The sequence below is a fragment of the Aquimarina sp. Aq107 genome (genome assembly GCF_943733665.1).
Classification (GTDB): domain Bacteria; phylum Bacteroidota; class Bacteroidia; order Flavobacteriales; family Flavobacteriaceae; genus Aquimarina.
The window spans coordinates 4,382,640-4,440,310 of the sequence record NZ_OX030782.1; the positions used below are offsets into that span (position 1 = coordinate 4,382,640).

61 protein-coding genes and 1 tRNA gene (2 of these 62 cut by a window edge) are annotated in these 57,671 nt (G+C 33.9%); 45 read left to right on the forward strand and 17 right to left on the reverse strand.

Annotation, left to right across the window (positions count from 1 at the left end):
* Nucleotides 1–2,537, reverse strand: partial view of a BspA family leucine-rich repeat surface protein gene (locus NMK29_RS18900; RefSeq protein WP_254097257.1) — the start only. 4,336 nt of this gene lie to the left of the window's left edge; the window shows 2,537 of its 6,873 coding nt (coding positions 1–2,537); the start codon lies at nucleotides 2,535–2,537; the stop codon falls past the left edge of the window.
* A gap of 613 nt (nucleotides 2,538–3,150) precedes the next feature.
* Here NMK29_RS18900 and NMK29_RS18905 point away from each other — a divergent pair.
* The 4 genes from NMK29_RS18905 to NMK29_RS18920 all read left to right on the forward strand — a co-directional run bounded on the left by NMK29_RS18905 (nucleotide 3,151) and on the right by NMK29_RS18920 (nucleotide 7,018).
* On the forward strand, nucleotides 3,151–4,362 hold the full coding sequence (locus tag NMK29_RS18905; RefSeq protein ID WP_108803194.1) for a site-specific integrase: 1,212 nt from the start codon (nucleotides 3,151–3,153) through the stop codon (nucleotides 4,360–4,362).
* 154 nt (nucleotides 4,363–4,516) lie between these two features.
* Entirely contained in the window at nucleotides 4,517–5,077 is a 561-nt protein-coding gene (locus NMK29_RS18910; RefSeq protein ID WP_108803195.1) for a Crp/Fnr family transcriptional regulator, read from the forward strand.
* Nucleotides 5,078–5,131: 54 nt separating this feature from the next.
* Entirely contained in the window at nucleotides 5,132–5,965 is an 834-nt protein-coding gene (locus NMK29_RS18915) for an alpha/beta hydrolase (protein WP_108803196.1), read from the forward strand.
* A 240-nt stretch (nucleotides 5,966–6,205) separates the two neighbouring features.
* Complete coding sequence (locus NMK29_RS18920; RefSeq protein ID WP_108803197.1) at nucleotides 6,206–7,018, forward strand: type 1 glutamine amidotransferase domain-containing protein; 813 nt, start codon at nucleotides 6,206–6,208, stop codon at nucleotides 7,016–7,018.
* A gap of 37 nt (nucleotides 7,019–7,055) precedes the next feature.
* On the opposite strand, the gene NMK29_RS18925 is transcribed toward NMK29_RS18920, so the two are convergent.
* Nucleotides 7,056–10,250 (reverse strand): sigma 54-interacting transcriptional regulator, encoded by a 3,195-nt coding sequence (locus NMK29_RS18925; protein ID WP_108803198.1) that lies wholly within the window; start codon nucleotides 10,248–10,250, stop codon nucleotides 7,056–7,058.
* Between the two features lie 288 nt (nucleotides 10,251–10,538).
* Between NMK29_RS18925 and NMK29_RS18930 the strand changes: the two genes are divergently transcribed.
* The 17 genes from NMK29_RS18930 to NMK29_RS19005 all read left to right on the forward strand — a co-directional run bounded on the left by NMK29_RS18930 (nucleotide 10,539) and on the right by NMK29_RS19005 (nucleotide 24,729).
* Complete coding sequence (locus NMK29_RS18930; RefSeq protein ID WP_254097259.1) at nucleotides 10,539–10,829, forward strand: hypothetical protein; 291 nt, start codon at nucleotides 10,539–10,541, stop codon at nucleotides 10,827–10,829.
* Between the two features lie 10 nt (nucleotides 10,830–10,839).
* Nucleotides 10,840–11,613, forward strand: coding sequence for a type 1 glutamine amidotransferase domain-containing protein (locus NMK29_RS18935; protein ID WP_108803323.1), 774 nt, complete (start codon nucleotides 10,840–10,842; stop codon nucleotides 11,611–11,613).
* Nucleotides 11,614–11,625: 12 nt separating this feature from the next.
* Nucleotides 11,626–12,063: an OsmC family protein gene (locus tag NMK29_RS18940; RefSeq protein WP_108803200.1), complete on the forward strand. Its 438-nt coding sequence runs from the start codon at nucleotides 11,626–11,628 to the stop codon at nucleotides 12,061–12,063.
* Nucleotides 12,060–12,512, forward strand: coding sequence for a DMT family transporter (locus NMK29_RS18945; RefSeq protein WP_108803201.1), 453 nt, complete (start codon nucleotides 12,060–12,062; stop codon nucleotides 12,510–12,512). Before NMK29_RS18940 ends, NMK29_RS18945 begins: the two co-directional genes overlap by 4 nt.
* Before the next feature lie 12 nt (nucleotides 12,513–12,524).
* Nucleotides 12,525–12,878 carry a SnoaL-like domain-containing protein gene (locus tag NMK29_RS18950; protein ID WP_108803202.1) on the forward strand — a complete coding sequence of 118 codons (354 nt, stop codon included), beginning with the start codon at nucleotides 12,525–12,527 and terminating at the stop codon, nucleotides 12,876–12,878.
* Nucleotides 12,879–12,880: 2 nt separating this feature from the next.
* The gene (locus NMK29_RS18955; protein ID WP_108803203.1) at nucleotides 12,881–13,510 is read left to right on the forward strand and encodes an NADPH-dependent F420 reductase; all 630 of its coding nucleotides are present in this window, start codon (nucleotides 12,881–12,883) and stop codon (nucleotides 13,508–13,510) included.
* A gap of 99 nt (nucleotides 13,511–13,609) precedes the next feature.
* Nucleotides 13,610–14,062, forward strand: coding sequence for a nuclear transport factor 2 family protein (locus tag NMK29_RS18960; protein ID WP_108803204.1), 453 nt, complete (start codon nucleotides 13,610–13,612; stop codon nucleotides 14,060–14,062).
* Nucleotides 14,023–15,276: an efflux RND transporter periplasmic adaptor subunit gene (locus NMK29_RS18965; protein ID WP_108803205.1), complete on the forward strand. Its 1,254-nt coding sequence runs from the start codon at nucleotides 14,023–14,025 to the stop codon at nucleotides 15,274–15,276. The genes NMK29_RS18960 and NMK29_RS18965 overlap by 40 nt, the downstream gene beginning before the upstream one ends.
* Nucleotides 15,277–15,282: 6 nt before the next feature.
* Nucleotides 15,283–18,489, forward strand: coding sequence for an efflux RND transporter permease subunit (locus tag NMK29_RS18970; protein ID WP_108803206.1), 3,207 nt, complete (start codon nucleotides 15,283–15,285; stop codon nucleotides 18,487–18,489).
* A gap of 2 nt (nucleotides 18,490–18,491) precedes the next feature.
* Nucleotides 18,492–19,532 carry an efflux transporter outer membrane subunit gene (locus NMK29_RS18975; RefSeq protein WP_254097261.1) on the forward strand — a complete coding sequence of 347 codons (1,041 nt, stop codon included), beginning with the start codon at nucleotides 18,492–18,494 and terminating at the stop codon, nucleotides 19,530–19,532.
* The gene (locus NMK29_RS18980) at nucleotides 19,516–19,968 is read left to right on the forward strand and encodes a TolC family protein (protein ID WP_254097263.1); all 453 of its coding nucleotides are present in this window, start codon (nucleotides 19,516–19,518) and stop codon (nucleotides 19,966–19,968) included. Before NMK29_RS18975 ends, NMK29_RS18980 begins: the two co-directional genes overlap by 17 nt.
* Nucleotides 19,969–20,003: 35 nt before the next feature.
* Nucleotides 20,004–21,245, forward strand: coding sequence for an epoxide hydrolase family protein (locus NMK29_RS18985; RefSeq protein ID WP_108803208.1), 1,242 nt, complete (start codon nucleotides 20,004–20,006; stop codon nucleotides 21,243–21,245).
* A gap of 124 nt (nucleotides 21,246–21,369) precedes the next feature.
* Nucleotides 21,370–21,810: a nuclear transport factor 2 family protein gene (locus tag NMK29_RS18990; RefSeq protein WP_159092197.1), complete on the forward strand. Its 441-nt coding sequence runs from the start codon at nucleotides 21,370–21,372 to the stop codon at nucleotides 21,808–21,810.
* Between the two features lie 82 nt (nucleotides 21,811–21,892).
* On the forward strand, nucleotides 21,893–22,558 hold the full coding sequence (locus tag NMK29_RS18995) for an SDR family NAD(P)-dependent oxidoreductase (protein WP_108803210.1): 666 nt from the start codon (nucleotides 21,893–21,895) through the stop codon (nucleotides 22,556–22,558).
* Nucleotides 22,559–22,756: 198 nt separating this feature from the next.
* The gene (locus tag NMK29_RS23900; protein WP_369862929.1) at nucleotides 22,757–22,894 is read left to right on the forward strand and encodes a 2Fe-2S iron-sulfur cluster-binding protein; all 138 of its coding nucleotides are present in this window, start codon (nucleotides 22,757–22,759) and stop codon (nucleotides 22,892–22,894) included.
* A gap of 35 nt (nucleotides 22,895–22,929) precedes the next feature.
* On the forward strand, nucleotides 22,930–23,646 hold the full coding sequence (locus tag NMK29_RS19000; protein ID WP_199915040.1) for an SDR family oxidoreductase: 717 nt from the start codon (nucleotides 22,930–22,932) through the stop codon (nucleotides 23,644–23,646).
* A 66-nt stretch (nucleotides 23,647–23,712) separates the two neighbouring features.
* Nucleotides 23,713–24,729, forward strand: coding sequence for a bestrophin family protein (locus NMK29_RS19005; protein ID WP_108803212.1), 1,017 nt, complete (start codon nucleotides 23,713–23,715; stop codon nucleotides 24,727–24,729).
* Nucleotides 24,730–24,890: 161 nt separating this feature from the next.
* On the opposite strand, the gene NMK29_RS19010 is transcribed toward NMK29_RS19005, so the two are convergent.
* The 5 genes from NMK29_RS19010 to NMK29_RS19030 all read right to left on the reverse strand — a co-directional run bounded on the left by NMK29_RS19010 (nucleotide 24,891) and on the right by NMK29_RS19030 (nucleotide 26,993).
* Entirely contained in the window at nucleotides 24,891–25,097 is a 207-nt protein-coding gene (locus tag NMK29_RS19010; RefSeq protein ID WP_108803213.1) for a serine hydrolase, read from the reverse strand.
* Nucleotides 25,082–25,483: a BfmA/BtgA family mobilization protein gene (locus NMK29_RS19015; protein ID WP_108803214.1), complete on the reverse strand. Its 402-nt coding sequence runs from the start codon at nucleotides 25,481–25,483 to the stop codon at nucleotides 25,082–25,084. Before NMK29_RS19015 ends, NMK29_RS19010 begins: the two co-directional genes overlap by 16 nt.
* Nucleotides 25,484–25,913: 430 nt before the next feature.
* Nucleotides 25,914–26,111, reverse strand: coding sequence for a hypothetical protein (locus NMK29_RS19020; protein ID WP_108803215.1), 198 nt, complete (start codon nucleotides 26,109–26,111; stop codon nucleotides 25,914–25,916).
* An 11-nt stretch (nucleotides 26,112–26,122) separates the two neighbouring features.
* Nucleotides 26,123–26,572, reverse strand: coding sequence for a RadC family protein (locus NMK29_RS19025; RefSeq protein ID WP_108803216.1), 450 nt, complete (start codon nucleotides 26,570–26,572; stop codon nucleotides 26,123–26,125).
* A 76-nt stretch (nucleotides 26,573–26,648) separates the two neighbouring features.
* Nucleotides 26,649–26,993 (reverse strand): single-stranded DNA-binding protein, encoded by a 345-nt coding sequence (locus tag NMK29_RS19030; RefSeq protein WP_108803217.1) that lies wholly within the window; start codon nucleotides 26,991–26,993, stop codon nucleotides 26,649–26,651.
* A 772-nt stretch (nucleotides 26,994–27,765) separates the two neighbouring features.
* Between NMK29_RS19030 and NMK29_RS19035 the strand changes: the two genes are divergently transcribed.
* Nucleotides 27,766–28,146: a serine aminopeptidase domain-containing protein gene (locus tag NMK29_RS19035; protein ID WP_108803218.1), complete on the forward strand. Its 381-nt coding sequence runs from the start codon at nucleotides 27,766–27,768 to the stop codon at nucleotides 28,144–28,146.
* Nucleotides 28,147–28,446: 300 nt separating this feature from the next.
* Here the strand turns inward: NMK29_RS19035 and NMK29_RS19040 are convergent, their stop codons facing one another.
* On the reverse strand, nucleotides 28,447–29,502 hold the full coding sequence (locus tag NMK29_RS19040) for an IS110 family transposase (protein WP_108803219.1): 1,056 nt from the start codon (nucleotides 29,500–29,502) through the stop codon (nucleotides 28,447–28,449).
* 50 nt (nucleotides 29,503–29,552) lie between these two features.
* Between NMK29_RS19040 and NMK29_RS19045 the strand changes: the two genes are divergently transcribed.
* On the forward strand, nucleotides 29,553–30,026 hold the full coding sequence (locus NMK29_RS19045) for a hypothetical protein (protein ID WP_108803220.1): 474 nt from the start codon (nucleotides 29,553–29,555) through the stop codon (nucleotides 30,024–30,026).
* Nucleotides 30,027–30,288: 262 nt separating this feature from the next.
* Here NMK29_RS19045 and NMK29_RS19050 read toward each other — a convergent pair.
* Nucleotides 30,289–30,370: transfer RNA gene (locus NMK29_RS19050), tRNA-Leu, on the reverse strand.
* A 214-nt stretch (nucleotides 30,371–30,584) separates the two neighbouring features.
* Between NMK29_RS19050 and NMK29_RS19055 the strand changes: the two genes are divergently transcribed.
* The 6 genes from NMK29_RS19055 (at nucleotide 30,585) to NMK29_RS19080 (ending at nucleotide 37,291) form a co-directional block, all read left to right on the forward strand.
* Nucleotides 30,585–31,526, forward strand: coding sequence for a ribose-phosphate pyrophosphokinase (locus tag NMK29_RS19055; protein ID WP_108803221.1), 942 nt, complete (start codon nucleotides 30,585–30,587; stop codon nucleotides 31,524–31,526).
* A 26-nt stretch (nucleotides 31,527–31,552) separates the two neighbouring features.
* On the forward strand, nucleotides 31,553–32,173 hold the full coding sequence (locus tag NMK29_RS19060) for a 50S ribosomal protein L25/general stress protein Ctc (RefSeq protein ID WP_108803222.1): 621 nt from the start codon (nucleotides 31,553–31,555) through the stop codon (nucleotides 32,171–32,173).
* Nucleotides 32,174–32,259: 86 nt separating this feature from the next.
* Nucleotides 32,260–32,898, forward strand: coding sequence for an aminoacyl-tRNA hydrolase (pth, locus tag NMK29_RS19065; RefSeq protein WP_108803223.1), 639 nt, complete (start codon nucleotides 32,260–32,262; stop codon nucleotides 32,896–32,898).
* Between the two features lie 210 nt (nucleotides 32,899–33,108).
* Nucleotides 33,109–34,041: a bifunctional riboflavin kinase/FAD synthetase gene (locus tag NMK29_RS19070; RefSeq protein WP_108803224.1), complete on the forward strand. Its 933-nt coding sequence runs from the start codon at nucleotides 33,109–33,111 to the stop codon at nucleotides 34,039–34,041.
* A complete protein-coding gene (locus NMK29_RS19075; protein ID WP_108803225.1) occupies nucleotides 34,038–35,357 on the forward strand; it encodes an HTTM domain-containing protein in 1,320 nt (439 codons plus the stop codon). The genes NMK29_RS19070 and NMK29_RS19075 overlap by 4 nt, the downstream gene beginning before the upstream one ends.
* A 38-nt stretch (nucleotides 35,358–35,395) precedes the next feature.
* Complete coding sequence (locus tag NMK29_RS19080) at nucleotides 35,396–37,291, forward strand: ATP-binding protein (protein WP_108803226.1); 1,896 nt, start codon at nucleotides 35,396–35,398, stop codon at nucleotides 37,289–37,291.
* A 33-nt stretch (nucleotides 37,292–37,324) separates the two neighbouring features.
* On the opposite strand, the gene NMK29_RS19085 is transcribed toward NMK29_RS19080, so the two are convergent.
* The 5 genes from NMK29_RS19085 to NMK29_RS19105 all read right to left on the reverse strand — a co-directional run bounded on the left by NMK29_RS19085 (nucleotide 37,325) and on the right by NMK29_RS19105 (nucleotide 41,928).
* On the reverse strand, nucleotides 37,325–37,906 hold the full coding sequence (locus NMK29_RS19085) for a M23 family metallopeptidase (protein ID WP_108803227.1): 582 nt from the start codon (nucleotides 37,904–37,906) through the stop codon (nucleotides 37,325–37,327).
* Nucleotides 37,907–38,000: 94 nt separating this feature from the next.
* Nucleotides 38,001–38,159 (reverse strand): hypothetical protein, encoded by a 159-nt coding sequence (locus NMK29_RS19090; RefSeq protein WP_155839686.1) that lies wholly within the window; start codon nucleotides 38,157–38,159, stop codon nucleotides 38,001–38,003.
* A 17-nt stretch (nucleotides 38,160–38,176) separates the two neighbouring features.
* Nucleotides 38,177–38,413 carry a hypothetical protein gene (locus NMK29_RS19095; RefSeq protein WP_108803228.1) on the reverse strand — a complete coding sequence of 79 codons (237 nt, stop codon included), beginning with the start codon at nucleotides 38,411–38,413 and terminating at the stop codon, nucleotides 38,177–38,179.
* 304 nt (nucleotides 38,414–38,717) lie between these two features.
* Nucleotides 38,718–41,324 carry a CHAT domain-containing protein gene (locus NMK29_RS19100; RefSeq protein WP_159092198.1) on the reverse strand — a complete coding sequence of 869 codons (2,607 nt, stop codon included), beginning with the start codon at nucleotides 41,322–41,324 and terminating at the stop codon, nucleotides 38,718–38,720.
* A gap of 154 nt (nucleotides 41,325–41,478) precedes the next feature.
* Complete coding sequence (locus NMK29_RS19105) at nucleotides 41,479–41,928, reverse strand: hypothetical protein (RefSeq protein WP_159092199.1); 450 nt, start codon at nucleotides 41,926–41,928, stop codon at nucleotides 41,479–41,481.
* A 97-nt stretch (nucleotides 41,929–42,025) separates the two neighbouring features.
* On the opposite strand from NMK29_RS19105, the gene NMK29_RS19110 reads away from it, so the two are divergent.
* On the forward strand, nucleotides 42,026–42,586 hold the full coding sequence (locus tag NMK29_RS19110) for an RNA polymerase sigma factor (protein ID WP_108803231.1): 561 nt from the start codon (nucleotides 42,026–42,028) through the stop codon (nucleotides 42,584–42,586).
* Nucleotides 42,583–43,386: a M48 family metallopeptidase gene (locus NMK29_RS19115; protein WP_108803232.1), complete on the forward strand. Its 804-nt coding sequence runs from the start codon at nucleotides 42,583–42,585 to the stop codon at nucleotides 43,384–43,386. Before NMK29_RS19110 ends, NMK29_RS19115 begins: the two co-directional genes overlap by 4 nt.
* Nucleotides 43,387–43,461: 75 nt before the next feature.
* On the opposite strand, the gene NMK29_RS19120 is transcribed toward NMK29_RS19115, so the two are convergent.
* Together NMK29_RS19120 and NMK29_RS19125 are read right to left on the reverse strand one after the other, a co-directional pair.
* Nucleotides 43,462–43,839: a hypothetical protein gene (locus NMK29_RS19120; RefSeq protein ID WP_108803233.1), complete on the reverse strand. Its 378-nt coding sequence runs from the start codon at nucleotides 43,837–43,839 to the stop codon at nucleotides 43,462–43,464.
* Between the two features lie 147 nt (nucleotides 43,840–43,986).
* Nucleotides 43,987–44,145, reverse strand: coding sequence for a hypothetical protein (locus NMK29_RS19125; RefSeq protein WP_159092200.1), 159 nt, complete (start codon nucleotides 44,143–44,145; stop codon nucleotides 43,987–43,989).
* Nucleotides 44,146–45,027: 882 nt separating this feature from the next.
* On the opposite strand from NMK29_RS19125, the gene serS reads away from it, so the two are divergent.
* From serS to NMK29_RS19170, 9 genes are all read left to right on the forward strand, one after another.
* Nucleotides 45,028–46,299 (forward strand): serine--tRNA ligase, encoded by a 1,272-nt coding sequence (gene serS, locus NMK29_RS19130; RefSeq protein ID WP_027393334.1) that lies wholly within the window; start codon nucleotides 45,028–45,030, stop codon nucleotides 46,297–46,299.
* 91 nt (nucleotides 46,300–46,390) lie between these two features.
* Complete coding sequence (locus NMK29_RS19135; protein WP_027393333.1) at nucleotides 46,391–48,178, forward strand: tetratricopeptide repeat protein; 1,788 nt, start codon at nucleotides 46,391–46,393, stop codon at nucleotides 48,176–48,178.
* Between the two features lie 153 nt (nucleotides 48,179–48,331).
* The gene (locus NMK29_RS19140; protein WP_027393332.1) at nucleotides 48,332–48,640 is read left to right on the forward strand and encodes a DUF4286 family protein; all 309 of its coding nucleotides are present in this window, start codon (nucleotides 48,332–48,334) and stop codon (nucleotides 48,638–48,640) included.
* A 1-nt stretch (nucleotide 48,641) separates the two neighbouring features.
* On the forward strand, nucleotides 48,642–49,070 hold the full coding sequence (locus tag NMK29_RS19145; RefSeq protein WP_108803234.1) for a hypothetical protein: 429 nt from the start codon (nucleotides 48,642–48,644) through the stop codon (nucleotides 49,068–49,070).
* Nucleotide 49,071: 1 nt separating this feature from the next.
* Nucleotides 49,072–49,938: a 16S rRNA (adenine(1518)-N(6)/adenine(1519)-N(6))-dimethyltransferase RsmA gene (gene rsmA, locus NMK29_RS19150; protein ID WP_108803235.1), complete on the forward strand. Its 867-nt coding sequence runs from the start codon at nucleotides 49,072–49,074 to the stop codon at nucleotides 49,936–49,938.
* 86 nt (nucleotides 49,939–50,024) lie between these two features.
* Nucleotides 50,025–51,380 (forward strand): magnesium transporter, encoded by a 1,356-nt coding sequence (gene mgtE / locus NMK29_RS19155; RefSeq protein WP_027393329.1) that lies wholly within the window; start codon nucleotides 50,025–50,027, stop codon nucleotides 51,378–51,380.
* Between the two features lie 114 nt (nucleotides 51,381–51,494).
* Nucleotides 51,495–51,815, forward strand: coding sequence for a thioesterase family protein (locus NMK29_RS19160; RefSeq protein WP_254097265.1), 321 nt, complete (start codon nucleotides 51,495–51,497; stop codon nucleotides 51,813–51,815).
* A gap of 18 nt (nucleotides 51,816–51,833) precedes the next feature.
* Entirely contained in the window at nucleotides 51,834–52,199 is a 366-nt protein-coding gene (locus NMK29_RS19165; protein WP_027393327.1) for a cupin domain-containing protein, read from the forward strand.
* Nucleotides 52,200–52,255: 56 nt separating this feature from the next.
* Nucleotides 52,256–53,344 carry a Gfo/Idh/MocA family protein gene (locus tag NMK29_RS19170; RefSeq protein ID WP_108803236.1) on the forward strand — a complete coding sequence of 363 codons (1,089 nt, stop codon included), beginning with the start codon at nucleotides 52,256–52,258 and terminating at the stop codon, nucleotides 53,342–53,344.
* A 48-nt stretch (nucleotides 53,345–53,392) separates the two neighbouring features.
* On the opposite strand, the gene NMK29_RS19175 is transcribed toward NMK29_RS19170, so the two are convergent.
* Nucleotides 53,393–53,824, reverse strand: coding sequence for a hypothetical protein (locus NMK29_RS19175; protein WP_035085465.1), 432 nt, complete (start codon nucleotides 53,822–53,824; stop codon nucleotides 53,393–53,395).
* Between the two features lie 398 nt (nucleotides 53,825–54,222).
* Between NMK29_RS19175 and NMK29_RS19180 the strand changes: the two genes are divergently transcribed.
* The 5 genes from NMK29_RS19180 to NMK29_RS19200 form a co-directional block, all read left to right on the forward strand.
* On the forward strand, nucleotides 54,223–55,005 hold the full coding sequence (locus NMK29_RS19180) for a hypothetical protein (protein WP_108803237.1): 783 nt from the start codon (nucleotides 54,223–54,225) through the stop codon (nucleotides 55,003–55,005).
* 99 nt (nucleotides 55,006–55,104) lie between these two features.
* Nucleotides 55,105–56,046: a 2-hydroxyacid dehydrogenase gene (locus NMK29_RS19185; protein ID WP_108803238.1), complete on the forward strand. Its 942-nt coding sequence runs from the start codon at nucleotides 55,105–55,107 to the stop codon at nucleotides 56,044–56,046.
* Nucleotides 56,040–56,660, forward strand: coding sequence for a hypothetical protein (locus tag NMK29_RS19190; RefSeq protein WP_234424257.1), 621 nt, complete (start codon nucleotides 56,040–56,042; stop codon nucleotides 56,658–56,660). Before NMK29_RS19185 ends, NMK29_RS19190 begins: the two co-directional genes overlap by 7 nt.
* A gap of 58 nt (nucleotides 56,661–56,718) precedes the next feature.
* On the forward strand, nucleotides 56,719–57,135 hold the full coding sequence (locus NMK29_RS23860) for a response regulator transcription factor (protein WP_027393321.1): 417 nt from the start codon (nucleotides 56,719–56,721) through the stop codon (nucleotides 57,133–57,135).
* 98 nt (nucleotides 57,136–57,233) lie between these two features.
* Nucleotides 57,234–57,671 carry the 5' portion of a DUF4199 domain-containing protein gene (locus NMK29_RS19200; RefSeq protein ID WP_027393320.1) on the forward strand. 78 nt of this gene lie beyond the right edge of the window, so only the first 438 of its 516 coding nucleotides appear in the window; it begins with the start codon at nucleotides 57,234–57,236; the stop codon falls past the right edge of the window.

Here is a 57,671-nt window from a genome sequence, read left to right on the forward strand (position 1 = left end):
TCATTAATATTTGCATTAAATAAAACAGCTCCATCAAACATCTCGTTCATACTTGTCACCTGTGATAAATTAGGTATGTCGGTTGCATTGTAAATCATGTTTTCACAATCATTACAGGCCTTTTCCATAGATAGATATTCGAATGTTCCCCATCGATCAATAGAAAGTACTTTTTCGCCATCTCCAAAAACTCCAAAATAAGGGTTAGGGAATTCTCCTATAATAGCTACATTATATATTCCAGGGACATCATAGGTATGGATAATATCAGAAGTTACATTATTATCATATTCTCCATCTCCCCAATCTATGTTTATATTATAGGTGAAATCATTATTTGTTTCTACTTCAAATTGATTTATGGGTGTTGTAGCAAAACCATCTATTCGGGTATCAATCTGTATTCTATATGCATCAGGGTTATTTTGCCAAGAGGATACTACCGAAAAACTTATTTCATCACAGTTCTCTGCAGGTCCTTCAGCATTATAAGGAACGACGGTAATGTATACAACATCTCCATCCAGAAATTCATTGGTAAATGTGATACGAGTAACGTTTCCGACATCTTCATTGTCATAAATTATTTGTGTAGCCCCGCCGTTTTCTCTTCGCAAACTTACTAAATAACCCGTTGCTTGTGGTGCAGCGTTCCATACAATATCAGAATTAGCTGGTACTCCTGTTGCACCATCTAAAGGAGAGATCATTTCTGTACAAAAAACATTGGTACAATTAACAATATCACCCGTAATAGTCCAGTTAAAATTATCTATTAGTTCTTGCCTAGCAATTCTACCATTACAATAGCGAATATTTAAGGCTCCCAAAGAAACATTTGATTGTACTGTCTGAGATGACCATCCTATTAAAACATTATCATAATTTTCTTGCGACAAACCGGAATTAGATAACATATTCACCATTTGCGTAACAGCAGTAATATTCCAGGAAGCTAAGTTTCGATCAAATATTTGGGCTCCGTTAAACATTTGACTCATATTCACTACGTTTTCAGTATTCCAATTTATAATATCCTGATTAAAACTAGCTGCTGCACTAAACATTCCCGATGTATTCGTGACACTTGATACATCCCAATTGTTTAAAGGTTGGTCATAAACTACATTACTTGTAAACATAGTAGACATATTCACAACATTAGACATATCCCAATCATTAATATTTTGATTAAATGCAGACCAACTAAACATACCTGAAACATTAATAACAGAAGATGTATTCCATTGATCTAGGGGCTGATTAAATGGTGTAGTAAAAGAAGTATTCCCACCAAACATTCTAGACATTGAAGTTACAGAACTTACATCCCAATCATTTAATGGTAGATTAAATAAAGCTCTATTAAACATTAAACTCATAGAAGTAACCGCACTAACATCCCATTGATCTAATGGTAAATTAAAAACAGTTAAGAAGAACATAGTATCCATATTAGTTACAGAAGAAACATTCCAATTATTGATAGACTGATTGAAATTAGTATTAGTCGAAAACATTGACGACATATCAATTACAGAAGAAACATTCCAATTATCTAAGGGTTGATTAAAACTACGACATGAGAACATCCCAGACATATCTGTAACATTATCAACTATCCAATTATTAATATTTTGATTAAATGAATTAGCGTCATCAAACATCTGAGACATATTGGTAACATTAGAAACATTCCAATTATTTAGAGGATTATTATATGCACTGGCATCAAGAAACATTCTTGACATGTCGGTAACATTTGACACATCCCAATTATTGATATTTTGATTGAAACGTTCCGCGTCATCAAACATACCTTGCATGTTGGTTACAGTTGCGGTATTCCAATTATCTAAAGGTTCATTAAACAATTCTGCATCCCGAAAAGTTTCGGACATATCGGTTACATTTATTACATTCCAATTATCTAAAGGTCTATTAAATATTTCTGCGTCATAGAACATTCCCGAGATATCTGTAATTGTACCTACATCCCAATTATTAACAATACCATTAAACGAAAGACACCCCCTAAACATATTTTTTAACGAGGTTGCTTGAGACAAATTTGGAGAATCTATTGCGTCGAAGTTAAGGTTACTACATCCATAGAAAGCATTTTCCATTGTTCGCCACTCGATAATCCCCCATTCAAGAATTTCTATAATCTTTTCTTCATCTCCTGAATTATTAAAATAGATTGCTGGAAAATCACCACTTATTTTCACAGTATAGGTTCCTGGTGTTGCATAAGTATGGGTCATATCTCCTGTTACACCTGTATCCGTTGACCCATCACCCCAATCTACCGTATAATTGTACGTATACGCTGGATTTGTAGGAATTGTAATTTCATTATTTGCAGAAGTACCTGGCTGTGTTGTATCCCATATCGCAGTAAATTCTCCAACAAAGCTAGTAAACTCAGATTTTTCAATACTGCTTTCTACAGAATATCCATAAAACAGAGGAGTTATAAACAGGCAACAACTTAATAGATATAGTACAGTACGCTTGTGTATTTTTTTTATCATATGAAATTTTTAAATCAATTTTTCCTTGTAAACTGAATTTAAATCAACACTCATTCGTGATGACCTAGTATTTACGTTAACAAAACTAGTAGCTGTTCGTACCTCAGTCAACCCTGAAAACCGTTGTTTTTTAAATTAGCTTATAAAATGAACTCTTACTTTATAGGAAGATGCATTTCATTTTTCTCAAAACTATACATTAATGTTTGTGAAGACGTTTCAAATTATAATTTGAAACCTATAAATAGCGCTTTATATACTATTTACTTATATTCGAAAGGCATGATTGCGGTTAAAATCTAACACAATAAGCAAATAAGATAATAACTTTTTTAAATGAGTTTTGTTGAAGATGACTCAATAAAAAAAACCTGAAAAACATTCGTTTATCAGGTTTTCTTGTACTCAAGGTGGGAATCGAACCCACACTCTCGAAAGAACTGGATTTTGAATCCAACGTATTTGATAGCAAATTTCATCAACCACATTCATAATCAACTGATTAATAAATATTTAATATTAATTGATTTCATCTGATATGATATAAAATCAATAAATGTTGTACCTATGTTGTACCAAAAATAATTATCTTTATAGTCTAAAATTAAAAGGTATGGCCTCAAATGCAAAAGTAGTTATAAGAAAGAAACCAAATAAAGAAGGGCTATATCCTTTGGCAATCCGCATAACAAAGAACCGTCGGTCAACATACCACTATGTCGGTCATTATTTAGATTTAAAAGATTGGGATGAGAAGAACTTACGAGTTAGAAAATCCCATCCTAATGCCGACAGATTAAATAATTTGATTTCTACCAAGCTTTTAGAGGTTAACAAAACACTCATAGATTTACAGTCCGATAAAAAGGATTTTTCTGCAAATCAAATAAAAGAAGTACTCTATTCAGGTTCTAAATCGAGTACTTTTTATGAAGTTGCAAATGATTTTCTTTCCGAGCTTGAATCAAATAAAAAACTCTCTCAACTGTCAGCAGATAAAGTTCGTGTAAATCACGTAATAACCTTTTATAAGTCAAAGCAGTTGACCTTTCAAGAAATAGACGAAGCCTTTTTGAGGAAATTTAAAACTTATTTAAAAAAATTAAATCTTTCAGAAAGGTCAGTAGTAAATAACCTTGTAGTCATAAGAACAATCTACAACAGGGCTATAAAAATGGGTGTTGTTGATAGAAAATTCTATCCATTTGGCTCAGGTAAGATGAGGATAAAGTTTCCTGAAACTGAAAAAATAGGATTGACTAAGAAAGACATAAGGTCATTTGAATCTGCTAAAAATCTTACTGAAAATGAAACCCACGCACGCAACGTCTGGTTGTTCAGTTTCTATTTTGCAGGAATTAGAGCCGCTGATTTGCTTAAAATTAGATGGTCAGATATTTATGACGATAGACTTCACTATCGTATGAACAAAAATTCCAAATTACTATCGCTCAAAATACCGAAAAAAGTATTCCCAATTTTGGAATATTACAAATCTGGGAAACAGAACAATAATGATTTTGTTTTTCCTGAAATGAAAAAGGCAAATTTCAAGGATGCTAAAGATGTCTATGCTAAGACCAAAACGGCCACAAAAAAATTCAATAAATATTTGGTAGGGGTCGCAAAGAAAACAAAGGTTACCAAAAAGGTAACTATGCATATTGCTCGCCATAGCTTTGGTCATATATCAGAGGACAAGATTCCGATAAAAATGCTTCAAAAACTCTACAGACACTCTGACCTAAAAACGACTATAAATTATCAGGCCAACTTTATCCATAAAGAAGCTGATGATGCACTAGAAAGCGTTTTAACATTTTAAAGGTATTATATTAACAGCTTAGTCTAATCGATTGCTAAAGTGAGGTGAATTTTTAACTCCGATTAAAAATAATTGCAACATTTGACGGTAGGAATATTTTGTTTGTTTGTATATTGAATGAATTAGAACCTTAACCTACTTGCTACAATCTAAAATGGAACTGAAGGAATATATCATAGTTAATATCGATGCCACATTTGACGGTAATCTTCCCTTCAAATCCTACAAAAAAAAAGTAAAAAAGGGTTCAGTTTTCACACACTTTGAGCAACTAGAAAAAAAAGTATACTTTTTGAATGAAGGAATTGTTCAAGTAGAAATTAAATCTAAAAGCGAGATTAAAATTTTAGACTTTTTTTTCAAGAATTCCTTTTTTGCCTCTTACAGCTCTCTTTTATCAAATTCACCTTCTGATGTTTGCATTACTGCATTTACAGATTGTGAAGTAGAAATCATCGAATATCAAGATTTAATGGCTGCCTATGACTCCTCGCTTCTAGCCAACAAATTGGGTAGAATTGAAACCGAAAAACTCTATTTAAGAAAGGTTCAGAGAGAAAAAGAGCTACTTACCAAAACAGCTGAAGAAAGATATATTTTGCTTCTTTCAAATCATCCTCAGATAATAGAACAAATTCCGATTAAGGATATTTCAAAATATTTGGGTATTCAACCGGAGAGTTTGAGCAGAATAAGGAAAAAAATTATTTCTTAACATTAGGTCAACTTTTAGGCTGAAAACTTTGGCTACTTTCCAAAACAAAAAAGGATGCTGTACAAAATACTGAAATATCCTTTTTTCGGAAACTATATGGTCAAATGGAGAAATCCAATTCCTGCAGATGAACGAAAAGAGTGGAGGCAACTAACGGTAAAAAGCAAAAGCGGAGCCACTTTAAAAGGGCTTTTTGCATCGTCTAAAACGGTTAATGAAAAGGCAACTATAGTTCTCGGTCATCCTATGGGCAAGGAAGCAAAGGGGTATTTTATTAAACGAGGATACACAGATTTGCTAAGAAAAAACGGTTTTAATACTTTAATTTTTGATATCAATGGTTTTGGGGAAAGCACTAATGGTAATTTCTCATATTTTGAGGATATTGTTGCAATAGGAATAAAAGCAAAAACAATAACCCCAAAGTTACCTATTGGTTATTTTGGAATCTCATTAGGTGATCAATGGTCTACCATTGCATTTGCCGATGAAGGCCATCGCTATGATTTTGCCATAGTTGAAAGTTCCGCAACAACATTAGAAGAGTTTTGGAAAAGATTTCCTTTTGCATATAGGACCTTGAAATTTCTTAATATCATTTTACCCAAATATACCAGGAAAATCAAAATGATTGAACGAATTAAAGAAGCTAAAAGACTGAAATCGCTATTGTTGATTTATTCACATAAAGATTCTTGGGTTCCCTTTGATATGGGGCGGCGATTTCTAAAGAACAGCCCAGTGCCAACCGAACTTTGGTCTGTAGAAGATTCTAGACATGCTGAAATAATGAGGTCAAAACATAAAAAGGAATATCAAGAAAAAATAGTATCCTTCTTTAATACAGAATCACGAAAAGTAGCTATAGGAGACAACTCACAAAATTAAATTTCGGCTACAGTCCATATATCATGACATTCATCTGGATGTATTATCTGTGATTGGGTTAATATGCTTTAACATTTCAAATTGTTTAGCCAAGTTTCCATTTTCCTTATCATCCACATCCCTATAAACAGATATAACCGCAATCATAACTGGCGCCATTTATCAACATATGTAAATGCACCTCAATGTCTTTCATAGGAAATTTGTAAAAAAATAAATCTTTTTATAAATAAGCTACTAATGAAATCAGACAACATAAAAACAATCGCCCTTGTACTTTTATTATTAATAACGACGAGTATAAGTGCCCAAAACAAAAAGATGCTCTTTATTATGAGTGCAGCTGACTCATTATCCTTGAATGAAGGAAAAAAACTTCGCCAAACGGGAGTCTTTCTAAATGAGTTTTACTTCTCCTATAAAGCTGCCATCAATCGTGGATATCAAGTAGATTTTGCCACACCTGCTGGTATGATTGCCACCATTGATGAAGAGAGTATGAAGGATAAATATTGGAAAGAACAACAAAGTACCCAAGAAGAAGCCATATCCTTTGTGAAGGAAAACCACTTCTTTAACCACCCTTTAAGCCTAAAAGAAGCTTTCGAACAAAAAGAACAATATGCAGGGCTAATTATACCTGGCGGACAAGGACTCATGGTTGACCTCTTCTACAACCCACTGATTCCGATGTTTCTGAAAACGTTTCAACAAGACCAAAAAGTGATTGGGCTTATATGCCATGCGCCAAGTTTGCTACTGACAATTCCCGAGCATGAAAACCCATTTATTGGTTACGAAGTAAACTCTGTCAGTCCTTTTGAGGAATTCTATATTGAGACCTTTATAATGAAAGGCAAGCCTAAAAATCGAAAAATAGCGAAACGATTGAAGCGATTAGGTTTAAAATACAGAAGCAAAGGACCAAAAGCAGATTTTGCAATAGCGCATAAAAACCTTGTAACAAGTCAAAACCCGTTTTCTAGCGACTCTTTTAACAAACTCTATTTCGATACTTTATCTAAAAAATCAAATTCAGAAGTTTCCAAATAATCACTATCAAAAAACAACAACGGATTAACTTAGAGAACTACTTCAACCCCAATTTCTTTAAGCGGTACTCTAAAGTAGTAGGTTTAATGTTCAATAATTTGGCGGCACCTTTGTCCCCTCGTATTCGCCAATTGGTCTTTTTTAAAACATCCAATAATTTATCTCGTTCTATTCTGTTTTGCTCAGCTTTTATCTTTTCCAAATCAAATTCTGGCACTGAACTTTCAGTTATAGCATTCTCTTTATTTTTTCGAATTGTGCTTCTTTTTAGAGGAACTAGTTCTCGTGCCCATGATAATGCCTTTCCTTGATTTAGTATAGTGGCTTGTTCTACTAAATTTTGAAGCTCTCTAATATTTCCTGGCCAATCATATTGCAATAGTTCTTGCATCGCCTTTTCTTTAATTCCCATAAAAGGGACATTTAATTTAGTGCAGAATTTCTGCGCAAAAAAAGTGGCTAATAATGGAATATCCTCCTTTCGTTCTTCGAGCGAAGGCATTTTTAGTGGGAAAACATTAAGCCTGTAATACAGGTCTAATCTAAAATTCCCTTTTTCGCACTCATCTTGCAAATCACGATTCGTAGCTGCTATAATTCTAACATTTGTTTTTATCAATTCCTTACCTCCTATTCGTTCGATTTCCTTTTCCTGTAATGCCCTTAGTAATTTTGGCTGAAGTTCTAAGGGCAGCTCTCCAATCTCATCTAAAAACAGTGTGCCGTTATTGGCTAATTCGAACTTACCTATTCTACGTTCGAAAGCGCCGGTGAAACTTCCTTTTTCATGACCGAACAACTCTGACTCTACAAGCTCTTTTGGCAAGGTGGCACAATTTACTTTTATAATAGGTTTCCTTTTTCTATCTGAACGATTATGTATTGCACGGGCTGTGAGTTCTTTACCCGTACCCGTTTCGCCTTCTATAAGAACCGAAACATCAGTATTGGCGACAATATCAATGTTTTTAAACACCGTTTTTAATAAGGGACTGTTACCAATAATCTCTTCAAAGTTATGCTCTGCTTTTACTTCTTCTATGAGATAATCTCGCTCTAAGCGTAATTCCTCACTTAATCTTTGAACTTCCTCTTTTGCCAAAACATTACTTAGTGCAACGCTTACCTGATTTGCAATAGATTTAAAAAACGATACATCAGCATCACTAAATCCATCTTTATGTTTCCTCCAAAAACAAAGCATCCCGATAAGTTCATCACCATTTTTCAAAGGGCCGCCAATGATTTGGCGATATCCCTCCTTTAGAATTATCTCGAAGTGGGGATGTTTCCATTTATCAAAAAGCTGTTGCACATCCATGACCAATGGACCGTTTTTAGCAAAATAGATTGAAGAATCGGTTAGCGGCAGCCAGCCAGTAATTCCTGCTTTTTTAATCTTGCTAGTTGCAGGGGAACCATATTCTTCATCAATCATTAAATCACGTTCTTTTTGATTGTCTATATCGTAAGCAAACAAGCCAACATCATCAAATGGGAATACCGCTTTAATATCATTAAAAATAGTTTCAATAAGCCTAGAACTGCTTTTAATACTTGCCATGGCTTCACTAACCATGAGTAAATTCTCTACCTTTATCTTTTCGCTCAGTACCTCTTCGTTGGCCAAAACATTTTTTACAGCCAAAGCCACCTGTTCTGAAATCGCCTTAAAAAAAGAAAAATCTTCTTCTGAATAGAAGTCTTCTTTTTTTGCGTTGAAACAAAACATTCCGAAGGTCTTACCACCACTTTGCAAACCAATACCAATAATTTGCCTTAGACCTTCCTTTAACATTAAATCAAATTGTGGGTGAGGCCATTTTACTTTATCTGTTGGTATATGAAATAAGTGAGGATTTTTTCCTCTAGATAACATATCCACAGCACTACCCTTATGTTGAAATTTGCCAAGTAACTCAGCATTTATAAGCGATACTTGCAACGTATCGAGTTCACCTAAAATGTCAATATCATCTAAAATTTCGTAATGTTCATTTTTTTTGGTATCGATGATAAATAGACCAGCACCATCAAAAGGGAATACCGGTTTTATGGTATCAAAGATGACTTTTAGTAATTCTTTTCGATTCTGGATATTTGAAGCTGCAGTACTTATTTTGAGCAAATCTTCTATACGCTTTTGACGTTTGATAAGCTTTTCAGAATCCATCACATTTTTTACTGCGACAGCAAGCAAATCTGCAATCGCCTTAAATAATGGAAAATGAGACGGGGAATACTGGTTTTCTTTATGAGTATCAAAGAATATTAGACCAGTGACTTTATTCCCAACCTGTAAAGTGGTTACCATCATTTCTTTAAGCCCTGCGTCTTGCATTATAGGCAAAAAGGGATTGTCAGGGAATTTAGTTACAGCATCCTTAAGTTTTAGGATTGTAGTATTGGTCAGACAAAACTTTATAAGCGAGTCCATCTCCATATACTTTTCAAACCCAAGAGTTTCAAGTTTCTCATTGGTTTGCGTCATATGATAATTATCAGATACAGCTAGGTCCTTCCATTTTTCACCACTTTCGTCCAGAACTACCAAACCTACATCATCTAATGGAATAACAGTATTGATTTTATCAAAAATGAGTGTAAAAAGTTCTTGTCTGTTTTCAATAGTTGCTATGACTCTACTGATAGAGAGAAGCGTTTCTTTAAATGTCCGTTCTGCTACAAGTCTTTCGTTGGTAATTATTTTTTGAACCACTAATGCCAACTGTTCAGAAATGGCCTTAAAAAAGGGAAAGTCTTTTTCAGTATAAAACCCTTGTACTTTACTATTAAAGCATAAGAAGCCTATTTTGTTTCCATTGACCAATAAAGGAGCTGCAATTAATTCTTTTAAACCGTGCTCCTGCATAGTTGCCCACTGTGGGTTAGGGTAAACAACCGCTTGTTTATTGACTTCATAAATTGTTACATCATTAACATATATCCAGGCATCGGGATGATTACCTGAGAAAGGAAATGGTCCTAGTAAATCGTGATTAGCTAATTCATCTTGAATTCCTCCTTCTAAAATTCCTTCTTCTAAAACCTCCCAAAACACATCTCTATTCTCATCTATGACGAATAAACCCGCATTGTCAAAAGGAAAAATAGCTTGAATGGTCTTATATATAGAATGTAGAAGCTGTTTACTAGTGGTGGTTTTTAATAAGGCGTTACTAATCGAAAGCAGTTTTGCTTTTTCGGTTGTGGTCAATTTTTTTTTGGCCATTCTCTTTAAAGTTTAAAAAACTCCAAAAAAATACAAAATTTTTATATAAAATTATATTTAATCTTCTTTTTTCTGAAAATCATTTTTTCGACTAATAATTTAATTAACTGATATTCAATGGATTAAAATTAAAGTAATTTCTAAATGTCAATTGGCACACTTATAGCCTTAAGACACCTGTCTGAACAAAAAATACAGGCCTAATAAACACAACGGGAATTTTAAAATATTCACCTATTAGATTTAAGAATAACATATAACATGTCCTTAGGTAAAAAACTTTTAGAAATGCAATCTAATTACGTCAAGGACCAAATTAGACAACGCCATGGAACCATAAGAAGTTACTATAACGAAATATTTAGGCTATTTATTAATAAACACTATTTAGAGGAAAACAATATCCATGAAGACCGCTATATACAGCTATCTAGGTGGTTAGTGAAATTAACCATAGAACTTAATGAATTTGGAGCAGACCATGCCTTGAATATTATTAAGACTATAAAAAAAGACGCTGAATTTTATTACTCAAGCGGAAGGTTAAACTATGCCTCCAAAAACAAAATACACACATAAAATAATTAATATGAAATCAGAGATTAAAGAAACAACCAATTATGTCCATGTGCATGGAATGCCTTACAAAGGAAAAATTTTAATCGTAGCAAGTAGTCCAACCGTATCCGACCAAACAGGGTGGCCAATTGGTTTTTGGGCAGCAGAATTAACCCATCCCTTACATGTTTTTCAAGAAGCAGGTTATCAGGTAGAATTAGCTTCGACCGAAGGTGGTAAAATAATAATGGATGGCTATTCCAGTCCAACAGATGAGAGCGGCTATTCCGCTCATGACATCATATCATTGGGCTATATGCAGCTGGATTGGTTTAACCAAATGTTGGAAAACACCAAGAAGTTAACTGATGTGAATACTAGCGATTACGATGCTATATTCCTAGTAGGCGGTCAAGGCCCCATGTATACATTCAAAGGCAATCACGATTTGGAAAAGTTATTCGCCAGCTTCTATGAATCAGGAAAACCAAGTGCTGCAGTTTGTCATGCTACAACGCTACTGTTAGAAGCAAAAAAAACAACCGGAGAACTTATTGTAATCAATAAAACATGGACAGGCTTTTCCAATGCGGAAGAAGACTATTCGGATAACGCAGTAGGTCAAAAAATTCAACCTTACCGAATAGAGGATGAAGCCAATAAAATTGCAGAAACCCATTTTAAAGTAGCAACACCATTGGCCTCTTATGCCATAGCGGATGGAAACCTGATTACAGGCCAGCAACAAAACTCTGGAGCAGCTGCAGCAAACCTGGTTGTAAATCAATTAAACACAAACACATAAAAACCATAAACAATGAAAAGAAAAGCAACGGCCACTTGGCAAGGAGGCGGAATGGAAGGCACAGGGAGTTTAACTACCGTTAGTGGTGTTTTTAACGAACAGCCTTACTCATTTAAAACCCGTTTCAAAAACGAAGATGGCACCTTGGGTACCAATCCCGAAGAATTGATTGCGGCAGCACATGCTGGATGTTTTAATATGGCTTTGAGTTTTCAGCTTGGAGATGCCGGTTTCATACCAGAAGCCTTAAATACCCAGGCCGTTTTAGCTATGGAAAATGTTGACGGACATTTTAAAATAATAGGGATAGAATTGAACTTAGAAGCTACAGTGGATGGCATTGAAAATGACAAATTTCAAGAGATTGCAGCCAATGCAAAAAGCAGCTGTCCTGTTTCCCAAGCTCTTTCTTCAGTTGATATTACCCTTAACGCAACTTTGACTCAATGAAACAGTTAATTTTCCCCATCTTATTAGCATTCGCAGCAGGTGCATTTGTTCCTATTCAAACGGGGGCGAACGCATTGCTCGGCAAAAACCTTGGAAGTGGAATGTTGTCCACTTTGGTGGTTTTTGTTGTAGCAACTTTATCAACAGCCTTATTTATCGCTTTTCAGAGGCCAACAATACCTAACATCACCCAACTTTCAGCAATACCCTTATATGCTTGGGTAACTGGTGGCATATTAGGCGCAGCTTACATCTATCTGCTTATCTATACTGCCCCTAAATTAGGAATGGCAGGAGTGGTTGGTTTTGTTGTTTCTGGTCAACTGATAGCTGCCATGCTATTTGACCACTTTGGATGGATGGGTTTTGAGCAGCATTCCATCAATTGGAAAAGATTTCTCGGCGCCCTCCTTTTGATTACAGGAGTACTAATAATTAAAAAATACTAAACAATATAGACAATGAATACACAAGAAATAGCTTACAGACTAGTAGAGCTTTTAAAATACGGCAAATTTGAAGAGGCTCAAAAAGAACTTTTCGACAATGAAGCAATCAGTACTGAACCCGCATCATCTAAAATCCCTGAAGTAAAAGGCTTAGATGCCATTCTTCAAAAAGGAGAACAATTTAGAAGTAGTGTTGAGGCTTGGCATGGTATAACCGTGAGTGACCCTGTTATTTCTAAAAAACACTTTGCATTAGGATTAAAAGTTGACCTGACTTTTAAAGGACAGGAAAAATCTGAAATGGATGAGATTATCATCTATGCTGTAAAAGAAGGTAAAATTACTCATGAACAATTTTTCTATTAGATATGAAACTAGCATTTATTGGAATAGGTAATGTAGGCTTTGCATTGGCTAACAGTTTACAAAAAAAAGGACACGAAATCATTATTGCACATGATAATATAAACAGTGGTAGTGTTGTAAACGCGCAAAGTAAAAACCCATCATTTTCATTACTTCCCATTCAGGAAGCTATTGACAAAGCAGAACTTGTTTTGCTGGCAGCACCGTTTCAACGCAATGAAGAAATTTTGAAACCATTGAATTTTAATGGTAAAACACTCATAGACTGTACCAACCCTGTTGGTGCAGGTATTTCCCATGGTTTGGAAAGCAAAATATCTGGTGCAGAAAAAGTACAGGAGTGGGCAACTAATAGCTATGTGGTAAAAGCCTACACCATTTATGGTTTTGAAAACTTAGAGAATTCAGAATTCTCCAATTACAATACGAAACCTGTTATGCTAATTGCAGGAAATAATTTGCAGGCAAAACAACAAGTCGAATTATTAAATAAGGATTTAGGGTTTGAATCATTAGATGTAGGCGATTTACCTCAATCACTCCATTTGGAGCACATGACATTGCTTTGGGTGAAAATGGTAAGAAGAGACGGTCATCATCCCAATTTTACTTGGGCTTATCTCGAAAGGTAGGTTTGACCAATTTGGCATTAATGGACCAACAAAGGATAAGCTATCCTAAGGTCTTCGAGCAATTCAAAATTATTAAATATTAATTTTTAGAATAGTAAAATGAAAACATTAAAAGAATTATCAGATTTATACGAAATTCAAGAACTACGCTACAAATTCGCTAAGGCTTTGGACAATCAGGATTGGGATTTATTTCAATCACTTCTAAACGATAAGCTAGATATCGATTATTCCAATTTCGGAATTCCAAAGGCAGAAATGACCAGTCAAGACTATACAACAATGATGAAGCATTCCTTTTCTACCGACAGGCTTCAAACAGAGCACTTTGTAACGAATATGCTAATCGATATTCAAGGTACATCTGCTACAGCTGAAGTGAATGTGCTCGCAAGACACATTGTTAAAAATAATGACGATGAGCATAAACTTGATGTTAATGCCTATTACGAAGACAAATTTATAGAGACTGAAACCGGATGGAAGTTCAACGCTGTAAAAATTAACCCAAGATGGATGACAGGCGACCCTTCCAAAATATTCACTTTTTAGATGTGTCAATCATAAAAACAATAATAGTAACACTTAAAATTATGAAAACACGACACAACATTATTTCCAGCACATTAACGCTATTTCTTGTGTTACTCATGAGTTGTGAGAATAGTAATAAAGTACAGGAAACTCTAATACTTAGTGTACAAGTATCTCCTGCAATAAAAAAAACAATTACAGAATGGGATGAATTCACAGGACGTTTTGAGGCTACTAATCGGGTTGAAGTTCGCGCTCGAATTAGCGGTTATATCGATAAGGTGAATTTTAGAGATGGCCAAATGGTTCAAAAAGGCGACGTGCTTTTCATCATTGACCCCAGACCTTACCAGATAGCTTTACAGGAAGCTAGAGCGGCTTACGGACAAGCACAAGCAAATTACAAACAAGCGCAGGATAACTTTAAACGAGTAAAATCATTAAAGGAATCTGGAGCAGTATCTCTTGAGGAATACGACAGTCGCGAGCAGGCCGTTGCGGGAAATTTGGCAAGGTTACAAGTAGCACAGGCGGCTATTGATAATGCAAGACTCAATTTACAGTTTTCCAAAGTCACAGCCCCTATCTCCGGGCGTATTGGAAGAGATTTAGTGAATGCGGGCAACCTTATTAGCGGAGGCACTTCATCGGCAACAGTACTAACAACAATTGTAGCTACGGACCCTATTCATTTTTATTTCACAGGTAGTGAATCTGATTTTTTAAAATATTCCAGATTAGCAAGGACCGGCCAACGCGGTTCCTCTCGTGATAATGCAAACCCGGTAGAAGTACGTCTTGTAGACGAAACTGAATTTGCTCACAAAGGAGCGATGGATTTTGTAAACAACGAGATAAGTCGTGGCACCGGCGCCATTGAAGCCAGAGCCATTTTTGAAAATAAAAATCATCTTCTTGAACCCGGTATGTTTGGACGAGCTCGTTTGCAGGGTAGAGCCTCTTATGAAGTTTTAATGGTGCCGGATGTGCTAATAGGTACTAATCAAACTGTGAAATTTTTATATACCGTAGGGACAGATTCTCTTACAAAAGCGACTCCGGTTACTCTTGGTAATTTATATCAAAATAAATATCGAATCATTAGAGATGGTCTCACTCCTGAGGACAAAATTGTAATCTCAGATATACAGAAGTTGAGGCCAGGGATGAAGGTTGACTACTCAGAAAGCGATACACTCCAAAAAGAGATAATGGAACTAACGGAAAACTAAAAGGATATGAAATTTAGCCACATATTTATAGACCGCCCCATTTTGGCAAGCGTTTTATCCATATTCATCATTTTGATAGGTGGATTGGCCTATTTTGGTCTTCCCTCTTCACAGTATCCCGATGTCGCACCGCCCACTATCAGTATAAACGCGGTATATCCTGGCGCCAATGCCGAAGTGGTTGCAAGTACAGTCGCTACTCCCCTCGAACAAGAGGTGAACGGTGTGGAAGGAATGCTCTACATGACATCTCAATCCACTAGTGATGGGGTTATGAGTTTGAACGTTACTTTTGATTTAGGGACGGATATTGACAAAGCACAAGTATTGGTGCAAAATAGGGTGGCTCAGGCCGAAGCACGTTTGCCATCACAAGTGAGGCAGTTAGGAATTACCACAAAAAAAGTATCTCCAGACTTGCTCATGGTAATCAATTTATTTTCGCCAGATGAAACCTTTGACCAGACATATATTGCTAACTATGCCGTACTTCAGCTAAGAGATAAAATAGCGCGTTTACAGGGAGTTGGAGACATAAGCCTTGTTGGGGCAAGTGCTTATTCTATGCGAATCTGGTTAAATCCTGACCGTATCGCCGCCTTGGATATTACTGCAGGAGAAATACTGAGCCGACTTCGAGGGCAAAACGAACAGATAGCTAGTGGTATTCTTAATCAATCCCCTACCTCCAATCAAAATGCTTTTGAACTAAGTATCCAAACCCAAGGTAGACTTCAGAATGTTGAGGAATTTGAAAACATTATTATAAAGACCGGAGCAGACGGCAGTATCGTCCGTTTGAAAGATATTGGACGTGTAGAAATAGGAGCAGAAAATTATGTTACTCGCGGACTCCTTGATGGAGACAAAGCTGTAGCTATGCCCATCTCTCAACGACCAGGTTCAAATGCCCTAGAAACTGCTGAAAATATTGTAGAGATGATGAAAGTTGCCTCAAAAGATTTTCCACCAGGATTAGCATATAAAATTGCCTACAATCCCACTGAATTTGTTGAAGAATCACTTAGTGAGGTAGGGCGCACCATTTTTGAAGCTATCGTATTAGTAATCCTTGTGATTCTTTTGTTTCTGCAATCTTGGAGGGCGGCCGTAATTCCCATAGTGGCAATTCCCATATCACTTATTGGAACATTTGGGGTTATGCAGGCGTTTGGTTTTTCACTTAATAATTTGTCTTTATTTGGTCTGGTACTCGCCATAGGTATTGTAGTCGATGATGCTATTGTGGTTGTCGAAAATATGGAAAGGCGCTTAGCCGAAGGGCTTTCCCCAAGAGATGCAGCTAGAAAGACCATGGACGAGGTTGGTGGAGCCTTGGTTGCCATTGGATTGGTACTAGTAGCGGTATTTCTACCTACCATGTTTCTTGAAGGTGTTTCTGGACAGTTTTACAAACAATTTGGACTCACTATTTCTGTAGCAACGGTAATCTCGGTATTTGTCTCACTAACTTTGAGTCCTGCGTTATCTCGATTATTATTAAAACCTCATAAAGAGGTTCAATTAAGCGAACATCAACCATGGTATAAAAATCCATTTTCATCCTTTGCTAAGGCTTTTAATCGAGGAATGGATACTTTATCTCAAAAGTATGGCAATACTGTAGGCAGTTTCATTCGCCGCTTCGTAATAGTATTGATGGTGTATTTAGGGCTGATGGGGCTAACAGGATATGAGTTTAACAAAGTTCCCACTGGCTTTATACCTGATTTAGACCAAGGGTACTATATTACCGTAATACAACTACCTCCTGGCGCTTCCCTATCCCGAACTGAAGAAGTGGTAAAAGAAACTTCAAATAGACTGTTGGAAATTGAAGGGATTGATAAGGCCATTGCTTTTTCTGGTTTTGATGGTGCCACATTCACAATAGCATCCAATTCTGCAGCTATTTTTTCCACCCTAAAGCCTTTTGAAGAAAGACATGACAAGGGTATTGAATATCAAGAACTATTGAACGAAGTAAGAATGAAAACTGGCAACAACCCCAATGCCAATATTTTTACAATTACGCCACCACCAGTAAGTGGTATTGGAAACGGAGGAGGTTTTAAATTAATGGTTCAGGACAAACAAAATATGGGGCCAAAAGCTTTGGCAGATGCTACTTTTCAACTGATGATAGCAGCAAATCAACACCCCAAGTTAAGCAATGTATTTACCGTTTTTAATGCCAATACACCACAACTATATTTGGATATAGATAGGGAAAAGGCAGAGAAATTAGGTGTGCCGGTTACAGAAGTGTTTAGAGCCTTGGAAATTTTTATCGGTTCGGCCTATGTCAATGATTTTAATTACCTAGGAAAGACATTTAGGGTTACTGCCCAAGCGGACGCTCCATATAGACTTACCCCTGACGATGTTGAGCGAATTCGGGTACGGAATATCTCGGGAGAGATGATTCCCTTAGGAACCGTGGTGAATTTTACCGATGTTGCAGGCCCGGCAAGGGTATTACGTTATAATCTGTATAATGCGGCAGCTCTTAATGGAGCTCCCGCAATTGGTGTTAGTTCGGGAGAAGCATTGGAAGCAATGGAACAATTGGCAAGCGAAGTGCTTCCACAAGGCTTTGATTATGAATGGACCGAGTTAGCATTGCAACAAAAAAAATCTTCCGGTACAGCTGGCATTGCTTTTGGTCTGGCCGTGCTATTTATATTTCTCTTGCTGGCAGCACAGTTTGAGAGTTGGTTGCTACCATTTTCAATCATCCTCATAGTACCAATGGGACTATTCTCTGCCATAATAGGCTTGGATATTTTTGGATTTGCCAATGATATTTTGACACAAATTGGAATGGTGGTTCTTATTGGATTGGCAAGTAAGAACGCTATTTTGATTGTGGAGTTTGCAAAGCAACAAGAGGACGAAGGGATGGAATTATATGCGGCGGCCAAAAAAGCGGCTACACTCCGTTTGAGGCCTATTTTAATGACCTCTTTTGCGTTTATACTAGGTGTCGTTCCATTACTATTGGCATCGGGAGCAGGGTCCGAAATGAGAAATTCCTTAGGTCTGGCAGTATTCATAGGGATGCTGGGTGTTACCTTTTTTGGGTTGTTATTTACGCCTGTATTCTATGTTGTTTCAAGAAAAATAGGACTGATTAAGTTCAGCAAAACAAAAAAGGAAGTTTCTCAAGATTATCCCGCACCATCCTCCGCAATATCTGAAAAAAACACCTAAACATGAAGAATTTACTAATCATAATAATTGCTTGTCATCTTTTAGTTTCCTGTGGAATTCAAAAGAGAAATTTTGAAGCACCAAAGATGAAACTGGAATTAGAAGAAGACTATCTGGTAGATAATGAAAATACTTCATTTCAAAATACCCAACCTATCATTACCTGGTGGGAGGAGTTTAAAGACCCCGTATTGGATAGCCTAATTTCAAAGGCACGTACAAACAATCTAGATATCACTACTGCCGTAGCCAATTTCTATGCTTCCAGAGCGGGTTTAAAAAGCACTAAATTCGACCGATTTCCCACTGTAGATGCAAATGGGAGTTTTATAAGACAAAGGCTTGGAGAAAATGTTTTTGTATCAGGCACGAATCCTACATTCAACCAATACAACGGTAGTTTTGATGCCTTTTGGGAACTGGATATCTTCGGAAGAGTAACTAATCGTATTCAAGGAGCTAAGGGACAGGAACAAGCTTCCCTTGCTGATATGCAATCTATATACCTTTCGATTTTTGCCGAAGTGGCCCGTAATTATATAGAGTTACGAGGAGCACAAAATCAATTAAAGATAGCCGAAAAGAACCTCGCAAGTCAGCAAGAAACCTTTATACTCACAACACGATTAACAGATGCTGGAACCAGTAATAGTTTAGACGTATCTCGAGCCAAGGCTCAATTAGAATCGACTAGAGCGACCATTCCACCGATAAATGCTTCAATAACTGCCACAATTAACAGACTTAGTGTTCTAGTGGGGAAAACTCCCGGAGCACTTAGAGACCTACTTGAAAATCAGCAACCTATTCCATCGTTGCCTGAATCCGTTCTTATAGGAAATGCAATGGACCTTATACAGAGGCGTCCAGATGTTTTTAAAGCAGAAAGTCTACTAGCACAACAAATAGCGCAGTACAATATCAGTGTAGCAGAGCTATATCCAAAAATTACTTTTGGAGGAGCAATTGGGTATTCTGCTATCGACCTAAGCAATTTTGGAAAAAAAACCCTCTTTTACGTGGAGTTTGGCTCCAACAATTAGTTGGGCTGCATTTAACCTAGGGCGCGTCAAAAATAATATTAATAGACAAGATGCGCTTACATTAGGCCTGATAAACCAATATGAACAAACGGTTCTATTGGCACTTGAAGAAATAAAAACTGCTCTAAGTAACTATACACTGGAATTGGAACGTCAGGCTATGTTACTAGAAGCAGCTTTAGCCAGTGAGCAAGCTGCAAAATTTGCTAAACAACGTTTTGAGGCAGGCCTTGACGACTTTTTAGATTATTTAAATGCCGAACGCATACTGTTATTGGCTGAAAATGAACTAGCCATTAGTCAGACCTTATCGGCTACCAATTTGATAGCGGTCTATAAGGCGCTTGGCGGGGGTTGGGAAATTATAAGTCCTGATGAAATTGACAAAAAATATGAAGGTTTGAAGCCTAATCAGAAGATTAAGGTTGATAATTAGTAAGAAATCAAATTGAACACAAAAAACAAAATAAAATGAAAAAAACAAGAATTCTATTTAGCTGCATATTGCTGTTATTATGTGTAGGAGTAAAAGGTCAAAATACTACATATGACAAACCAGAACCTTTTAAAATAAAAATTGCACAGGATAAATTGGAACGAGTGCTTACTCAGTTTAAAAATGCAAAATTCCCGGACAAACTGGCCTCTGGTGGTTGGGAACTAGGTACTAGTACAAATTTCATGAAAACGTTTCGGAATTATCTGTTGAACGATTATGATTGGCGCGATACGGAAGCCGCCCTTAACGCTTTCCCCCAATATCGCGTGGATATTGATGGCTATAAAGTTCATTACTATCATGTGAAGGGAGAAGGTAAAAACCCCACTCCTGTTATTATTACCCATGGATGGCCAGGGTCGGTATTTGAGTTTTTAAGTGTTATTGAACCTCTAACCAAACCCTCAAAATTTGGCGGAAACCCCGAAGATGCTCTTACCGTGGTCATACCTTCGGTACCTGGATTTGGTTGGTCGGAACTAGCGGAAAACAAGGTAATAGGCCCCAAGACCACTGCAGATATTTGGCAAAAATTAATGACAAAAGTACTTGGTTATCAAGAATTTGGAGCGCAAGGAGGCGATATAGGGTCGTTGATATCATCACAAATTGCAGCCCGTCATTCCTCCAATGTTCTGGGAGTGCATATGAATATTATTCCTTGGGATTGGAAGGCAGAGAAAGACAGAACGACAGAAGAACAAGCTTGGTTTGAAAATGGACAATCTTTCCAAAAGGCACAATTTGATTATTTCTTTATGCAATTACAGGAACCAACAACAGTGGCTTTTGCACTTCATGATAATCCGGTAGGAATTGCGTCTTGGATTCTTGATAAGGTCTACACATGGACTCATCATAATGGAGATGTAACCAAAGCCATATCAATGAATGACCTCGCCACTTTTGTGATGATTTATGCCCTGACCGATACTATAGATAGCTCTGTATGGTGGTATAATGGCATCTTTACCGAAAACGGAGGTATGTTTCATCCTACACCAGGACGCAAAGTAGATGTACCTACGGGATTTGCCAATTTTCCCAAAGACCTTAAAAATGCAATGCCGCCGCGCACATGGGTAGAAAACCAATACAATATTGTGCATTGGACCGTAATGCCCCGTGGAGGTCACTTCGCAGCTTTTGAAGAACCGGAACTATTTGCAAAAGATGTATTGGATTTTTTCAAAAAAAATCAAGTTAAGGATTGAGTAATAATCGATTTACGCTTCTTCAAAAATAAAACAGCGATTAGATATGAAAATAATAGTAAACGATGTAATCCGCAGAATTGGGATTGATAAAAGAAAGTATAAACAACATATATCTATTTTTTTGTTTCTAGTACTTATGTCCTTACAAGTGGCAGGGCAAGATAAGCCTAGAACAGAGTTAACTCATCTAACTAATGAGATTAGTGAACTGAACAATATTTTCAATGAAGCATTTGTAAAGAAGAATATTGAAGAACTATTGAGCAGGTATGACAAGGGGTTGATATTACTTCCCCCGAACGCGCCCAAAAGTATTGGTACAGAAGGAATCGAAACACTTTACAAGTATGTACTTGCGAATGATATTTCGTTGAAACACACAATAGAAGAAATCGAGTTTTCTGACGATTACTCTCAAGCTATTGTCATAGGCAATTACGAAACGAAAGGAGATAATTTTTATGACATTGGCACATATTTGTTTGTACTGAAACGTAAAAATAATACTTGGACAATCACCGTCGATATGTTCAATAGTGATAAACCAACAAAAGAGAAATAAGTTCAAGAAAGCAACGTGATTTTTGAAATTGGAAGCAGAGAATCATTTCGTCAAATTATTCAATAGAATCAAAATATAGACCATGGAAAGTAAACATATCATTATCGTAGGAGTAGGTCCTGGAATCAGCATGTCGGTCGCCAAAAAATTTGGAAAAGAAGGCTTCTCCATTTCACTAATATCTCGGTCTGCGGACAAATTGGTTGGTTATAGCCAGGAATTGTTTGCGCTTGGAATCAGAAATTCTGTATATGAAGCGAACAGCACTAACGATAAAATGCTGGAACACCAGATAAACATGGCCACTATTCAACACGGAGCACCAAAAATGGTACTGTACAATGCAGTTAAAGCCTCATCAGGCAATGCATTGGAATACGACATGGAAGCGTTTCAAAAAGATTTTGATGTGAACGTGCTGGGTGCCCTCAGAGTAGCCAAAATAGCATTAAAGAACATGGAGACCAATGGAGGGGGTAAAATTTTATTTACAGGAGGAGGTTTCGCCCATTATCCTGATAGTTCTTATGCTTCCTTAAGTATTGGAAAAGCAGCTTTGTTGACCTTGGTCAAGATACTTTCCCAGGAGGTGCATTCCAAAAACATTCAGATTGGCACCCTTACCATTATGGGATATGTGCAAGAAGGAACCTTCTATGATGCAGAAAATATTGCGGAGGCTTACTGGAACCTTTTCCATAAAAATTCAGAAGAATGGGAAGTAGAAACGCTTTATCATGAGAATTAGAAGAAATAGAGTCTTCTAACGATTACTCCCAAGTTGTTGTCATAGGCGTCTTCGAAGCGAGTGGGGACGATTTTCATGATAATGGTAAATATGTATTTGTGCTGAAACGTAAAAATGATACTTGGACAATTACAGTCGACATGTTCGAAAGTGATAAACCAACAAAAGAGAAATAAGTTTAAGAAAGGAATGTGAATTTTGAAATTATTAGAAAAGAATCCCAATCCGACCGACGAGGATATTAATGATTCTGTTACTAATTTATGCCGTTGCGGAACCTATACCATTGTGAAAAAGGCCATCCATGCAGCTGCTAAAACAATCGTAATTATATAAACACCTTATCTCTTATTTAATAAAAACCGTGACTAATGATTGAAATTAAAGACAAAAAAATAGTAATCGTAGGCGCTTCATCCGGAATTGGAAAAGAACTTGCCAAAATTTGTGTGGAGAAAGAAGCAATAGTTTATCTAATAAGCAGAACTGAAAGGAAACTTTTGAATTTGCAAAATGAATTAGGTGGAAGAACTTTTGTTCATGCTATGGATATGTTGGACGAACATTCAGTGAATGAAACTTTTAAGCAAATAGGTCAATTTGATTATATGACCGTTACAGCAGTTGCGGACGAAACCAAACTTTTCTCACCTATTAAGTCTATGCCTACAGAATTGGCGCAAAGAGGAATGGAAAAGTTTTGGGGCACATTTAATTGTTCGCGAGCAGCTGCAAACTACATTTCCGAAGATGGAGCAATGGTGCTAACATCAAGTGTAGCTATATTCAAACCTTCAAAAAATGCTTCAATTATGAATGCAGCAAGCGCAGCTGTGGCAGTGTTTGCAAAAGCTTTCGCACTTGAAATTGCACCGACCAGAGTAAATGTTGTTGCTCCTGGAGTTGTCGCAACTGGAGTCTGGACTGAGGAAGAAAAGGAAAGCTATAGAGATTGGGCAGCTAAAACTTTACCCGTCAAACATTTAGGAACACCCAAAGAACTGGCCTATGCTTACTATTCAATTCTGACTAATCCATATATGACTGGCGGAATTACAAATGTCGACGGAGGATTGACATTAGTTTAAAAAAGATGAAGACACGAGAAAAATTTTGAAAATACAAATGAGTTCGCATAATCTAGAAAACATAAAATGTACATAAGAAGAAATATTAAATGGAGTATAATTCTCAGGTTTGCCTGGAGGAATTTACTCTTATTCACCATTTGGTCGTCATTGGTAACGGTTGGATTTCTATATCTAAAAGCAAGAGGTATCAATATTGGCATACCCTTTTTGCCAATAAGTACAATAGGAATAGCGGTTGCCTTTTATGTAGGGTTTAAGAATAGTCAGTCGTACGACCGTTTTTGGGAAGGCAGGAAAATTTGGGGAGCTATTGTAAACTATAGTCGAACTTGGGCCAACCAAGTGCAGAGCTATGTCACTGATAAACATGCCTTAAAACCAACCTTAAATGAGGAACTTATGAAGATGCACAAAGAGCTAATTTATAGACATATAGCATGGATAAACGTGTTGCGTTTGCAATTGCGTAGCACGACAATCTTTGATAGAAAGAATATAACTTATGTTCCAAATTTCAAATTAAAGAATGATACCGATTATGCTAAGGAAATTGGTCAGTTTTTAGACTCCAAAGAACTGGAGGACTTAGTTTCTAAAACGAACTCTGCAACCCATTTACTTAGAAAACAAGGAGATGTTTTAAGAGAGATTACCGAAAAGAAAGGTTGGCTAGATGACTTTAGACATATGGATATGATGCATAGCATAGAGCAATTTTATAATTTTCAAGGCCAATGTGAACGTATAAAGAACACGCCATTTCCAAGGCAATACGCATATTTTAGTGCAGTTTTTGTTTGGATATTTATTATACTGCTTCCATTCGGTTTAGTACAAGCAATTGATAGTATGAATAATGGCCCTATTCTTTGGATTAACATTCCTATTTCTGTTTTAATCTCTTGGGTTTTTTACACTATTGAAGTTATTGGTGATAATAGCGAGGACCCTTTCGAAAATTACATTAATGATGTGCCAATGACTGCTATATGTCGCACTATCGAAATTGATTTACGAGAGCTATTGGGAGAAACTGATATACCAAAAAAGATTGAGCCGGTAAATGGTATTCTTCTTTAAAGGAACATACTTATTCCAAATACAGGTTCTTTTCCTCTAAGAAAATAATACCTATCAAGATATATTAATTCCTTTATCAATGTTTTTTAATTTGCACAGATTAGAATCTTCAACATCTGAAATGAGATTATCAAAATCAAAACCCAATTAGTTTTCCCATTTTAATTGTGATAAATTAACTCTGCTAGCTTTTGTACTTCTCTTGGTAGCCCATCCTCTGCATTAACTAAAATAGGTGTATTTGAAAGAAGAGATATGATGATATCCTCATCTGGATATATTATTAAAATAGCACCTGAAGAAGGTCCTTGCCCAACGTGGTACCATATTTTTTTCCCATTCACATCTTTTCCTATATACCATCCCAAACCATAAGGTGTTGGTTACTCGGATTTTGCTTTTCGCGAAAGCGGACTTCCTTCTTTTCTTCTGCATATTTCTTTTCTACAATCAGCGGTTTTTTGGTTGGTTCTTCTGTTTCAAACAGCGATTGAATCATAGCCACCGTAGGTTTGGTTTGTGTCTTTTCCACGTCTCGCATTATGGCAATGACCGCATTTATTCTTTTGAGTAATTTAGCTTCAATGGTACGTCCAGTTGGTCCTAATTTTTCCTTTGGCGAAATTTCATTGTAGAAGAAAAAATCGAGCATCGTGGACATTGCTTCGGTGTGCGATTTGAAGTAAGTGCGTGAGAAAGTTTGGAAACGTTTTGCGGTTTCCTTTTTAAATCTAATTCCAGTAAATGAGTCCATATTTCACCGATTTGTCGCAAAATCTTCCCTAAAAATGGGCGTTTCCAGCCCGTTTGTCGCAAATCGTTGATTGTCAAGAAATTATAATAAATTCAATTAACTGATTATCAGATAATTAAAAGCGAAAAGGAATCCGAAACATCGCGAAGCGTGTTACCCTCTTGCTATTCCTTTTCGTCCCGCTCGCGGGACAAAAATCCATACAATCCGGCTAAAAAGCCGATTGCCATTTTTAAGGAAAATGATTTTCCAGTATGTTATTTTTCGATTTGCAAGGATATCGGCGAAAGTCGAAAATTGGATAACCTTACTTTAATTTGTGTGCTGAATTTCAGCGAAATAAAGATACGTTTTTTTCTTGACTTCAAATTAAGTGCAAACAAAAAACACCTCTAAAACTCAGAGGTGTTCGATTTAAAAATTGACAAAATCATATATTGAAAACGTATGTATAGGAATATAGATTCCGAAGTGCTTCTTCCTCAATCATAGTATCAAAACAAGTGTAGTTTTCCTTTACGTATTTGCGAATAGCTTCGCCAAATTTTCGTTCCACATCTTTTTTAGAATTTTCTAAAAGTCGGTTTTGAGCCTCTTCGCTCAAGTCTGTAAAATTGAGATATACCATAGCCTTTAATTTTACAAAATTCCATTGTCAGCAAAACTGTAGTAATCGCCATCAGGTGCAAATATCAAATGGTCAAGAATTGTAATATCGAATAATTTTGATGCATTTTTAATCTTGGTCGTCAAGCTCTTGTCCGCATCACTAGGTTGCAATTTTCCGCTTGGGTGGTTGTGCGTTAAAATTATAGCTACTGATAGAGATTTTAAAATAACCGCAAACAATATTCGAAGGTCTATTGGTGTGCTCGTAATTCCGCCTTGTGAAAGTTGATACACCCCTTTTACCTTATTGCTATTATTTAACAATACAACCTTAAAGGTTTCTTGTATGCCTATTGTGTCTTTATCCCAATCTTCATAAAGTAATTCAGCTGCATCTTGTGAACTGCTAATTTTCTGCCACATTGAGGATTTCAACCCACCTTTGTAGCTTATTTTTATTTCGTTAACTTGTGCTTTCATTGTACATATAATTAAAGTGTGAATAATGAAAAAAGAGGGCGCATCTTTAGACGGTTACGCCCTCTTTAATTTTAGTTTACTTATCGCCTTTACTGCCAAGTAAAAGGATTTCATCGGCTACAACTTCTGTAACATAGCGCTGGTTGCCATCATCAGTCGTATATGTTCGGGTTTTTAGCTTTCCCGTAATCCCAACTTCCTTACCTTTTTCAACATACTTTTCTACTATTTCGGCAGTCTTGCCCCAGGCAACAATCGTATGCCAATTTGTATCTGTTTGCTTTTCGCCTTTGCTATCCTTGTAATACTCATTTGTGGCTAACGAAAAACGGGCTACTTTCTTTCCGCTTTCAAGATTCGTAATGGTTGGTTCTTGTCCAACATTTCCAATTAACTGTACGTGATTTCTAATAGTACTCATAATAAAATATTTAAGTGATTTATATTTCCCCTATTGATTTAAAACAGATTAAATTTTAAGGGGTGTTTGTTCTTTTCTTTCGTGCATCGCACAATGGATAGAGTGGGTTTTGTCAAGACTTTTAGGGTAAAATCAGGTGTGTTTGCGACGTAGTAAAATCCTTGGATTTTCAAGGAAGTAGAAACCTTATTTTTCACTAAAACTCGTATAGTCTTGATAAGTTCCATAAGGGCATTAGGAATTCTTTTAAACGCAGTTGCGTTTGAGCGTACCGGCAGTTAAGCGAAATAAGTAGCTGTGGTTAAATTAGAATTGGTTATGTCGTGCCTGTTTTTCGATGACCCGAAAAACAACAAAGGCTTTATCCATTATAACCCCCTTAAAATGTGTAAGACAGCGGTTTGATTTTTAAGGATTTCCGAGTGAGGGCTCAAGAAGACCGAACCGAAAATCCTGTCAAGAAAATTAAACCGATGGCTTTCCGATTAAAAAAGCGGACTTAATTCACGATTTTGGCTATGGAATGAAGTGTTCCTTACCAGCGTAGCGGTAAGGGTTAACGGAATGGAAAGTTAAAATTGTGGATTGTGTCTAAGACTTATGTAGTGAAGCTCTTCTCCTAAAGTGGAGTACAACATAATGTAAGGAGATGAGCTGTCATCTCAACCTATATAACAAACAGTAATTAAGTGTTGTTATTGAGTTCGTAACTTTAGAATATCCTTATATTACCTACGTAATAGTGTACAAATTTTGAAATTGTTTAATACAAATGATAGAAGAAATAGAGATAAAAACTAAATCAGGAACTCTTTCTGCCAGTATCTTTGGAGCTACTAATCCTAATGATACGGTTCTAATAATTGCTTCAGCTACAGGAGTAAAACAAGAGTTTTATAAGAAATTTGCTCAGTTTATCGCAATCAATGGAATCACCGTCATCACTTTTGATTATTATGGAATAGGTCGCTCCCTTAAAAAACCTATTAAAGAACTTAAGAACAATGCTGCCGATTGGGGAAGAATTGATTTAGAAAGTGTACTTAAATACACATTAAAAAATTTCTCGGCGTCCAAAAAGGTATTGTTGGGTCATAGTATAGGTGGACAATTGATAGGATTATCTGAGACTTCCACAACAATGCTCCTATGAAAAGCACTAGCCAAGTTCTTCAAAGTTAATATTTATTTTCTAATTATCTCATATTGATTATTCTGTGGTGTTGAAATGTTGATAATTCCGATAGGATTATCAATATTTCAATGCCTTTAAATAACTTGCTCCGCATCCTATATGTGATCAACTCAAAATGGCCGTCACCAGCATCTGTATGATTATAAGTTATAATAAACCTGTCCACTTGCTAAAAATATGTGATCCTTTATTAAAAAAAAGGTCACCCACATTGTTTTGTGATACAGGTTAAACTACTTGTTGTGAGCTTTATTATTATTATTCTACAACGCCTATTTCGTAAGGAATTCCTGTTTTTATTACTCCTAAAGTTCTACTCAATAATTTACGAGCGACCTTGATGATAATCGTCTTTACATTTTTGCCTATATGGGTACGATAATAAGCCTGCATTACTGGATCTGTTCGTATAGATTGCCATGAAGCTTCTATAAAATAACTGCGCATTAAACGATGGGCTCGCATAGTGATTCCTGTACTTTTTTGACTATCTCCACTCTGATGTATTCCAGGGGCTAACCCTACATAACCTGCTAAATGCTTTATATTATTAAAGCGTCTTAGATCTCCTAGCTCACACAAAATACCACATGCTACGATACCGCCTATACCTGGGATACTTCGTAATAAATAATAATCATTCTTATAATGCTTACGACAATAGGCTCGCATTTTTGTTGAAACTTCGCGTAGCTCCTTATCGATAAATCGAAAACTTCGCATGCGACTTGATAAGCTCTCGCGGGCTGTTGGATAATCAAAAACAATCCCATCTAACCAAGACCTAAAATTATGGCTCCAATGATCATTATCAAATTCTTCTGGTATACTAATACCAAAATATAATAATTGCATCTTTATGTAACTTTTTACGCGACGATAGTCCTTTACTAAATCGTTGCGTCTTCGAAACAAACTACGTAATTGTTCCCGCTCAATATCTGGAACTACTATACTATCCAAGCGTCCGTCTTTTAGTTCCCTACTTATTAACTGTGCATCTATTTTATCTGTTTTTGTATATTTCTCTTTCCCTTTGCGATGAATATCTGCAGGGTTTACTACCAAGGATCGCCATCCATAACTTTTAAATGCCCGATGGGCATAATAGCCACAACAACCTGCCTCATAAGCAGTACTTACTTCATAGTCTGTAAAATGTTTTAAAACATAGTCTCGCAACAATTCTGGCTTTGGTGGCATAGTAAATGATTTTCCTGAAAATAATTCTGTTGCGCAGTCTATTTTCCAACTACGTTTGTGAATGTCAATTCCAATGTATAATTTTGGTTGAGCGGTAATTTGAGTATTCATATCTTTTATATTTTTGTGAATTATAAAGATACTCGACTTACTGCTTTTTCATGGATGCTAAAATAGTCTTAGTAGCAGCTCAATCGGGTTTCTGGAAATTTTGGAAAGGAAGGGGTAAAGCAAAAATGTGGTTTAATTGGTATGTCTTATTTCCTGTTCTTATCAACATTTTTGGCTATCTACCCTCAAAAAGGATTAGTGGAATGGAAGACCTTCCAAAAAATGTAGCAAATCAGTGGCGAAATTGGGGAAAGAATAGTAATTATCTCCTAAGCGATATTAATATATCAGAATCTTTTTTCGATAAAATTCATTCAGAAATTACCGCTTTTAGTATAGATGACGACAAATTTGCTCCAAAAAAAGCTGTAGACTGGATGACAGCACAGTATTCAAAAGCAAAGAAGAAATCAATACATCTAGCTCCCAAAGATTATGATACAGGTAAAATTGGACATTTTGGAGTTTTCAAAGATAAATTCCAAAAAACAATATGGGAAGAATTCCTAAATGAAATTAAATAGTGCAATGCGTGGTTTAGGCAAGAACTAAACATTGAGGTGAATGGACATAGTGATTATAATAGCTTTATCCTGTATTGACACTAATAGGTACCGTGTCCAATGATTAAGAAAAATTAAATTCTTAAGGACTATTTCATAAATTCTGATATTAAATGAAACTAATTATGTTTAATTGACGAGTACTAAAGAAAAGTGTAAATTGTTGTACCTATGTTGTACCTGAGCATAAAAAAAGCCTAGATTTCCATCTAAGCTTTTTTCGTACCTCGGGTGGGAATCGAACCCACACTCCTTGCAGAACCGGATTTTGAATCCGGCGCGTCTACCAATTCCGCCACCGAGGCATTAAAAATAAAATCTGGATTTTGAATCCAGCGCGTCTACCAATTCCGCCACTTGAGCAACTTTGAATGAATTGGACGGCAAAATTAAAAAAATATTTTATCACATCCATTAAATAAGTAATAAAATACGAGCCAGAGTAGAAATAAATTTTTAAATTTGCACCTTGTTTTTAGAAAATAAGTTTTAACTCATTACAAAACAACATTTTACCCTATGCCTAATTTAATTACAGAAGCAAAATTTTTTGCTTGTAACCAAAGTACTGAACTCGCAGAACAAATTGTGAAAGCATATGGTGCGAAATTAGGTAAGGTCATTACGTCTACATATAGTGATGGTGAGTTTCAGCCTTCTTTTGAAGAATCTGTAAGAGGATCTAGGGTGTTTATTATTGGATCTACACATCCAAACTCTGATCATTTAATGGAAATGTTGTTAATGTTAGATGCTGCTAAAAGAGCTTCGGCAAGACACATTACTGCTGTGCTACCATATTACGGATGGGCACGCCAGGACAGAAAAGACAAACCAAGAGTTCCTATTGCTGCAAAGCTTATTGCTAAAATGCTAGAAACTGCAGGTGCAACAAGAATCATAACTATGGACTTGCACGCTGATCAAATTCAAGGGTTTTTTGAAAAACCAGTAGATCATTTATTCGCATCAACTATATTTTTACCTTATTTACAATCGTTAAATTTAAGTGATTTAACAATCGCTTCTCCTGATATGGGTGGTTCTAAGAGAGCATACGCATATTCTAAAGCTTTACAAAGCGATGTAGTTATATGTTACAAACAACGTGCTAAGGCTAATGTGATTTCTCATATGGAATTAATAGGAAATGTGACCGGTAAAAACGTAGTGTTAGTAGATGATATGGTGGACACTGCAGGTACACTTACTAAAGCTGCTGATCTTATGATGGAAAGAGGAGCAAAAAGTGTTAGAGCAATATGCACACACCCTATTCTTTCTGGAACAGCTTATGAAAAATTAGAAAACTCGAAATTAGAAGAATTAATCGTAACTGACTCTATTCCTCTAAAACAAAAAAGTGATAAAATTAGAGTAATTACTTGTGCTAATTTATTTGCAGATGTTATGAATAGAGTTCATAACAATGAGTCTATTAGCTCTAAATTTATAATGTAAATTAATAATTATTAATATATTTTAAAATGAAGTCATTAACAATCAATGCATCTCAAAGAGAAAGCGTAGGCAAGAAAGCAACAAAAGCCTTACGTAATGCTGGACGGGTACCTTGTGTTATTTATGGTGGAGACACTATTATACACTTTGCAGCGCCAGAAATTGCTTTTAAAAACTTAGTGTATACTCCAGACGTTCATACCGTGGTAATAGCGTTGGATAATGGTACAAAAATCAATGCCATCTTACAGGATATTCAATTTCACCCTGTAACTGACAGAATTTTACACATCGATTTTATTCAGATTTTTGATGATAAGCCAATCACTGTAGAACTTCCTTTCAGAACTACAGGAGCTGCAAAAGGGGTTCTTAACGGAGGAGTATTACGTTACAACTTAAGACGTATCAAAGTAAAAGGTCTTGCTTCTAATTTACCTGATCTAATCGAAGGAGATATTACAAACCTAAAAATAGGTAACAAATTATATGTGACTGATGTAGCTAGCGAAGATTTCTCTATTCTACACCCAGAAAACACTGTAATCTGTATGGTTAAAACTTCTCGTACCGCAATTGTGGATGATGAAGATGAAGATGAAGAAGGAGAAGCAACAGCTGCAGAAGCACCAGCTGCTGAAGCATAATCTTTTCTTTACAGAGATAACAATCAAAAAGCATTCTGATTCTATTTTCAGAGTGCTTTTTTTATTTTTACAGAAAAGAAACACAAATGTTCTCTCTATTTAGAAAAATATTCTCTAATCAAACTCAAAATACAAAAGAAGAAACCCAGGAAGATCTCATGAAAAAATTTCTTGTTGTAGGTCTTGGCAATATTGGACCTAAGTATCATAACACTCGGCATAATATCGGCTTTAAAATTCTTGACGCCCTAGCAAAAGAAGAAAATCTTGATTTTGAAACTGAAAAACTTGGTGATTTAACAACTTATAAGTACAAAGCGCGAACCATCTTACTATTAAAGCCTAATACGTACATGAATCTTAGCGGAAAAGCTGTAAGGTATTGGTTAACTAAGGAAAAAATACCTATTGAGAACCTTTTAGTTATAACCGATGATATTAATCTTTCTTTCGGCACCATTAGAGTTAAGGCAAAAGGAAGCGCCGGAGGACACAATGGGCTAAAAGATATTGAGGCACAACTTAATACATCAAAGTATTCTAGATTTAGGTTTGGCGTTGGAGCAGAATTTAACAAAGGCAGGCAAGTAGATTATGTGCTTGGCGAATGGAATTCTGAAGAAGAAGCTGCTATGCACGAACGATTAGATAAAGGAGTTGCCCTTATCAAATCCTTTGTTAGTGCAGGATTAGCTAACACAATGAATACCTTTAACGGAAAATAAATAGCAGATCTCACAACATTTGCTTAATTTTATAGCTAACAATTCTTACTACCAATACATTGTAATGAGAATTAGACAAATGTAGATGAACCCTATACGGTTTTAATTAAAATAATCTTCTTGAAACAAAATACATATACTCAATTGAAAGTAGTTATCGCGTACAATTACGAATTCCGTTTTACTAAAAAAATAAATAAAAATTAACGGATGAAACGTTATACCGACGCTAACACATATGATAACCATACTCCATCAGTCGTTACCATTGGAACTTTTGATGGTGTTCATATTGGTCACAAAAAGATAATTGAACGATTAGTAGATGCTGCTAAACGTGATCATCTAGAATCTGTAATTCTTACCTTCTTCCCGCACCCAAGGATGGTTTTACAAAAGGATACAAGTATAAAACTCATTAATACTATTGAGGAGCGAATACAAATTTTAGAAAAAACTGGATTAGATAGTTTGGTAATTCATCCATTTACAAAAGAATTTTCTCGTCTTTCTGCAAAAGAATACGTGGAAGAAATGTTGATAAACAGACTAAATGTTCGTCATGTAATTATTGGCTACGATCACCGTTTTGGACGCAATCGCAATTCTAATATTACAGATCTTGCCTCTTTTGGAATTCAGAATGATTTTACCGTAGAAGAAATCTCCAAACAAGATATTGATGATGTTGCTGTAAGTTCTACTAAAATCCGAGAAGCTTTACTCGAAGGAGATATTATTAAAGCGAACAAGTACTTAGGGTATAACTTTATGCTAACCGGTAAAATAATAAAAGGTAAAGAGTTAGGACGAAAACTAGAATACCCCACAGCCAATCTTTTTATAGAAGAGGATTATAAACTGATTCCAAAAAAAGGAGTGTATGTTGTAAAATCCCACATAAATAATAAAATGTATTTCGGTATGATGAATATCGGTAATAATCCCACTGTAAACGGGACGCATCAAACTATCGAAACTCATTTTTTTGATGCATCATTTAACCTATATGAAAAGAAAATACAGATCGAAATGCTCATTCGTATTAGAGACGAGAAAAAATTCGATTCTATAGAGGATTTAAAAAATGCAATGCAAGATGATGAAGATTTTTCTAGAGATTACATAAATTCTACGGTATGATCAATCGCTGGTTATTTACACAAATAGATAATAGTGCTTTAATAATTTTTAGAGTATTTTTTGGGTTTCTAATTACTGCAGAATCTTTTGGAGCCATACTTACGGGCTGGGTTAGGAGAACTCTTGTAGAACCTCAATTTACTTTTAACTTCATTGGATTAGAATTTTTACAGCCACTTCCAGGAAACGGAATGTATTATTATTTCGCCCTTATGGGAGTTTTTGGAATCTTTATTATGATAGGTTTTAAATACCGCTGGAGTATGATTTCTTATACTATTCTTTGGGCTGGTGTTTATTACATGCAAAAAGCTTCTTACAACAATCATTATTATCTGCTATTATTACTTTGTATTCTTATGAGTACATTACCTGCCGGAAATTATTTTTCTTTAGATGTCAAGAAAAATCCAGCACTTAAACGAATCTCTATGCCTAGATGGTGTATTTTATTCATAATATTGCAGTTATGGATTGTATACACATATGCATCGGTTGCTAAACTATACCCAGATTGGTTAGACTTTAGTGTAGCTAGAAACTTAATGCTATCTAAAGCGGATTATCCTATTGTTGGAGAAGTATTACAACAAAAATGGGCTCATATAGCTATTGCATATTTTGGAATTTTATTTGATTTACTTATTATCCCATTATTGCTATGGAGAAAAACACGCTTAGTTGCATTTATTATTAGCATCTTTTTTCACCTTTTTAATTCCATTGTATTTCAAATTGGAATATTCCCATACTTATCATTAGCGTTTACAGTCTTTTTCTTTTCTAAAGAACGTATTCATAGTCTTTTTATGGCTAAGAAAGAGTTCTACTCAGCAAATGAGTTAATTGTTCCATCATACAGAAAATTATTAATCCCAGCATTGGCTATTTGGTTTATAATTCAACTTACTTTACCAATTCGTCATTGGTTTATTCCTGGTGACGTTTTATGGACTGAAGAAGGACATAAACTGAGCTGGAGAATGATGTTACGAGGCAGATCAGGATATACTAATTTTTATGTGGAATTTAATGACAACACTTGTAAGAGAGTTAAAATAGATAAGAATCAGTATTTATCAAAAAAGCAACGCCGTATTGTAAATACAAAACCTGACGCAATCTGGCAGTTTGCTCAATTTCTCAAAAAAGAACACCAAAAAGAAGGAAGGGATATAGCAGTATATGTAAAAAGCAGAGTTTCTGTAAATCGTAAAAAATCTAGAGTACTGATAGATCCCGATGTTGATCTAACAAGTGTAAAATGGAATTATTTCGCAACTAATCCCTGGGTTATTAAATATGACAAAGAATAGGTATTTCTAAATTGATAGCATATATTCAATGTAGTACTATGGATATTTTAATTAAGAAGTTTTTAATATTAATTATACTAGTTTCATTTTCTAGCAAAGCTCAGGAAAAGAAAGACTGGTATTCCTCTTTCGGAAAGATCCCTAATACCGTGGACAAACATTACTATAGGGATCTAGAAAACGCGAAAGATCTTCTAGAAAAAGTTAAGTTTATTGATACGATTGCTACAATTCATATTCAGGCAGGAAATACAGACTCGATATTGCATTACGGAGAACTTTTAAAAAATGAGATTCTTATAGAAAAGGATAATTTTTCTAATTACAATCTCTATCTATCCAAGTCTTATAATATCCTTGGTAAAGGTAAACTAGAAAAAGGATTGTTTGATGATGCTATGAAACATCATTTAGATGGTATTGCTATTTCTTCGACTTCCGAAATGAATAGAATGCATTATATTCATCAATTAGGGTTAGGAACAGTGTATTTGCATCAAAAGGAATATGACACGGCTTTATCTGTATTCGAAAAATGTATAGAAAAAAGCAAAGACAATGATGTACTAGTATTAGCAAAAAAATTATCTGCAGATGTATTCTTTTTCAAGAAAGATATACCTAAAGCAAAATCCACATATCTTCAGGTTTTAGAGGAATTAAAAATTTACGAAAACAATAAAATACGACTAGAAACTCAATTAAAACTTGGTAGAATCGATTTTTTTGAAAATAACCTCGCTCATGCGCTTGAGTATTTTAGATCGGTGAAGGATATCGCCTTAGAAAGTAAATTTTATGATCTCTATATAGACGCGGTAATACGAATGGGAATCGTTTATTACAATCAAGGGCATGTTAAGGATGCAGAAATGATCCTGTCCACTGCATACGTAAATACTATGCAATGGAATAAGCTTGAGCTACAAAGAGATGTCATTATGGTACTTAAGGACATTAAAGTAGCCGATAAAGACTATGAGAATGCTTATAATTTGATGACTCAATACTTATCCATCTCCAACCAAATTCTTAAGAATCAAAATAAGGCTATTGTAAAGGATATGGAAGTTAAGTATCAAACTTTACAAAAGGAAAAAGAAATTTTATCCCTTAAAGAAGAAAAACTACTTAAGGAAAGTGAACTAAAAAGACAACGAACTATTAAAAAAGCATTCCTTATAGGTTTCTTAGCAGTGCTACTACCAGTAATAGCATTACTGTTTGTATACTTCCAAAAATTAAAAACACAAATTGAATTAAACAAATCTCAGAAACAAGTCAATTCTCAAAAAGTTCACGGTTTGATGAAAGACCAAGAGCTCAACCTGATAAATGCTACTATGGATGGCCAAAACAAAGAACGAAAACGTCTTGCAAGAGAATTACACGATAGTATAGGAGGAAATTTAGCTAGTATTAAATTACAACTTTCTAGCTCAAATGACAACGGAACGTTACAAACAAAAATTATAAAGCAAATAGATGAGACTTATCATCAAGTCAGGGATTTATCACATAATCTAGCTTCCAAAAAGTTTCAAAACAATGGTATTTCTACGCTAATAAAGGAGTATGTTAATAATATCCAACAAGGGAGCAATCAAAATATATCATTCAACCCTCATCCAGAAGAAAAGATTAATGAAATTGAAAGCCCTTTAAAAGAAGAATTATTCAAAATCGTTCAAGAACTATTAACCAACACTCTTAAACACGCTAAAGCCGATCATATAGATATTTATCTAAATGAATACCAAACTTCATTACAGCTTCTTTTTGAGGACAATGGAATTGGTTTTGACACCGCTAAAATAAAAGACGGAATTGGTTTTAAAAATATAAGAAACCGACTAAGTCCTTTATCTGGTAAAATGATGATAGATTCTACAGAGAATAGAGGGACTGTAGTTAACATAGAAATCCCTGTATAAAATCAAAAAACATGTAAGAATTCTTACTACGCCTTACTTTCTAAGCCACGTATCAGGGTCTAGATAAAACATCTTACGATTTCCCTGTATAACTTCTGGATCTCTTAACCACCAATAAGGAAATGGAGTTGTGATCGTGTAATGTAGATGTGGTGGTTTACCTATTGCATTACCACTATTTCCTACTGTTCCTAATTTGGTTCCAGACGCTACTGGTTGAAACGGAAAAGCATCCACCTCATCTAAGTGTGCATAATAATGAAACCTCCACTTGGGTCCAAGTACCATAACTGTCTTCCCTCCTTTGCCCCCTTCATAGGTATACAAAACGATACCATATGTTGATGAAATCACATCAGTACCTTTTTCTTTAAAAACATCAATGCCCTTATGCGTTACAGAACTTCCCCAAGGATATGCCCAAAAAGAATGATCATCCCAATCTTTTGCCGTGGCACCTTTTACAGGAATTATCATTTTTTGGGGAACCAAAAATCCTAATCCAATTACAACCAAAGGGATTAATGTAAACTTTCGGGTTCTTTTATTTCGATATAATGAACCTATTAGAATCAAAAGTGAGGCTAAAAAACGTCTTGTAGTTGCAGTGATCATATATTAAATATACGATATATACTATTAGCTGTTTAGTCAATTAAAACTAGAAAAAACGAGGCTCCCTTTTCAGGCAACCTCGATAATCATTAATTTACAACAAACAATTCCCCATAAAACAGCGTACTGGACACCATTGATTAGTGGTATGTGAATTACCTCCTGCACACCAGTAGATATTCCCTTTTCCGTTAATTTGTTGTTGTTCCGATTTACTTAACGCTTTACCGAAATCTAAAATTGATTTTTTCATGATTAATTAATTTGATATTAAAGACAACACATCCCATTTTGCACACTTCCTAAACAACGACCTCCTGGAAAAGGATCTCCCCAAGCAGTACCATTTGCAGCAAATGAACACTCGCTACCATTTACGAATTCTCCTCCTTCTAAAATATAATCAGAAGAACAACCGCAAGCTACAAAACCTCCTCTTCCTCCGTGAATGTCTTTTTGTTCTGATTTGCTAAGTACTTTCCCTAAGTTTAACAATGAATTTTTCATAAGTAAATAATTTAAAATGATTAAGTCCTTGAACATTTTACGACACTCAAGGTTTGTGTCAATACATTTATAAAACCGATAGTTATTTCTGTATTTTCATTATTTCTAGTCTATAATAGCTGTAGATTCATAAAACTGCTTTAACTAAAGCATATTTTCATATAAACCTTTAATGAAATACATAAGAAAGATGACGTTGTATTTAAAAAATTGACACTTCTTTATTGCAAGAGACCTTATTCTCTTTAAAATATTAACGCAACCATATGTAGTATCGAGTCTTTCAAAATGAATTTCATTTCTCCTAACTCTTCATACTTTTATGATTTGTTACCCATTTTTTTTTAAAAAAAATAAAAATAAAGAAGATGAAAATTAGAGATCCCATGATATAATAGGGAATAAAGTTGTTTTCAAAAGCTTGATTGGTATCTCCAATTAATACAAAAGAAGCCCAATAATAGGGAGACGCTTCCGACAATGAATGTTCTTTTAAGTATTTTCTTTTAGCATTACTTAACGCTTCTACTTTAGATGAAGAAGCATTCAAATCTTCATAGAAATATTTCATAATACTAGAAGTAGAGGTATCATTAACATTCCATAAGGATGAAATAACAGTATTTGCTCCAGCATAAAAGAACCCTCTTGCTAAACTAAAGACACCCTCACCTTTATTAATTTTTCCCAGGTTGGTTTGGCATGCACTTAACACTACGAGATCTGAATTATTTTTATAGGTGTATAGCTCATGAAGTTTAATAGTATCTTGAAAAAAGTAAATCTCAGGCTTTTCTCCGGAATTCGCGTGAGTAGCCAAATGTATAATCTTTGCATCCATACTCTTTTTCATAAATATTTCTTTACTTGCTTGTTCAAACAAATATGTCTCTCCATTTAAAATAGTATTAATTGAAAAAACTTCTTCCTCGGTAGTACTAAGCTCTGGAAGATTAGCATTCGAAAATTGAATTGGTGCAAATCCAACAAAATCAAGATTCGTTTTTCTTTCGGCTTTACTATTATATTCTAAAAAGGATGCAGAATATGCATAACTCATGTCATTTTGCTCAATTAGATATTTCAATGATTCCGGACTTACATTAAAAGCTTCAAAAGGGATGTTTTGCATAGCAACATCTGGAATAAGTACCAAATGTTTATTCTTAATCATTTTTTTAAAATGGTCTCCAGGAAAAAGTTGTTGATAGATAGCGTAAGAAACATCTTTAAAAGAGATCAATTCTTTTTTCTTTTTTAAAGGCCTCGATATTAATCTTCGATACTTATCTAAATTAACTAATAAATCATTGGCGTTTTTTACTTTAAAACTAAACGTATTTTTAGAAGTGATTACGAGTCCAAAAACATTTTTCTCTTCAACATTTTGTTCATCGAGCGTGTATGAAATAATTACTGTATACGAATCTAACTTTTCCTTTACTTGTAAAAGTGCGGACGGCTTTATTCTTAATCTTTTATCAAAGTATTTCGGATTTAGCTTATGGAGTGAATCATTAAAAGCTTGATAAGACTTTTTTAATTCGAACAAGGAATCTTTTTCTTTACTATAAATATCCTGATTGTGGTGTATGTTAGCTTCTAGACTTAAAATATTCTCTTTTAATGCTAGTCTTTTATCGAGTAACTCCTTTGGCAAATCATATTGAATTGTATTTTCTTTAACACCTTGTATTAGTAATAAGCCCTTGTTTTTTTCCATAAAACGGAATAAAGAAGCATTATCCCCTAAAAGATATGCTGCTCGTACTCCCATGGTATAGGTGTCAGAAACCTCTTTACGCCATAATAATTTTGTATTAATCTCGAAACTGTTCTCTATGATTACAGTAACAAGTCGATCACTAATTGTTACTGTATTGATTACTTGTTCTAGATATGTAAGATCTTTAGTTTTTTCGTATAAATCAAATAGAATTATTATTTTACTTCGTAATGCTCTAAAAACATTTCTTCTATCATCCGTATCGAACAATTGTAGTTCTGATGGAGTACGATTAGTCAACTCGCCATTTAGTCCAAAACTCCAACTCAATGAATTTTCAATATTTTGAAGAGCTAATTTGTAATTCCCACGTTCTCTAAAATAGTTTGCAATATTTCTATAACTTTCGGCCTTTCTGTTTTCATTATTTTTATTAAATATCAAACTTCGCTGTAGATAGAATAACGCACTATCTTTTTGATAATCAAAATACAACTCCCCTAAATTTACATATGAATTAGAAATTACCGAAGAGTCCTTTTGTTCCATTCCTCTTTCTAAATTCTTAATATAATAATATTTGGATTTGCTAAAATCTTTCAGGTATGCATTAGCATATAAATTTGCATAAGTAACGTTTAATGAATAAAAGTTTTTTTGTGAAAGTAGTCTTTCGTTTAATTGTATTAAACTATCCGCGTTTTTTAATAATTCAACCCCTTGCCTAGAGGATGTTTTGGTATCTAACTCATCGCAAATAATCGTAGTATTAATGTATAAAGATAAAAGGCTTGACTCTAAAGAACTGTTCTTATTTGAATCCGTTTCTAATAAGTAAATTCCTTTTTTGGAGTAATTCAACGCTTTATATAGTTCTCCTTTTCGTCTATAATGTTTACCTAACTCTCCATATGATCTCGCTACCTTGATTCTTGTAATATTAGCTTCTATCACATTATTAAAACACCAAACTCCCTTAGTAAATTCTCTATTTTTAAAATAAAATCTCCCTAAATTATAAAGTGCATTTTCATAAGAAACACTTTTTTTTAACTGATCATTAAAATGACTTATCTCAATCTTCGCATACTTTATCGCTAGATCATATTTTTTTTTATTGTACCACTGCACAGAAAAAAAATGAGACATTTCTAGAATATGAGTAGTATCTTTTACTGAGCTCAAAAGATGATCGCTCTCTATCTCCTTAATTATCTTTTTATTTTCTTTGAGTTTTACAAATTGTTTATAATAATTTTGGCTACTTATAGGCAGAATATGCCCGATAAGTAGCCAAAAAAAGATTTTATATTTCTTAATCTTAATCTTCAATATTTAATTAATCGCAAACAATATTTGGATCATTAATTGAATATGTTCTATAATCAATTTTAAGAAGTGCAGATTTTTCTACCGGATCTTCTGCTTCAATAGGATCCGTAGCTCTATGATTCAAATCCTGATATGGGGCATCTTCCCAATTATGAATCACCAGATCTCTATAACTCCAGATTTCTCCATTAGGATTTAATGAACAGGAAGTTACGTTAACCTGGCCGTATTCAGTCGCGTGTCTCGCTCTAATTTCGGCTTTCTGAGATTCTGTAGTTCCAACTGAATAAATAACCACAACTTCTATATCTTCGATGGTATACTGAACAGGAGTTCCATCTACAAAAGTTAAATCATCGAATTTAGCATTTCCTTCAATTTCTGTAAGTTCCTCATTTTGCTCACAAGCAAAGAAGAACAAACAACTCAGTGCCCCTAAAATAATGTTTTTCCTCATTTTTTTTACGTTTTTTATTTTCCTATTCTTCATAAAAACTTAAAATGTTACCCACGTAAAAGTATAAAATTTTATTTTTGCTTTTTAACATTTATATATGGATGGTAATTTTTTTTTAAAAGAGCTCGTAAAAGAAGATTCAAAAATAATTTCTCAAATATATAATAAAAACTTCCCTTCAATTAAAAAATTTATCCTTCTAAATAGCGGAAATACCGAGGATGCAGAAGATATATTTCAAAAATCCTTGATTCAGATAATAATTCGATACAAAAGAGAAAAATTTAGTATTTCGGGAGATTTTGATGCCTATTTAATGGCGATTTGTAAAAACTTATGGCGAAGAGAATTAAATCTTCATAAAAAAAGGGTAACAAATGTAGAAAAAGTTGAAGTACATGATGAATATATAGATAGTGCATTTGCCCTTCTAGAGCAAAAGAAACAGGAACTGTTTATTGAAAAATTTGCAGAAATTACTGGGAATTGTAAAGAGATTTTAACACTCTTCTTTGCAAAAACTCCATACGAAGAAATTGTTGCCAACACAGAATATTCCTCTGAATTGGTTGTTCGACAACGCGTGTTTAAATGCAAAAAACGTTTGGCAGAATTAATTAAAAAAGATAGTAGATATAATTCATTAAAAGAATTATGAGTTTAGAAGAAGACATATTAATTGAACGTTTTTTAAGAAATCAACTTTCTGAAAAGGAACAGAATGATTTTTTGGATACCATTGCCAATAATCAAAACTTTAGAGAAAAATTTCTTTTAGAGAAACAACTTTTTGAGACTCTAAATGAAGAAGAATGGAGTTATGCTGCAAAAATAGATGTAACAGAAATAGAAGAATATACTGCATTATATCGAAATAATGCCGATAGATTAAAACAAGTAATACATAAGGCCACAACTAGCAATAAACGGAAGAATAAAATAAGAAGATTAACCTATTTTTCTGCTGTTGCGGCTGTCGCACTATTTGCATTACTTATTAATTTTTACCCTCAAAAAAATCAAAAGACTATTAATGAAATTTATGCTAATTACAGCACCAATGAATTACCTTCTTTAGTTACTAGAAACCCTAATGAGGTAGATCCTGATTTAGCTTTTGCGGAAAGTAATTTTAAAAACAAAAACTATCAAGAAGCATTAATATATATTGATAAATTACTAGAAAAAGATAAAGATAATAGCACGTTATACATATATAAGGCTATATCTCATATGGAATTAGGTGAATATTCGCAGGCAGAAAAAAACTTAAATAGTTTTATTCATAGTGATCTTATTGACTCCGAAAAAGGATACTGGTACAAATCACTCCTATACTTAAAAACAAAAGATGTAAATAAATGTAAACAAATACTCCAAATTATTATTAAAAACTCTTATTCTAAGAATAAAGAAGCTAAGCAATTACTTGAAAAAATAGCTAATTATAAAACTTAATTATTCATACAGGGAAATACCACATTATTTAAATAAAATAAATTTTATCTAGTGCTTATTTTTTCAAAATCGCTTTTAAAATGTAGGTAATGAGGCTTGCAATACCTTAGACTCATAATGAGTAATTTTATTTTGATCAGAAAACTCAAATTTCATAATCATAACGGATTTTTCGGCTTGCATAATATATGACGTTTCTCCATCCTTTTTTGAAATCACTCTACAGTCTTCTATCATGCCTAATGTCTTATTATGGCTTTCTAAAAATTGATCAATATCATCAATAGTTTTTGTCTGCTGATACTTTTCATCTAACAAATCAAAAATCGTTGTGGGAGATAGATAATTATATCCTTTGGTAAAATCAATGATAACGGCGTCGTAATCATCTATATTCTGAGCAGAAATTGTGTGAATGAAAAGTACTGTAAATAAAAAGCAACATAGTTTCATAAATGGTATCTTTAATTCATTCGATATAAATGTAAGAAAAAACCTCCATTTATAAAATTATTTAACAGATTAAATGCGATTTTAGCAGTTAATGAGTATTTAAAAAACGAGGTTACCTAAATTAAGACAACCTCGTTTATAATTAATTTACAAAAAACAATTTCCCATAAAACAAGGAACCGGACATCTAGGAGCATTAGGCTCGCTATTGCCACCTGGACAATAATAACCTCCACTTTGTCCATTGATTTGTTTTAATTCCTCTCTACTTAAAGTTTTTCCGATGCTTAAAATTGATTTTTTCATATGTGAAAATAATTAATGATTTATATGCCTTGAACATTTATCGACACTCAAGGTTTGTGTCGTTTAAAAAAGCTATCTCTTATATTCTTTTATATATCACTTGTGTTTTTTACTACTTCACTAATTAGAAAATCATCTCTAATCAGTTAATGACTTAAATCCAAAAAGTGTTACTACAGCAAAGTTACTTTTCGTTAAGAGTTGTTATTAAATCGATAAACAACAAAGAAAATCTCATTTTATTTAAAAATTAACGGGGAAATTATTCCTAAAAATACTGATTATTGAAAGTTTAAAAACACAACAGCGACTACATAGGATAAAGTCTTAGTATGAAAAATGATTTGTTTCATTTCCATTGGTCGACAGAAAATTAGATTTGGTCTACAGAAACTTTACTCCTACCCAATCTTAAAGAAATATTGAAAAGACCTGTAGTATTTTTACATCAGAGAAAATAACAAATTAGTGTTGTTTATATGAAACATAAAATAAGTAACCGAGAGTTGCCTCTAGAAAGAAACATATAATACGTACATAAATAATATTGATCCCCAAGATCCCACGTCGTCATATTACCCAAAAGCTATGCAACAATGCATAGCTTTTTTTATTATTTATCCATAGTAATCGTGGATTAATATCATTTATTTTAAGACTAGAAATAGGTTTAAAAAATAAAAGGTTCATCTTTTTTAAAAAATTCATTCTTTCTCATTCATACAAAACCAACCTTTTCTTTAAATTTGCTCCTTTAATGCGAAAGGGATAGCAGCGACATCCTTTTGTTTTTTTATCTTAAGCTTGGTAAAGGAAAAAACAAAAGATATAGCGGATAGTCCGACCACGAGGAAGCGAGTGGAATCGCCCAAAACAAAAACCATGTTACTTGCACAACAAATCATAGCACATAAAGAAGAATATATTGCTGCATTAGCCAAAAGAAATTTTGATGCTGCTCCAATTCTAGAAAAAGTAATCAATTTAGATGAAGAAAGACGTGCTACACAGTCCAAGTTGGATAATATCAAAGCAGACTCTAACAAATTGAATAAAGAAATTGGAGTTTTGTTTAAAAATGGAGAACAACAAAAAGCTAACATATTAAAACAAAAAGCTTCTCAAATCAAGGAAAGCATGAATACTTTAGAAGATAGACTTCCAAAAGTAAAAGCTGAACTTATTGAGTTATTATATACAATTCCTAACATTCCACATTCTTCTGTTCCTGATGGACAAACTGATGAGGATAATGAAGAAGTCTTTAGAGAAGGTGATATCCCAACCTTAGAAGAAGGAGCTTTACCGCATTGGGAACTGGCAAAAAAATATGACATCATAGATTTTGAACTAGGAGTAAAAATTACAGGTGCCGGATTTCCAGTTTATAAAGGAAAAGGAGCAAGATTACAACGTGCATTAATTAGTTATTTTCTAGACAAAAATACAGATGCGGGATATAAAGAATATCAAGTTCCTCATTTAGTCAATGAAGCTTCTGGTTATGGTACTGGTCAATTACCGGATAAAGAAGGTCAGATGTATCACGTTACAGCAGATGATTTATATCTAATACCTACTGCAGAAGTTCCCGTAACCAATATGTTTAGAGATGATTTAGTAAATGAGAATGACCTGCCTATTTGTTGTACTGGATATACTCCTTGTTTTAGAAGAGAAGCAGGTTCATATGGCGCTCACGTTCGTGGATTAAATCGCTTACATCAATTTGACAAAGTAGAAATTGTACGTATCGAAAAACCAGAAAACTCTTATCAGGCACTAGATGGAATGGTAGACCATGTAAAGGAAATTCTTAATGAATTAAAATTGCCATACCGTATATTAAGATTATGCGGAGGAGATATTGGGTTTACAGCTGCTCTAACCTATGATTTCGAAGTGTTTTCTACCGCTCAAGATCGTTGGTTAGAAATAAGTTCTGTTTCTAATTTTGAATCTTATCAAGCCAATCGCTTAAAACTAAGGTATAAAGATGGTAATGGCAAAAATCAATTAGCTCATACATTAAACGGAAGCTCTCTAGCATTACCAAGAGTATTAGCTGGTATTTTAGAAAACTATCAAACACCAAAAGGAATTAAAATACCAGATGTTTTAGTGCCTTATTGTGGGTTTGAATATATCGACTAATTCTTTTAGAGCTAGATAATCAGCTAGTTTAACAATACTTATAACATAATATCAAAGCGCATTTTGCTATATTTACAAAAAAACTTGCAGCATGCGCTTTATTTATCTTTGTATCATTTTTCTTTTTGCTATTCCTATGTTTGGTCAATCCGAACAGCTAGCAAAAAACTATGTGCAACAAGGTGAATATGAAAAAGCACTTTCTGTGTATAAAAAATTACATACCAGAAACCCTAATCGTATTACCTACCTCCTAGGTCTGGTAGAATCTCATCAACAATTAGAACAGTTTGAAAAAGCAGAAAAAATTCTGCAGAAACAAATTGAGAATAAACCAAAGAACGCACAACTACTTGTTGAATTGGGTCACCATTACGAAGTTCAAGGGAATTCTGAAAAAGCCACTACTTATTATAATAAAGCTTTAAAAGTTTTTAATAGTAATAATGTAAATGCGGCGTATTCACTAGCGCAAACTTTTGAAAAATACAATCTTTTAGATCAAGCAGCCTTAATTTATGAAAAAGGAATGGCATCTAACCCAGGAGCTAATTTTAATGTACAACTTGCTAAAATTTACGGAGAACAAGGTAAACTAGAAAAAATGTTCGACAGTTATCTTTCATTACTACAATTACAACCAAATTATAAAAACATTGTTCAACGTAATTTTAATCAATATATCACAGATGACCCATTAAATAATGCCAATGTTATTTTCAGAAAATTATTAATCAAAAAATTACAACAAAATCCTGATATTATATATAATGAGATGTTAAGTTGGCTTTTTGTTCAACAAAAGGACTTTAAAAAAGCGTTTGTACAAGAAAAAGCAATCTATAAAAGAAAAGATCAAGGGTTACAAGGTATCATTGGGCTTGCCCGAATTGCTATAGGCGCTAAAGATATAAAATCCGCTACCCAGATTTTAGATTACATACTAAACGCACCTGCTGGGAATGATATGAAATTGACAGCTCATAAAATCATTTTAAAAGCAAAAACCGATCTTGCTGATAAAAAGGATTACAAAGAAATCAAACAACAGTACGAAGAAGTATTCGAAACCTATGGAAAAGGCTCGCAAACCATCGGTTTACAAATAGATTACGCTCATTTTTTAGCATTCAATCAGGATAATAAAAAAGAAGCAATTGAATTCTTAAAACGTCTATTAAATCAAGAAAGACTTTCGAGATTTCAATCTTCTAGAGCTAAAATGAAAATTGCAGATATTTTAGTTTTAGATCAAAAATTTAATCAAGCACTTATCTATTATACGCAAGTACAGAATGCATTAAAAAATAACTTTCTAGCCCAAGATGCACGTTTTAAAGTAGCTAAAACTAGTTATTATAAAGGGGATTTTGCTTGGGCGCAAACTCAGTTAGATGTACTAAAATCATCTACCTCTCAATTAATTGCTAATGATGCTATGGAATTAAGTCTTATTATAAGTGATAATTCTTTAGAAGATTCGACGCAAACAGCTTTAAAGATTTTTGCCAGAGCTGACTTGTTAGCTTTTCAAAATAAAAACCAAGAAGCAATCACTAAATACGAAGAAATTTTAGTGAATCACAAAGGAGAAAAAATTGAAGATGAAGCTTTTCTTAGACAAGCGAAATTATTTGAAAAAGAAAAAGAATTCGAAAAAGCAAAAGTAAACTATCTCAAAATCATCGAATTCTATCCTGATGACATATTGGTAGATGATGCCTATTACTGGTTAGCAGAATTATATGTAAACATTCTGGGTGAACCTGAAAAAGCAAAAGAATTATATGAGAAGTTAATCTTTAATCACGCGGACAGTATCTATTTTGTAGATGCTAGAAAAAAGTATCGAACACTGCGTGGTGATGCCATCAATTGATTCTTTTTTAAAATATATTTTCCTTCTATATATTATTCTATCCAAAACTCAAATAACAATGTGATCGTTATAACAGGTCTACGCTTCTTCGTAACTTTGTAAGTTAATTATAAAAGCATTGATTCCCTTAGATCAATAAAGACAATTACGAATATGTATATTTACAATGTTACTATTAATATAGAAGAGACTAAGCACCAAGAATGGTTATCCTGGATGAAAAATGAGCATATTCCTGATATGCTCGCAACAGGGAAGTTTAGTAAAGCCTTAATGAGTAAGGTGTTGGTGGAAGAGGAAATGGGAGGCTATACATATTCTGTACAATACACAACGGATAGTAAAAGTACCTTAGAACAATATTATAAAGTAGACGCAGAAAGATTAAGAGCTAAAACAAATCGATTTGCAGGACATTTTGTTGCGTTTAGAACAGAATTAGAAATTATTAGTGAACAATAATATGAAACAATATAGACCAACATTACTGTATGCTATTAAGATTTTTGGTCTTATAGTATGTGCTGGTTTTGGGGTTTTTATAATTAGTGTTTTTTTAAATATTGTTTCATTTTTTATAGCAAGCTCTATTTTCGAAAAAATTATAACTGTAGTTCTTATTGCTTTATTTATAATATCCGCATTTTTAATAATACGTTCTAACAATCCTGGTATTACTACCTATGAAGATTATATAAATATCGGCAACCAAGATATACCCTATAATTTAATCCAAAGTTTTTATCCAGCTAAGGGTGGTTCTGAACCTTATATTATTACTACAGACGGAGAAAAAATTGATCTTGAAATTTCTTGGCTTTCAAAAAAAGATAGAATAGAAATCGAAAAGACAATCCTAGAAAATATAAAACCTTTAACAAAACAAGTTTAGGATGTCCTCTAAATTTAAAAAAAATAAAAAGCAATCATCTAACGATAGAGTTCGAACAGAAAAAACTGCTGTGCGTGCTAAAAAACATTTGGGTCAGCATTTCCTAAAAGATGAAAATATTGCTAAAAAAATTGGAGACACATTAACACTAAACGGTTATACTAATGTAATTGAAATAGGCCCAGGAATGGGTGTACTTACTAAATATATACTACAAAAAGATGTAGATTTAATTGCTATGGATTTAGATACAGAATCTATAGATTACCTCAATACTAGTTTCCCTTTAGAACATCCAGAAATTAGAAATGGAAAAGGAGCTTTTAAAGTTATCGAAGCAGACTTTCTTAAATACGATTTAGATACATTATTTGACAATGATCCATTTGCTATTACTGGTAACTTTCCATATAACATTTCCTCTCAAATTGTTTTTAAGACATTAGAAAAACGAAAACGAATTCCTGAGTTTACCGGGATGTTTCAGAAAGAAGTAGCCCAACGTATTTGTGAAAAACCAGGAAGTAAAGCCTACGGTATTTTATCGGTATTAACCCAGGCATTTTATAATGCTGAGTATTTATTTACAGTTCCTCCTTCTGTTTTTAATCCTCCGCCCAAGGTGGATAGCGGAGTTTTACGATTGATTCGAAAATCAAATCACACACTTCCTTGTGATGAAAAACTTTTTTATAAAGTAGTCAAGACTTCTTTTGGGCAACGAAGAAAAACATTGAGAAACAGTCTTAAAACATTTCAATTACCTGATGAAATAAAAGAAATGGAAATACTAACTAAAAGACCAGAACAGTTAAGTGTTAATCAATTTATAGAACTCACTTTGTTGATTGAAAAATCAAGAATTTAATTCATTTAACGTCAATCTAAACTGCAATTCAATTCTTTGGTTATCTTTGTGAGCGTTTGTAAAGAAATCCCATAAACAAGTACACTATGTCATTCGAGATTTCAGATGAGCTTATCGATCAAGTAAAGCATCTTATTGAAGATGTAAGCGATACTCGTTTACAAGAAATGCTCGATGAAATCCACTTTGCCGATATTGCCGAAATAATCGGTGAGCTTAACTTATATCAAGCAACTTACTTAATTAAATTATTAGATAGTGAAAAATCTTCGGAGGCTCTAATGGAGTTAGAAGAAGATTTCCGAGAACGTATTCTTGAAAACCTATCTGTAAAAGAAATTGCAGAAGAGTTAGAAGAAATGGACACGGATGATGCTGCAGATATTATTGCAGAACTTCCTGAAGATCGTGCAGAAGAGGTAATCGCTGAGATTGAGGATGAAAAACACGCTGAAGATATAAAAGAACTGCTGCTGTATGAAGAAGATAAAGCAGGAGGATTAATGGCAAAAGAACTTGTAAAAGTAAAAGAAACTTGGACAGTTGCCGGGTGTGTTCGGGAAATGCGTCGTCAGGCAGAAAAAGTAACCAGAGTACATTCAATCTATGTAATAGATAAAGAAGGAAAATTAAAAGGAAGATTATCTCTTAAAGATTTACTTACTGCTCCTACAAAAGCATATATCAGAGATGTTTATATCCCTAAAGTAGACTATGTTAATATAGAAACTGAAGGTGAAGAGGTAGCAAGAATTATGCAAAAATATGATCTCGAGGCCATTCCTGTAGTTGATCATGAAACGGTTCTTGTTGGTCGTATCACAATTGATGACATGGTTGATTTTATTAAGGAAGAAGCAGAAAAAGATTACCAAATGGCAGCTGGTATATCTCAGGATGTAGAAGCCGATGATAATGTATGGGAACTTACTAGAGCACGTTTACCTTGGTTAATTCTAGGGTTATTTGGAGGTTTAGGAAGTGTTTTTATTATGCAAGATTTTGAAGATGTAATGACCAATCCTAGAATACGAGATCTATTCTTTTACACACCTCTTATTGCAGCGATGGCAGGTAATGTGGGAGTTCAATCTTCAGCCATTATTGTGCAAGGTTTGGCAAATGACAATGTAAAAGGCAGTCTTTGGAAACGATTATTAAAGGAAATTGGGCTTAGTCTAATAAATGGAGTTGCTCTAGCTCTTTTAGTGATACTATTTGGAATTGTTATGAGCTACGAAATTTCATTTAGTTTAACTATCGCTACAGCGCTTATGAGTGTAATCATAGTAGCCGCTTTGATAGGTACATTTGTTCCTATAATTCTTGACAAAAGAGGTATTGATCCAGCTATTGCAACTGGTCCATTTATTACTACTAGTAATGATATTTTTGGAATTTTCTTGTTTTTTTACATCGCAAAATTAATACTTGGGTTTTAAGTTTTAGAACTCCATTAATTATAATTAGCACTACTCTTATTATGAACTCTGACGTATTTCAATATACTATCACGGTACCAAAATCCGCAATTGATGATATGAATCATGTAAATAATGTTACCTACTTGCATTGGGTACAGGATATTGCAAAAAAAACATTGGGAAACAAAAACAACAGAAACGATTAGAGACACCTACGTATGGGTAGTTTTAAATCATTTCATAGAATATCACAGTCCAGCCGTTGAACATGATGAACTAACAATCCAAACATGGATTGATCATCATCATGGTGCAAAAAGTGAACGACACACTAAAATAATAAAAACTTCTACTCAAAAAGTAATAGTTACCGCCAAAACCATGTGGTGTTTACTCCATAAAGAAACGTTAAGACCTACCAGAATCAATAAAGAAATAAGTACCTTGTTTTGACATAATTAAGTTGAAAACATGGAAGCAATTAATATTAAAGATAAACTATCTCAATTTAACAAGCAATGGCATCCACATCGCATAGCAATGGTGGATAACAATCAAGTTTATCTTGCAAAGTTAAGCGGTGATTTTATTTGGCATAAGCATGACGACGAAGACGAACTTTTTCAGGTCGTAAAAGGTACACTTTTCATGAAGTTTAGAGATAAAACTGTTAAAGTTAATGCAGGGGAAATCATTGTTGTACCAAAAGGAGTGGAACATTGTCCTTCTACAGAAAATGATGAAGAAGTTCACGTTCTATTATTTGAAAAAGCAAGCACTAAACATACCGGAGAGGTAGAAAGCGAAAGAACTGTTTCGCAGTATATTGATATTTAAATTTCGATATTGTTTTAATAGATTTTTCCTCTAAAAAAATTTAATAAAATAGGTTTATGAATATAAATAGAAGGTCATTTATCCGAAATATTGGGTTAATAGCGAGTTATAGTCTTATACCATCCACACATTTATTTTCTAATACTCCAAATAAAAAACTAGGAGTATGTTTAGTAGCATTAGGCAACTATAGTACTTCAGTCCTAGCACCAGCATTACAATTAACAAAACATTGCCAATTGACTGGAATAGTTACTGGAACACCATCTAAAATACCTATCTGGCAAAAGAAATATAATATTCCAGATAAAAATGTTTATAACTATGAGAATATGGACCGTATTGCGGATAATCCAGATATAGATGTAATATATATTGTACTACCTACCGGTTTGCACGCAAAATATGCAATTAAAGCGGCTAATACAGGAAAACATGTATGGTGTGAAAAACCGATGGCAAAAACCGAAAAAGAATGTCAATCCATCATTAGTGCTTGTAAAAAAAATAAAGTTAAACTATCTATTGGATATCGAATGCAACACGAACCCAATACACAACAAGTTATAAAATGGGCTACTACCAAACCTTATGGAAATATTAAAGAAGTTTATGCTGAAATTGGTTATAATGTAAGAAATCCAGAAAGAAGCTGGAGACTAGATGCAGCTTTAGGAGGAGGAACTATGTATGACCTAGGTGTATATTCATTAAATGCGGCGAGGTATGCAACCGCAGAAGAACCAATATCTGTAGTAGCTGAACAAATGACTACAAGACCAGATATATTTACTGAAACCGATGAAACAACGCATTTTACATTAGAGTTCCCCTCAGGCGCAATAGCCCATGGAAAAACAAGTGTTGGACATGATATGCATCGGTTACGCGTAAACACTAATAATGGATGGTATCAACTACAACCATTTTCAATGTATGGTGGCGTACAAGGCGAAGCCAGTGACGGAACTTTATTAAATACATATATAGAAAACCAACAAGCCAAACAAATGGATGATGATGCTTTATCTATAATAAATAATACTGATGTCTTAGTTCCCGGTGAAGAAGGTATAAAAGACATTAGAATTGTAGAAGCAATTTATAAATCTGCTAAAGACAAAAAGAAAATTAAATTAGTTTAATAAGTACTAAAAAAGACATAGTTTTTACCTATTAAGCAATTCTACCAATTATAATTCGTCCTTACAAGATCTAATTGCCTCATAAAACAAACGATAATCTGTGGTTGTTACAACCTCTCCTTTTGTGCTTAAAGTAACAGTACCTTTTTCTGCTATCTCACTATAAGGAATCTGTTTTTTAGCGTATCCCTTATAAACAAACTCAAAATAACTATCAGCTTTTAACTTACTTGGATTGATTAAAAAATCATATAGACCATCTTTATCTGTATAAGCCTTCATACAAGTATTTTCATCTACAACTAACTTAACAGCTACATATTCCATTTTCTTCTTCCTTTTACCTAACACTTTTCCTGTAAGTAATTCATCTTCTGCTATAGCCTCAATATCCTCGTTTCCACCTAAAGATTCTCCTTTTTGTTGAGTTTTACAAGAAAACAAAAGGGTAACAGCAAATAATAATAGTAGTGATCTCATCATATTTTAATTTTGGGTTTTGAATTATTATACATAAGCAAAGTCATTTAACTATACTTTCTCATAATTTTCAGTCAATTTACAAAATAAAACTACTTGTTTAACATAAGTATAGTAGTGTTTTTTTATAACACGCTATTATAATGGTATTTCCTAATAAATATATAAAAAAAACTCCCCAAGTATCTAAGCAATTTCCGGTTTTATCAAATAGAATGATATTTAAACTTTGTAAATGATCTAACTATCTCTATAATATATTAAAAACAACATTTATTCTGGCGGTTAGATTTATAGAAAAATGCTAGCTTAAAAACAGGTATAAATACTATGTTTTTTACCGATTATAATTTTATAGTTTTAAAGTACTAAATAACTATCGATAAATTCTTAACACCATGGCAACTGCAACTAACATCAGTAAAGCTACCGATAAAACAGTAAAAACTATCTCTCCAAAACCTGAAATAGTTCCTGGAATTTCTAAAGAAATCATTCATAAGCTTAGTAATGAAATAAATAATATGCTCTCTTATGCTATTTTTAATGGTATAACTATAAATACAGAGGTGAATACACTTATTCAAAATAGTACGGTAGATGATCTTATTAATTCTCATAACATATTATGCAAAAATATTTCACCTGCTACACCAAAATCTATTGAGTACACTAAAAAACTTAGAGAAGAAGAAAAAGGAAAGACATTGTTCAGCAAATTACCTTTGGTAAGAAACTTAATCATATTATCTATAATTTTTCTAATCGCATTTATCATTACTGGACTTTCTCCAGAAGTAAATAACGATTCATTGGACAAAGGTATTATGGATAACCAAGGTCTTTCATTACTCCTAAATTTAGGTTTTCTAACTGCTATATCAGGTTTAGGAGTACTTTTTTATTTACTAAAAAATGTAAGTACGGCAGTAAAAAATGGCACTTTGGTCCCAGAAGATACTATTTACTATGTGGCATTAGTAATTTTGGGGATTATCGCTGGGCTTATTTCTTCAGAGATTATCTCTTTTTACCAAAAAGATCCTCAAGAAATTAATCTATTCAACAAAGGGCTAATGGCACTTATTGGTGGTTTTTCTTCTGATGCAATCTTTAGCATCCTACAGGGAATTATCGATAGAATCAAAGCTATTTTTATCCCTTCAAATTCCACAACTTAATCAACTAAGAATAAAAAAACGATATCATATATAATTATACTTCCATTAAAATTATTTTATCTTTTATTAGTTATTTTTGAAATACTAATAATATCGTTCATGAAAATACTGCATATAGATGCTAATCATCCTCTCTTAATAAACCAATTAAATAATTTAGGGTTTGAAAACGAAAAAAGTTATACGTCTACAAAGCCTGAAATCGAATCAATAATAAAAGAATATGATGGAATCATAATCAGGTCCCGTATTAAAATTGATAAAGATTTTTTAGATAAAGCTACAAACCTAAAGTTTATTGGTCGCGTTGGTGCAGGTTTAGAAAGTATTGATACCGATTATGCAGAAAAAAAAGGCATTAAACTCTTTTCTGCTCCCGAGGGAAATCGTAATGCTGTAGGAGAACACGCTTTAGGAATGATTTTATCACTATTCAACAAATTAAATACAGCAGATCGTCAGGTAAAGAATGGTCATTGGAACCGCGAAGCAAATCGTGGAATTGAACTAGATTTAAAAACTATTGGTATCATTGGATATGGAAATATGGGAAGGGCATTTGCCCGTAAATTGAGAGGTTTCGATGTAGAAGTAATTTGCTACGATATCAAAGAAGATGTGGAGAATAGCGATGCTACTCAAGTTAGCCTAGAAGAACTTTTTGAAAAAACCGATGTGCTAAGTTTACATACACCATGGACTCCGTTAACCAACAAAATGATAGACGCTAAGTTTATCGATAAATTCAAAAAACCATTTTGGCTCATCAATACTGCTAGAGGAAAAAGTGTAGTTACCAAAGACTTGGTAGATGGGTTACAATCAGAAAAAATTTTAGGAGCAGGATTAGACGTCCTCGAATACGAAAAATCTTCTTTTGAACAATTATTTTCTTCAGAAGCTGAAATGGCCAAACCACTAAAAGACTTAATAAAAATGGACAATGTAATTCTTAGTCCTCATATTGCTGGTTGGACAATTGAGTCTAAAGAAAAACTTGCTCAAACAATTGTAGATAAAATCAAAGCTGAATTTTGCTAGAAGAAATATTCATACAACTGATTACTAAATATTCTGAAAATCAAAAAATTTCCAGTTCTCTATGGGATTATGTAATCAAAAATCACAATAAAAAAAGTCGATATTACCATAATCTATCGCATCTAGAAAATTTGTATCAAAATTTACTTTCGGTACAAGAAGAAATTGTAGACTGGGATATTGTGTTATTTTCATTGTTCTATCATGATTGCATTTACAACGTTTTAAAACAAGATAATGAAGAACGAAGTGCACAAAAAGCTGAAGAAGTATTATCCTCATTATTTATTAGTTCAGAAAGAGTTGAGCTTTGTAAAGAAATAATTTTAGCAACCAAAGGCCATCAAATTTCTAAAAACAACGATGTTAATTATTTTACGGATGCTGATCTTTCAATTCTAGGAAGTAGTTGGACCGATTATGAAATGTACTTTAAACAAGTTAGAAAAGAATATAAATACTACCCAGATTTTATGTACAATAAAGGCAGGATCAAAGTACTAGAACACTTCATTGAAATGCCTAAGATTTATAAAACAAGGCATTTTTATAGTATACTAGAAAAACAAGCTAAACAAAATCTTCAAAAAGAGATTGACTTGCTTTCTAAATAATTTGTTTAGTAACCCAAAAAAAACAATCAATTACATCTTGTTTTAGTAAATTTATATGGTGAAGAAAACCATATTCATCTTCGGAGCATTAGTTTTAGCATTACTTCTACTTTTTCAGTTAAGTAAATACAGTCTTGTATCTGGTCACACCTCTATAGAATTTATTATTGCAGGAATAGCCATCGTTTTTTTTGTTATTGGAATCATAATTAATAAAAAAGTACTTCACAGAGAAAAAAGTAATTCAAAAGAAATAGATCACGAAAAAATCAAAACATTAGGTTTAAGCAAACGGGAATATGAGGTATTATGCGAAATAGCATCGGGATTATCTAATAAAGAAATAGCAAAGAAACTTTTTGTGTCCGAAAGTACCATCAAAACACATGTATCAAACATCTTAGTCAAGTTAAATGCTAAACGCCGTACACAAGCCATACAGATCGCCAAAGAACTTCGAATTATCCAATTTTAAGGCTTTTAGCACAAAAGTGCTATACAATTCATACTTTAGTATGAGTGATTTTTTGATTATCGAAACTACTTTTGACTAAATCATAAAACAAAACACAAATGAAAAATACAGTTGTACGTTATGGAATATATGGTGCAATAACCATATGTATACTATTTACTTTAGCATTGACTCTTGGAAAAAGTTTATCCTATTCCCTACAAGAAGTAATTGGATATGCCAGTATGGTAGTATCCCTTATTTTCGTATACTTTGGCATAAAGCATTACAGAGATATAGAAAATAATGGTACAGTATCTTTCGGAAAAGCATTGATAATTGGATTATTGATTTCTTTATTTGCCGCAATCGCATTTGGATTATTAGATGTAGTTTATATAAAGTATATCAACCCTAATTTTTCTGCAGAATATTATGGTCACATTATAGAAGAAATGCGTACTACTCTTTCTGAAGAAGAATTTAAAATAAAGCTTTCAGAATTAGAGACTCAAAAAGAATTATTTTCAAATCCTTTAATGAATTTTTTATTGATG

Excerpts from the sequence above, each read along its gene's own strand:
- NMK29_RS18945 (WP_108803201.1), top strand. The coding sequence starts at position 12,060 with ATGAAACAGTTAATTTTCCCCATCTTATTAGCATTCGCAGCAGGTGCA.
- NMK29_RS19125 (WP_159092200.1), bottom strand. The coding sequence starts at position 44,145 with ATGAAAAAATCAATTTTAAGCATCGGAAAAACTTTAAGTAGAGAGGAA.
- pth (WP_108803223.1), top strand. The coding sequence starts at position 32,260 with ATGTTCTCTCTATTTAGAAAAATATTCTCTAATCAAACTCAAAATACA.
- NMK29_RS18940 (WP_108803200.1), top strand. The coding sequence starts at position 11,626 with ATGAAAAGAAAAGCAACGGCCACTTGGCAAGGAGGCGGAATGGAAGGC.
- NMK29_RS19035 (WP_108803218.1), top strand. The coding sequence starts at position 27,766 with ATGATAGAAGAAATAGAGATAAAAACTAAATCAGGAACTCTTTCTGCC.
- NMK29_RS19020 (WP_108803215.1), bottom strand. The coding sequence starts at position 26,111 with ATGGTATATCTCAATTTTACAGACTTGAGCGAAGAGGCTCAAAACCGA.
- NMK29_RS19000 (WP_199915040.1), top strand. The coding sequence starts at position 22,930 with ATGATTGAAATTAAAGACAAAAAAATAGTAATCGTAGGCGCTTCATCC.
- NMK29_RS18995 (WP_108803210.1), top strand. The coding sequence starts at position 21,893 with ATGGAAAGTAAACATATCATTATCGTAGGAGTAGGTCCTGGAATCAGC.
- NMK29_RS19030 (WP_108803217.1), bottom strand. The coding sequence starts at position 26,993 with ATGAGTACTATTAGAAATCACGTACAGTTAATTGGAAATGTTGGACAA.
- NMK29_RS18975 (WP_254097261.1), top strand. The coding sequence starts at position 18,492 with ATGAAGAATTTACTAATCATAATAATTGCTTGTCATCTTTTAGTTTCC.
- NMK29_RS19175 (WP_035085465.1), bottom strand. The coding sequence starts at position 53,824 with ATGAGATCACTACTATTATTATTTGCTGTTACCCTTTTGTTTTCTTGT.
- NMK29_RS19140 (WP_027393332.1), top strand. The coding sequence starts at position 48,332 with ATGTATATTTACAATGTTACTATTAATATAGAAGAGACTAAGCACCAA.
- NMK29_RS18935 (WP_108803323.1), top strand. The coding sequence starts at position 10,840 with ATGAAATCAGAGATTAAAGAAACAACCAATTATGTCCATGTGCATGGA.
- NMK29_RS19165 (WP_027393327.1), top strand. The coding sequence starts at position 51,834 with ATGGAAGCAATTAATATTAAAGATAAACTATCTCAATTTAACAAGCAA.
- NMK29_RS19110 (WP_108803231.1), top strand. The coding sequence starts at position 42,026 with ATGGATGGTAATTTTTTTTTAAAAGAGCTCGTAAAAGAAGATTCAAAA.
- NMK29_RS18965 (WP_108803205.1), top strand. The coding sequence starts at position 14,023 with ATGGATGACAGGCGACCCTTCCAAAATATTCACTTTTTAGATGTGTCA.
- NMK29_RS18910 (WP_108803195.1), top strand. The coding sequence starts at position 4,517 with ATGGAACTGAAGGAATATATCATAGTTAATATCGATGCCACATTTGAC.
- NMK29_RS18915 (WP_108803196.1), top strand. The coding sequence starts at position 5,132 with ATGCTGTACAAAATACTGAAATATCCTTTTTTCGGAAACTATATGGTC.
- mgtE (WP_027393329.1), top strand. The coding sequence starts at position 50,025 with ATGTCATTCGAGATTTCAGATGAGCTTATCGATCAAGTAAAGCATCTT.
- NMK29_RS18925 (WP_108803198.1), bottom strand. The coding sequence starts at position 10,250 with ATGGCCAAAAAAAAATTGACCACAACCGAAAAAGCAAAACTGCTTTCG.
- NMK29_RS19145 (WP_108803234.1), top strand. The coding sequence starts at position 48,642 with ATGAAACAATATAGACCAACATTACTGTATGCTATTAAGATTTTTGGT.
- NMK29_RS18960 (WP_108803204.1), top strand. The coding sequence starts at position 13,610 with ATGAAAACATTAAAAGAATTATCAGATTTATACGAAATTCAAGAACTA.
- NMK29_RS18985 (WP_108803208.1), top strand. The coding sequence starts at position 20,004 with ATGAAAAAAACAAGAATTCTATTTAGCTGCATATTGCTGTTATTATGT.
- NMK29_RS19005 (WP_108803212.1), top strand. The coding sequence starts at position 23,713 with ATGTACATAAGAAGAAATATTAAATGGAGTATAATTCTCAGGTTTGCC.
- NMK29_RS19075 (WP_108803225.1), top strand. The coding sequence starts at position 34,038 with ATGATCAATCGCTGGTTATTTACACAAATAGATAATAGTGCTTTAATA.
- serS (WP_027393334.1), top strand. The coding sequence starts at position 45,028 with ATGTTACTTGCACAACAAATCATAGCACATAAAGAAGAATATATTGCT.
- NMK29_RS18920 (WP_108803197.1), top strand. The coding sequence starts at position 6,206 with ATGAAATCAGACAACATAAAAACAATCGCCCTTGTACTTTTATTATTA.
- NMK29_RS19180 (WP_108803237.1), top strand. The coding sequence starts at position 54,223 with ATGGCAACTGCAACTAACATCAGTAAAGCTACCGATAAAACAGTAAAA.
- NMK29_RS19170 (WP_108803236.1), top strand. The coding sequence starts at position 52,256 with ATGAATATAAATAGAAGGTCATTTATCCGAAATATTGGGTTAATAGCG.
- NMK29_RS19105 (WP_159092199.1), bottom strand. The coding sequence starts at position 41,928 with ATGAGGAAAAACATTATTTTAGGGGCACTGAGTTGTTTGTTCTTCTTT.
- NMK29_RS19090 (WP_155839686.1), bottom strand. The coding sequence starts at position 38,159 with ATGAAAAAATCAATTTTAGATTTCGGTAAAGCGTTAAGTAAATCGGAA.
- NMK29_RS19015 (WP_108803214.1), bottom strand. The coding sequence starts at position 25,483 with ATGGACTCATTTACTGGAATTAGATTTAAAAAGGAAACCGCAAAACGT.
- NMK29_RS19055 (WP_108803221.1), top strand. The coding sequence starts at position 30,585 with ATGCCTAATTTAATTACAGAAGCAAAATTTTTTGCTTGTAACCAAAGT.
- NMK29_RS19080 (WP_108803226.1), top strand. The coding sequence starts at position 35,396 with ATGGATATTTTAATTAAGAAGTTTTTAATATTAATTATACTAGTTTCA.
- NMK29_RS19085 (WP_108803227.1), bottom strand. The coding sequence starts at position 37,906 with ATGATCACTGCAACTACAAGACGTTTTTTAGCCTCACTTTTGATTCTA.
- NMK29_RS19045 (WP_108803220.1), top strand. The coding sequence starts at position 29,553 with ATGGATGCTAAAATAGTCTTAGTAGCAGCTCAATCGGGTTTCTGGAAA.
- NMK29_RS19095 (WP_108803228.1), bottom strand. The coding sequence starts at position 38,413 with ATGAAAAATTCATTGTTAAACTTAGGGAAAGTACTTAGCAAATCAGAA.
- NMK29_RS19060 (WP_108803222.1), top strand. The coding sequence starts at position 31,553 with ATGAAGTCATTAACAATCAATGCATCTCAAAGAGAAAGCGTAGGCAAG.
- NMK29_RS19160 (WP_254097265.1), top strand. The coding sequence starts at position 51,495 with ATGTTACCTACTTGCATTGGGTACAGGATATTGCAAAAAAAACATTGG.
- NMK29_RS19185 (WP_108803238.1), top strand. The coding sequence starts at position 55,105 with ATGAAAATACTGCATATAGATGCTAATCATCCTCTCTTAATAAACCAA.
- NMK29_RS19115 (WP_108803232.1), top strand. The coding sequence starts at position 42,583 with ATGAGTTTAGAAGAAGACATATTAATTGAACGTTTTTTAAGAAATCAA.
- NMK29_RS18970 (WP_108803206.1), top strand. The coding sequence starts at position 15,283 with ATGAAATTTAGCCACATATTTATAGACCGCCCCATTTTGGCAAGCGTT.
- NMK29_RS19120 (WP_108803233.1), bottom strand. The coding sequence starts at position 43,839 with ATGAAACTATGTTGCTTTTTATTTACAGTACTTTTCATTCACACAATT.
- NMK29_RS19040 (WP_108803219.1), bottom strand. The coding sequence starts at position 29,502 with ATGAATACTCAAATTACCGCTCAACCAAAATTATACATTGGAATTGAC.
- NMK29_RS19025 (WP_108803216.1), bottom strand. The coding sequence starts at position 26,572 with ATGAAAGCACAAGTTAACGAAATAAAAATAAGCTACAAAGGTGGGTTG.
- NMK29_RS18950 (WP_108803202.1), top strand. The coding sequence starts at position 12,525 with ATGAATACACAAGAAATAGCTTACAGACTAGTAGAGCTTTTAAAATAC.
- NMK29_RS19135 (WP_027393333.1), top strand. The coding sequence starts at position 46,391 with ATGCGCTTTATTTATCTTTGTATCATTTTTCTTTTTGCTATTCCTATG.
- NMK29_RS19070 (WP_108803224.1), top strand. The coding sequence starts at position 33,109 with ATGAAACGTTATACCGACGCTAACACATATGATAACCATACTCCATCA.
- NMK29_RS18905 (WP_108803194.1), top strand. The coding sequence starts at position 3,151 with ATGGCCTCAAATGCAAAAGTAGTTATAAGAAAGAAACCAAATAAAGAA.
- NMK29_RS18930 (WP_254097259.1), top strand. The coding sequence starts at position 10,539 with ATGCAATCTAATTACGTCAAGGACCAAATTAGACAACGCCATGGAACC.
- NMK29_RS18955 (WP_108803203.1), top strand. The coding sequence starts at position 12,881 with ATGAAACTAGCATTTATTGGAATAGGTAATGTAGGCTTTGCATTGGCT.
- rsmA (WP_108803235.1), top strand. The coding sequence starts at position 49,072 with ATGTCCTCTAAATTTAAAAAAAATAAAAAGCAATCATCTAACGATAGA.